The sequence below is a fragment of the Cryobacterium breve genome (assembly GCF_027594785.1).
Lineage (GTDB): Bacteria > Actinomycetota > Actinomycetes > Actinomycetales > Microbacteriaceae > Cryobacterium > Cryobacterium breve_A.
This window is the reverse complement of sequence record NZ_CP075584.1, coordinates 3,611,715-3,669,385: the sequence shown is the minus strand read 5'-3', so window position 1 is coordinate 3,669,385 and position 57,671 is coordinate 3,611,715. Positions and strand designations below refer to the sequence as shown.

34 protein-coding genes, 1 tRNA gene, 3 rRNA genes and 12 pseudogenes (1 of these 50 only partly in view) are annotated in these 57,671 nt (G+C 67.9%); 6 read left to right on the top strand and 44 right to left on the bottom strand.

What is annotated here, in order from left to right; all coding sequences use genetic code 11:
* The first annotated feature begins 61 nt into the window (after positions 1-61).
* Positions 62-1,027: a hypothetical protein gene (locus tag KIV56_RS17825; protein ID WP_281534448.1), complete on the top strand. Its 966-nt coding sequence runs from the start codon at positions 62-64 to the stop codon at positions 1,025-1,027.
* A gap of 237 nt (positions 1,028-1,264) precedes the next feature.
* On the opposite strand, the gene KIV56_RS17820 is transcribed toward KIV56_RS17825, so the two are convergent.
* The 19 genes and pseudogenes from KIV56_RS17820 to KIV56_RS17730 form a co-directional block, all read right to left on the bottom strand.
* Positions 1,265-1,338 (bottom strand) — tRNA-Pro (locus tag KIV56_RS17820).
* Between the two features lie 366 nt (positions 1,339-1,704).
* Positions 1,705-2,397 (bottom strand): hypothetical protein, encoded by a 693-nt coding sequence (locus KIV56_RS17815; RefSeq protein ID WP_281534447.1) that lies wholly within the window; start codon positions 2,395-2,397, stop codon positions 1,705-1,707.
* Positions 2,378-3,025 carry a hypothetical protein gene (locus tag KIV56_RS17810; protein WP_281534446.1) on the bottom strand — a complete coding sequence of 216 codons (648 nt, stop codon included), beginning with the start codon at positions 3,023-3,025 and terminating at the stop codon, positions 2,378-2,380. The genes KIV56_RS17815 and KIV56_RS17810 overlap by 20 nt, the downstream gene beginning before the upstream one ends.
* Positions 3,026-3,325: 300 nt before the next feature.
* On the bottom strand, positions 3,326-4,837 hold the full coding sequence (der, locus tag KIV56_RS17805; protein ID WP_281534445.1) for a ribosome biogenesis GTPase Der: 1,512 nt from the start codon (positions 4,835-4,837) through the stop codon (positions 3,326-3,328).
* Positions 4,830-5,522: a (d)CMP kinase gene (gene cmk, locus KIV56_RS17800; protein ID WP_281534444.1), complete on the bottom strand. Its 693-nt coding sequence runs from the start codon at positions 5,520-5,522 to the stop codon at positions 4,830-4,832. The genes der and cmk overlap by 8 nt, the downstream gene beginning before the upstream one ends.
* Positions 5,523-5,525: 3 nt before the next feature.
* Positions 5,526-6,607: pseudogene (locus KIV56_RS17795) on the bottom strand (prephenate dehydrogenase).
* A 32-nt stretch (positions 6,608-6,639) separates the two neighbouring features.
* Positions 6,640-7,428 carry a pseudouridine synthase gene (locus KIV56_RS17790; protein WP_134450161.1) on the bottom strand — a complete coding sequence of 263 codons (789 nt, stop codon included), beginning with the start codon at positions 7,426-7,428 and terminating at the stop codon, positions 6,640-6,642.
* Positions 7,425-8,071 (bottom strand): annotated as a pseudogene (gene scpB, locus KIV56_RS17785) (SMC-Scp complex subunit ScpB). The gene KIV56_RS17790 and the pseudogene scpB overlap by 4 nt, the downstream one beginning before the upstream one ends.
* The gene (locus tag KIV56_RS17780; RefSeq protein WP_281534443.1) at positions 8,061-8,885 is read right to left on the bottom strand and encodes a segregation and condensation protein A; all 825 of its coding nucleotides are present in this window, start codon (positions 8,883-8,885) and stop codon (positions 8,061-8,063) included. Before KIV56_RS17780 ends, scpB begins: the two are co-directional and overlap by 11 nt.
* On the bottom strand, positions 8,869-9,756 hold the full coding sequence (locus KIV56_RS17775) for a ParA family protein (RefSeq protein WP_281534442.1): 888 nt from the start codon (positions 9,754-9,756) through the stop codon (positions 8,869-8,871). Before KIV56_RS17775 ends, KIV56_RS17780 begins: the two co-directional genes overlap by 17 nt.
* A 145-nt stretch (positions 9,757-9,901) precedes the next feature.
* On the bottom strand, positions 9,902-10,807 hold the full coding sequence (xerD, locus tag KIV56_RS17770; protein ID WP_281534441.1) for a site-specific tyrosine recombinase XerD: 906 nt from the start codon (positions 10,805-10,807) through the stop codon (positions 9,902-9,904).
* On the bottom strand, positions 10,804-11,442 hold the full coding sequence (locus KIV56_RS17765) for an NUDIX domain-containing protein (RefSeq protein ID WP_281534440.1): 639 nt from the start codon (positions 11,440-11,442) through the stop codon (positions 10,804-10,806). Before KIV56_RS17765 ends, xerD begins: the two co-directional genes overlap by 4 nt.
* A gap of 3 nt (positions 11,443-11,445) precedes the next feature.
* Positions 11,446-13,210: pseudogene (locus tag KIV56_RS17760) on the bottom strand (CTP synthase).
* Positions 13,207-14,920: pseudogene (recN, locus tag KIV56_RS17755) on the bottom strand (DNA repair protein RecN). The pseudogenes KIV56_RS17760 and recN overlap by 4 nt, the downstream one beginning before the upstream one ends.
* A gap of 78 nt (positions 14,921-14,998) precedes the next feature.
* Positions 14,999-15,920 (bottom strand): annotated as a pseudogene (locus tag KIV56_RS17750) (NAD kinase).
* A gap of 4 nt (positions 15,921-15,924) precedes the next feature.
* A complete protein-coding gene (locus KIV56_RS17745) occupies positions 15,925-16,800 on the bottom strand; it encodes a TlyA family RNA methyltransferase (protein WP_281534439.1) in 876 nt (291 codons plus the stop codon).
* Positions 16,784-16,981 (bottom strand): hypothetical protein, encoded by a 198-nt coding sequence (locus KIV56_RS17740; RefSeq protein ID WP_348648418.1) that lies wholly within the window; start codon positions 16,979-16,981, stop codon positions 16,784-16,786. Before KIV56_RS17740 ends, KIV56_RS17745 begins: the two co-directional genes overlap by 17 nt.
* Position 16,982: 1 nt before the next feature.
* Positions 16,983-17,996 (bottom strand): HAD-IIA family hydrolase, encoded by a 1,014-nt coding sequence (locus KIV56_RS17735; protein ID WP_432432574.1) that lies wholly within the window; start codon positions 17,994-17,996, stop codon positions 16,983-16,985.
* Positions 17,989-18,993 (bottom strand): hypothetical protein, encoded by a 1,005-nt coding sequence (locus tag KIV56_RS17730; RefSeq protein ID WP_281534437.1) that lies wholly within the window; start codon positions 18,991-18,993, stop codon positions 17,989-17,991. The genes KIV56_RS17735 and KIV56_RS17730 overlap by 8 nt, the downstream gene beginning before the upstream one ends.
* Between KIV56_RS17730 and KIV56_RS17725 the strand changes: the two genes are divergently transcribed.
* Complete coding sequence (locus tag KIV56_RS17725) at positions 18,940-20,196, top strand: hypothetical protein (RefSeq protein WP_281534436.1); 1,257 nt, start codon at positions 18,940-18,942, stop codon at positions 20,194-20,196. The two genes, KIV56_RS17730 and KIV56_RS17725, sit on opposite strands and share 54 nt — an antisense overlap.
* A gap of 125 nt (positions 20,197-20,321) precedes the next feature.
* Here KIV56_RS17725 and rrf read toward each other — a convergent pair.
* From rrf to tyrS, 4 genes are all read right to left on the bottom strand, one after another.
* Positions 20,322-20,438: ribosomal RNA gene (rrf, locus tag KIV56_RS17720) — 5S ribosomal RNA — on the bottom strand.
* 119 nt (positions 20,439-20,557) lie between these two features.
* Positions 20,558-23,686, bottom strand: a 23S ribosomal RNA gene (locus tag KIV56_RS17715).
* A gap of 469 nt (positions 23,687-24,155) precedes the next feature.
* A 16S ribosomal RNA gene (locus KIV56_RS17710) occupies positions 24,156-25,675 on the bottom strand.
* Together the 16S, 23S and 5S rRNA genes form the textbook arrangement of a ribosomal RNA operon.
* Positions 25,676-26,456: 781 nt before the next feature.
* Positions 26,457-27,758 carry a tyrosine--tRNA ligase gene (tyrS, locus tag KIV56_RS17705; protein ID WP_281534435.1) on the bottom strand — a complete coding sequence of 434 codons (1,302 nt, stop codon included), beginning with the start codon at positions 27,756-27,758 and terminating at the stop codon, positions 26,457-26,459.
* Between the two features lie 120 nt (positions 27,759-27,878).
* On the opposite strand from tyrS, the gene KIV56_RS17700 reads away from it, so the two are divergent.
* Positions 27,879-28,646 (top strand): DNA-binding protein, encoded by a 768-nt coding sequence (locus tag KIV56_RS17700; protein ID WP_281534434.1) that lies wholly within the window; start codon positions 27,879-27,881, stop codon positions 28,644-28,646.
* Positions 28,643-29,242, top strand: coding sequence for a hypothetical protein (locus tag KIV56_RS17695; protein ID WP_281534433.1), 600 nt, complete (start codon positions 28,643-28,645; stop codon positions 29,240-29,242). The genes KIV56_RS17700 and KIV56_RS17695 overlap by 4 nt, the downstream gene beginning before the upstream one ends.
* A 550-nt stretch (positions 29,243-29,792) precedes the next feature.
* Here the strand turns inward: KIV56_RS17695 and KIV56_RS17690 are convergent.
* The 15 genes and pseudogenes from KIV56_RS17690 to KIV56_RS17620 form a co-directional block, all read right to left on the bottom strand.
* Positions 29,793-30,417 (bottom strand): annotated as a pseudogene (locus KIV56_RS17690) (DNA-3-methyladenine glycosylase).
* A gap of 53 nt (positions 30,418-30,470) precedes the next feature.
* A pseudogene (gene argH / locus KIV56_RS17685) lies at positions 30,471-31,908 on the bottom strand (argininosuccinate lyase).
* A gap of 10 nt (positions 31,909-31,918) precedes the next feature.
* The gene (locus KIV56_RS17680) at positions 31,919-33,118 is read right to left on the bottom strand and encodes an argininosuccinate synthase (RefSeq protein ID WP_134447017.1); all 1,200 of its coding nucleotides are present in this window, start codon (positions 33,116-33,118) and stop codon (positions 31,919-31,921) included.
* Positions 33,119-33,152: 34 nt separating this feature from the next.
* Positions 33,153-34,086, bottom strand: a pseudogene (gene argF, locus KIV56_RS17675) (ornithine carbamoyltransferase).
* A gap of 35 nt (positions 34,087-34,121) precedes the next feature.
* Positions 34,122-35,277, bottom strand: a pseudogene (locus KIV56_RS17670) (acetylornithine transaminase).
* Between the two features lie 142 nt (positions 35,278-35,419).
* Entirely contained in the window at positions 35,420-36,274 is an 855-nt protein-coding gene (gene argB / locus KIV56_RS17665; protein WP_281536211.1) for an acetylglutamate kinase, read from the bottom strand.
* Positions 36,275-36,414: 140 nt separating this feature from the next.
* A pseudogene (argJ, locus tag KIV56_RS17660) lies at positions 36,415-37,588 on the bottom strand (bifunctional glutamate N-acetyltransferase/amino-acid acetyltransferase ArgJ).
* Positions 37,585-38,631, bottom strand: a complete 1,047-nt coding sequence (argC, locus tag KIV56_RS17655; RefSeq protein WP_281534432.1) for an N-acetyl-gamma-glutamyl-phosphate reductase — start codon at positions 38,629-38,631, stop codon at positions 37,585-37,587. The pseudogene argJ and the gene argC overlap by 4 nt, the downstream one beginning before the upstream one ends.
* Positions 38,632-38,916: 285 nt before the next feature.
* On the bottom strand, positions 38,917-41,499 hold the full coding sequence (gene pheT / locus KIV56_RS17650; RefSeq protein WP_281534431.1) for a phenylalanine--tRNA ligase subunit beta: 2,583 nt from the start codon (positions 41,497-41,499) through the stop codon (positions 38,917-38,919).
* A complete protein-coding gene (gene pheS, locus KIV56_RS17645; RefSeq protein WP_281534430.1) occupies positions 41,499-42,557 on the bottom strand; it encodes a phenylalanine--tRNA ligase subunit alpha in 1,059 nt (352 codons plus the stop codon). Before pheS ends, pheT begins: the two co-directional genes overlap by 1 nt.
* An 11-nt stretch (positions 42,558-42,568) precedes the next feature.
* Complete coding sequence (locus tag KIV56_RS17640; RefSeq protein ID WP_281534429.1) at positions 42,569-43,348, bottom strand: amino acid ABC transporter permease; 780 nt, start codon at positions 43,346-43,348, stop codon at positions 42,569-42,571.
* A 41-nt stretch (positions 43,349-43,389) separates the two neighbouring features.
* Positions 43,390-44,037, bottom strand: a complete 648-nt coding sequence (locus KIV56_RS17635) for an amino acid ABC transporter permease (RefSeq protein ID WP_281534428.1) — start codon at positions 44,035-44,037, stop codon at positions 43,390-43,392.
* A complete protein-coding gene (locus KIV56_RS17630; protein WP_281534427.1) occupies positions 44,018-45,013 on the bottom strand; it encodes a glutamate ABC transporter substrate-binding protein in 996 nt (331 codons plus the stop codon). The genes KIV56_RS17635 and KIV56_RS17630 overlap by 20 nt, the downstream gene beginning before the upstream one ends.
* Positions 45,014-45,085: 72 nt before the next feature.
* Positions 45,086-45,874: an amino acid ABC transporter ATP-binding protein gene (locus tag KIV56_RS17625; RefSeq protein WP_281534426.1), complete on the bottom strand. Its 789-nt coding sequence runs from the start codon at positions 45,872-45,874 to the stop codon at positions 45,086-45,088.
* A 100-nt stretch (positions 45,875-45,974) separates the two neighbouring features.
* Positions 45,975-46,778: a TrmH family RNA methyltransferase gene (locus KIV56_RS17620; protein WP_243013531.1), complete on the bottom strand. Its 804-nt coding sequence runs from the start codon at positions 46,776-46,778 to the stop codon at positions 45,975-45,977.
* A 135-nt stretch (positions 46,779-46,913) separates the two neighbouring features.
* Here KIV56_RS17620 and KIV56_RS17615 point away from each other — a divergent pair, with 135 nt between their 5' ends.
* Positions 46,914-49,154, top strand: coding sequence for a glycosyltransferase family 39 protein (locus tag KIV56_RS17615; protein ID WP_281534425.1), 2,241 nt, complete (start codon positions 46,914-46,916; stop codon positions 49,152-49,154).
* 116 nt (positions 49,155-49,270) lie between these two features.
* Here KIV56_RS17615 and rplT read toward each other — a convergent pair whose 3' ends face one another.
* Genes rplT through infC form a run of 3 tightly spaced genes read right to left on the bottom strand, consistent with a single transcriptional unit; the run spans position 49,271 to position 50,456 of the window.
* The gene (gene rplT, locus KIV56_RS17610; RefSeq protein ID WP_134446990.1) at positions 49,271-49,657 is read right to left on the bottom strand and encodes a 50S ribosomal protein L20; all 387 of its coding nucleotides are present in this window, start codon (positions 49,655-49,657) and stop codon (positions 49,271-49,273) included.
* A gap of 27 nt (positions 49,658-49,684) precedes the next feature.
* On the bottom strand, positions 49,685-49,879 hold the full coding sequence (gene rpmI / locus KIV56_RS17605) for a 50S ribosomal protein L35 (protein WP_134446988.1): 195 nt from the start codon (positions 49,877-49,879) through the stop codon (positions 49,685-49,687).
* Positions 49,872-50,456, bottom strand: a complete 585-nt coding sequence (gene infC, locus KIV56_RS17600; RefSeq protein WP_134446986.1) for a translation initiation factor IF-3 — start codon at positions 50,454-50,456, stop codon at positions 49,872-49,874. Before infC ends, rpmI begins: the two co-directional genes overlap by 8 nt.
* A gap of 277 nt (positions 50,457-50,733) precedes the next feature.
* On the opposite strand from infC, the pseudogene KIV56_RS17595 reads away from it, so the two are divergent.
* Positions 50,734-51,082 (top strand): annotated as a pseudogene (locus tag KIV56_RS17595) (DUF1844 domain-containing protein).
* An 82-nt stretch (positions 51,083-51,164) separates the two neighbouring features.
* Here the strand turns inward: KIV56_RS17595 and KIV56_RS17590 are convergent.
* From KIV56_RS17590 to KIV56_RS17580, 3 genes and pseudogenes are all read right to left on the bottom strand, one after another.
* Positions 51,165-51,944 carry a DNA-formamidopyrimidine glycosylase family protein gene (locus KIV56_RS17590; RefSeq protein ID WP_281534424.1) on the bottom strand — a complete coding sequence of 260 codons (780 nt, stop codon included), beginning with the start codon at positions 51,942-51,944 and terminating at the stop codon, positions 51,165-51,167.
* 8 nt (positions 51,945-51,952) lie between these two features.
* A pseudogene (locus KIV56_RS17585) lies at positions 51,953-56,817 on the bottom strand (ATP-dependent helicase).
* A 51-nt stretch (positions 56,818-56,868) separates the two neighbouring features.
* Positions 56,869-57,671: the 3' portion of an SseB family protein gene (locus KIV56_RS17580; protein ID WP_281534423.1), read on the bottom strand. Its footprint extends 19 nt past the window's final position; only the last 803 of its 822 coding nucleotides appear in the window; its start codon lies off the right edge, out of view; its stop codon occupies positions 56,869-56,871.

The following is a 57,671-nucleotide window of genomic DNA, read 5'->3' as shown; positions in this document are numbered from 1 at the left end:
CCGCGTCGATTCCGAAGCCCCCGGACAGCACAGATTCCCCGGACTCGCCGTCGCCGCTACCATGAGCCTGCCCAACGTCCGAGTCGCCGAAGAAGCCGTCTCCCTCATGAGAGCTACCAAAGCCCTCGGACTGGAGGCCGGCGTCGGCGACGCCGACAAGCAGTACTGGGCAAACTCCACAACCGAACGCCTTCATGACGATGCACTCAACGAGGGCTTCACACCCTCCACGGACTACCGCGTCGACCGACTTGGCCATCAAGGTGGAGACCACGGTGCGCTCTTCATCGAAGGCAGCACCTACTGCCCCGGCACTCCCAAACCGCTGCAGAATGCGACGAAGGAACTCCTGGGCCACATCATCGACACCGCAACATACCGGGAGCGAATCAAGAGCCGCTCCGCGTTTCAACTCCACGTCAAAGAGAAACCAGACGCAAAGGGCCGCACCGTACTGCGGTGCCCAGCCCTTGGCCCCAGCCCAACCGTGACCTGTCCCCTGCGCGAACTCATGAAGACCGCGACGGACAGGCCCCGCCCCGCTGTAGACAGCGCAGACTTGAGCGACTTCACCGACGCCATCTGCATCAAGCACTCCGTGTCATTCGACACCGCAAACTTCAAGCGAACGGCGCAAGCATTCGAATACGGCACCCCGGAATGGGACAAGTTCCACACCCACGCCCGTAACTCCATCGAATCGCTCAATCACCAGATCAAGAGCGGCGGCACCGAGGACATCGAATCCGCCAGCCGCCGACGCGTCCGAGGCTTCGGCGCAGCCCAGATCATCGTCACCATCCTGCTGACAAACTTCAACCTCCGCAAAATCGCGGCTTTCATCAGCGACAAAATCAAAGCCGACGCCAAGAAACACGTCCATGGAGAACCTACCCTCATCCGGCGACGCGACCGCGAATGGCACAACCCCTACACCGACACTTACCCGCTCGGAGTAGAACGCCCAGACAAACTGAAACGCCCCGATGCCGACGACGAGACCGGCGGCCCACCGCAGCGGGTATAACAGTCACCCGACTGCCCAGACACCGCCCGAGAGGGCAAACCACCCAGTATTCGAGACAATCCGGCGCGCGCAAAATCGGAAAAGCCAGCCTCCACTCGACTGACAACTGGAGAACTACAGCCGCCGTCGACCGTGAGCCACCCAGATACAAGAAAACGCTCCTGAGAATCCTCAGGAGCGTTTTCTATTTCGACTTCAAGGCCGGTTTCGCGAAGAGTTTCGCGAACGGCCCAAATGTCGGGCTGACAGGATTTGAACCTGCGACCCCCTGACCCCCAGTCAGGTGCGCTACCAAGCTGCGCTACAGCCCGTCACCCTCCGCCAACACGCTTCGAGAAGCGCATTCTGCAGGAGACAACTTAGAAAGCTTACCGCCTCCGGCGACCTCTTGTGTGCACACCGGATGCCCGGCGACGCCCGTCCCTCAGCGCGGCGTCCACCGGGGCGAGCGACCGCTCCCGCCAGCGGACCGTCCGGCCCCGAACTCGCGGCGCAGCTGCCGCCAGATTCGGGGCAAGAGAACGGCATCGCCGAGGAGCGGGCGGCGGTGCTGCACGATGACCGAACCGAAACCCAGCGCCGCGGGGCCGAAGCTGAGGCGCTCCGGAAAATTCGCGAGAGTCCAGCCGCGCACGCCCAGGCCAACCGCGGAGACCGAGCCGGGTACGGGAAGTGAGTCAGGCCCCGACCCGACGCGTGCCGGCAAGGCGATGCCGCGGGGCGCATCCGCTTCGGCGGGCAAGCCCGCCACTCCCGCCACTCCCCCGGACCGATCCGCACGGAAGTCGCCGAGGGCGCTTGCCCGGATGAGCGCGGTGGACCCGACCCAGAAGGAGGCTCCATACCGGGACGCGCTGCGGTGCAGGAGGCCGCGGAGCCCCGGGAAGAAACGCCTGGTACGCGGACCGCCCTGCGGGAACGACGGGGTCTGGAAGACGGCGACGCCGCTGTGGTCCGGTTCGTCGAGGAAGTAGATCGACCGCAGGCAGTAGTCGCTGAGGAGCCTGTGCATCCGGCCCGAGGGTGAGCAGGTAGTCCGTCTCGGCGATATCTCCGTCGCTGGCGGCATCGATCTGGTCCACGTAGCCGGCGAGGCTGCCGTCGAAGATCTCCAGTTCGGCGGAGAACGTCCAGGCGAGGCGGCGCTGGAGGCGCAGCATCCGTTCGGCGGTCTGCGGAATGTGCTCGGAGATGGCGCGGTCGAGGTCCTCGGCGATGCGGGCGAAGGCGGTGGCAGGGCCGCCCAGGGTGTGTGTGGCAAAGACGGCGCTCGACCGGTCCGTGACGGCCTCGGCCATGCGTTGCCGGGCCAGCCAGGCGACGGCCCAGCGATAGTCGGAGGCGAGGGCGTCAATGAGGTCCTCGGTCACTTCGAGCCTGGTCGGGCTGGTCGTGGTGACCGGCGAGTTCGAGCTCGAGCACGAACAGCGCGTCTTCGAACCGGGCGCGCGGTTCGGCCAGGGCATCGGTGAGCCGCCGCACGATTTGGAGGGCCTCGGCCTGAGCGCTCGGCTCTGCCCGGGCGTCGAGAAGGAGAACGACCCGGAGGGTGGGGTATTCCTGCAGGGCGGCAGACCACAGGGAGGCCCGCAGCGCGTTCGACCCCGTGCGGGCGCCGGCGCCGTCGCCGGCGGCGACGAGCACGGTCAGGGCGCCCTGGCGGGCGGTGAAGTGCCGTTCCAGTACCCTGCGCGGAACCCGCACGTGCTCACTCAGCCGGATCAGGGCGCCCTGGCGTGCGGCGAGGTAGCAGAGCAGAGTGATCGCCCCCACGGTCCAACCGACCAGGGACAGCGCGCGGTCGAGGACCGGCCAGGGGGCGCCGTCGAAGCCCGTCTGCCGGAGGAGCACGACGACGAGCAGGGCAGCCCAGCCGACCACTACGGCGAAGATGGCGGCGCGACCACAGACGATCTTGGGCGCGCTTCGGCCCGATGCCCGGATGTCGGGCGGTGCGGCACGTTTTCGGGTCAGCGAAGCAGGGAACTTCGTATGCATGGAGAATCCTCGGGTAAGGCTTGAATGACGAAATCCCCGATTCGGGCGGGGATCCGGCACGTATGGCGGGTGACGAAATCCCCGATTCGGGCGGGGATCTGACACCTGTGGCGCCGCTGGGGCGCTAGCCCGAATGTAGAGGAGAGCGCCGGTGCGCGACAGTCCCCGGTTCGGGGCGGCGGCGCATCCGTACACGTCTCTCGACCCGGCACCAACGCCACAGGCCTTTAAACGACGGATGCGCCGCCTCCCCGCAGGGGGAAGGCGACGCATTCGTCTGGTCGAGCGTGGAACGACTGCTTAGCGCTTGCGCTTCTCGCGGACGCGCATGCTGATGTTGATCGGGCTGCCCTCGAAGCCGTAGACCTCGCGGAGACGACGCTGGATGAAGCGACGGTAGCCCGGGTCGAGGAACCCGGTGGTGAAGATGACGAAGGTCGGCGGGCGGCTCGAGGCCTGGGTGCCGAACAGGATGCGCGGCTGCTTGCCGCTGCGCACGGGGTGCGGGTGCTCGGCGGCGAGCTCGGCGAGGAAGGCGTTGAACTTGCCGGTGGCGACGCGGGTGTCCCACGACTCGAGGGCGACCTCGAGGGCGGGGACGAGCTTCTCCATGTGGCGGCCGGTCTTCGCCGAGATGTTCACGCGCGGGGCCCACGCCACGTGGGCGAGGTCGAGCTCGATCTCGCGCTCGAGGTACCGGCGACGGTCGTCGTCGATCTGGTCCCACTTGTTGAAGGCGAGCACGAGGGCGCGGCCGGATTCGAGGACGAGGTCGATGACGCGCACGTCCTGCTCGGAGATGACCTCGGTCACGTCGATGAGCACGACGGCGACCTCGGCCTTTTCGAGCGCGGCGCTCGTGCGGAGCGAAGCGTAGAAGTCGGCACCCTGGGAGAGGTGCACGCGACGGCGGATACCGGCGGTGTCGACGAAGCGCCAGACCTTGCCGCCGAGCTCGACCTGCTCGTCGACCGGGTCGCGGGTGGTGCCGGCGAGCTCGTTGACGACAACACGCTCTTCGCCGACGACCTTGTTCAGGAGGCTGGACTTGCCGACGTTCGGGCGGCCGAGGATGGCGACGCGGCGGGGGCCGCCGACTTCCTGCTTGGCGACGGCGGAGATCTCGGGGAGCTTCTCCAGAATGGCGTCGAGCAGGTCGGCGACGCCGCGGCCGTGCAGGGCCGAGACGGGCCACGGCTGGCCGAGGCCGAGCGACCAGAGGTTCGCGGATTCGGGTTCCTGGCGCACGTCGTCGACCTTGTTGGCGACGAGGAACACCGGCTTGCCCGCCTTGCGGAGCAGGCGCACGACGGCTTCATCGGTCGATGTCGGGCCCACGTTGGAGTCGACGACGAACATGACGACGTCGCACAGCTCGATGGCGAGTTCGGCCTGCATGGCGACGGAGGCGTCGATGCCCTTGGCGTCGGGCTCCCAGCCGCCGGTGTCGACGATGCTGAACTTGCGTTCGTGCCATTCGCCCTTGTAGGTGACGCGGTCACGGGTGACGCCGGGGGTGTTCTCCACGACGGCCTCGCGGCGGCCGATGATGCGGTTGACGAGCGCCGACTTGCCCACGTTCGGGCGGCCGACGATGGCGATGACCGGCAGGGCCGGGAGGTAGGTGATCGCGTCGGGGTCGTACGTCACCGAGTCGAGGACATCGAAGTCCTCGTCGTCGAGGTCGTAGTCGTTGAGCCCGGTGCGGAGGGCGGCGGCGCGCTGTGTCGCCAGGTCGTCGTCGATGTCGTCCAGTCTTGCCCCGAGGTCGGGGTCGAGATCGGGAAGGTTTTCGTCGTATTCGTTAGTCATGCGAGGTCCTCGCGGTACGTGTGTTGATGACCTCGATGACCGCGCCAATGGTCTGTTCGAAGTCGAGATGGGTGGAGTCGACGGTGTTCACACCGTCTGCGGCGCTCATGAATTCGACGACCTGTGAGTCGGCGCGATCCCTCGATCGCAACTGATCTGCCACGGTTTGAGCCGATTGAGTCGATATTTCCGCAGAGCGCCTAGCCATTCTAGCTTGTTCGGATGCCGTGAGCAGGATCCGGACCTCCGCCTCCGGTGCGACGACGGTCGTAATGTCCCGTCCTTCGACCACGATTCCGGGCCGGTCGACGCCCGCTGCGATGCTGCGAAACAGCGCGGTGAGGTGGGCGCGCACGGCGGGGATGCGGGCGACGGCGCTCACGATCGCCGAAACGGCGGGCTCCCGGATGGCCTCGGTGACGTCGTCCGCACCCACACTCACGGCCGGGTCGTCGGGGTCTGTGCCGATCGCGTAGTCGAAGGCGGGCAGGGCGGCGATGACGGCATCCGTGTCTGCGGGGTCGATGGCGCGGTCGCGCACGTACCAGGCGAGGGCCCGGTAGGCGGCGCCGGTGTCGAGGTAGCCGTAGCCGAGGCGGCGGGCGACGGCGCGGCTGACGCTCGACTTGCCGCTGCCGGCCGGGCCGTCGATGGCGACGACGAGCGGATGCGTGGATTCAGTCATGTGCTAGCCGGCAATCCGCCAGCCGCGCGCGGCCAGCTCTTCGGTGAGGCGGGTGACCGCCTCGGGGAGCACGGAGATCTCGGCGAGGCCGAGTTCCGCGCCGGGTGAGTGCTCGAGCCGGAGGTCCTCGACGTTGACGCCGAGGGCGCCGATCTCGTTGAGGAGCCGGGCGATCTGGCCGGGCGTGTCGTCGACCATCACGGTCAGGGAGACGAAGCGGCGGTCGTGGCCGTGCTTGCCGGGCAGCCGGGAGACGCCGGCGTTGCCGCCGGCGAGCTCCTCGGCGACGCGGCGGCGGGCGCCGGGGGCCGCCGGGTCGCCGAGGGCGGTGATGAAGCGGTCGAGGTCGTCGCGGTAGGCGGTGAGGATCTCTCGCACCGGGGCCGCGTTCGCGCCGAGGATCTGCACCCAGAGTTCGGGGTCGCTCGCGGCGACGCGGGTCACGTCGCGGAGGCCCTGGCCGGCGAGGTTGAGGGACGCGGCTGGCGCGTCCGTGAGACGCCGGGCCATCAGGGTCGAGACGACCTGGGGCACGTGGGAGACGAGGGCGACGCCGCGGTCGTGGTCCTCGGGGCTCATCTCCACGAGGGTGGCGCCGAGGTCGAGGATGAGGTCGTCGATCGCGGTGGCCTGCTGGTAGCTGATGCCCTCGTGGGCGGCGACGACCCAGGGCCGGCCGAGGAAGAGGTCGGCACGTCCGGCGAGGGGTCCCCCGCGTTCGCGGCCGGCAAGCGGGTGCGAGCCGATGTAGCGGGAGATGTCGGCGCCGCGCGCGCGCAGTTCGGCGAGGGGGCGAGCTTGACGCTCGCGACATCCGTCACGATGGCGTCGGGGAAGGCTTCGAGTTCGCGGGCGACGATCTCGGCGGTCACGTCCGGCGGCACGCACACGACGATGAGCTGAGGCCGGTCGCCGGTCAGGGCGGCCCGGCCGGCGCCGTAGTCGATCGCGATGCTGAGGTTCGTCGGAGAGGCGTCGGCGAGGATGACCTCGATGCCGCGCGCGCGGAGGCCGAGGCCGATGCTCGTGCCGAGCAGCCCGGTGCCGACGACGCGCACGGGCCCGATCAGGCGACTTTCGACCACGGGTGTCTCCTGACTTCGTGCGTGTTGTGCCTCTAGTATTCGGTGTCCGCCCGCGAAATCGTGAGCAGCTGACCGAGTTCAACCTTAGTCAAGTCGCGCAGGTCACCGGCCCGCAGGGTGCCGAGGTGGAGGGGTCCGAACTGGCGGCGCACGAGGTCGACGACGGGGTGGCCGACGGCCTCCATCATGCGGCGCACGATGCGGTTGCGCCCGGAGTGCAGGGTGAGTTCGACGAGGCTGAAGCCGTCGCCGGGAGGGCTCGTCAGGATGCGAGCCTTGTCGGCGTTGATCGGGCCGTCGTCGAGCTCGATGCCCGTCTGCAGCAGCTGGATGGTCTGCGCGGTGACCCGGCCTTCGACCTTGGCGATGTAGGTCTTCATCACGCCGAAGGAGGGGTGCGCGAGGATGTGGGCGAGATCGCCGTCGTTGGTCAGGATGAGCAGGCCGCTCGTCATGGCGTCGAGGCGGCCGACGTTGAAGAGGCGCTCCTCGAACTGCTCGGTGAATTCGCGCAGGTCGGGGCGGCCGCTCTCGTCCTGCATCGAGGAGACGACGCCGACGGGCTTGTTGAGCATCACGTAGCGGCGGCTGGTGTCGAGCTGGATGGCGACGTTGTCGACCATGATCTGGTCGTGGTCGGGGTGGATGCGGCGCCCGAGTTCGGTGACGACCTTGCCGTTCACGCGCACCCGGCCCGCGGCGATGAGGTCTTCGGAGACCCGGCGGGAGGCGACCCCGGCCGAGGCCATCACTTTCTGCAGGCGCACGCCGTCTGCGGCGGCTTCCGGGTTGGTGGGCGTGCCCTGGGGGTCGATCGTCATGGTGAATCCTCAAATCCATTTGCGCCGTCTGAGAGCAGGGGCGATAAGAAGGGCAACTCGTCGAGCGAGTTGATTCCCAGCTGTGTGAGCAGCAAGTCCGTGGTGCCGTAGTTGATCGCACCGGTCTCACTATCGGTGAAGACCTCGGTGATCAGGCCGCGCCCCACGAGGGTGCGTACGACCGAGTCCACGTTAACGGCCCTGATTGAGGCTACCGCCCCGCGGCTGATCGGTTGCTTATATGCGATCACGGCGAGGGTCTCGAGGGCGGCCTGGGACAGTTTGCTCGGGTTCTGGGTGAGTACGAAGTCGGCGACGGCGGCGTCGTGTTCCGGGCGCACGTAGATGCGCCATCCGCCGGCGACCTCGCGCAGCTCTCGAAGCCGCGGCGCACGGTGCCGGCCTGGCCGTCGAAGTCGGCGACGAGCCGGGCGATCGAGCGGCGCACGTCGCTCAGCGGCCGGCGGAGCGCGCTCTCGAGGTGCAGCAGGCTCTGCGGCTCGTCGGCGACCATCAGGATCGCCTCGAGGGAGCGGTCGAGGGCTGCGGCCTCTGCGGCGAGTGCGCTGCCGGGTGCGCCGGGCGCAGGCGCCGCGCGGGGCGTGCCGGTCGCGCCGGGCCCGGCCAGGGTGTCAGTTGTCATAGTCCGCTCCGAGGTTCGCGAGGGTGTCGTCCGACCAGGCGTCGTCCGGGGACGCCGCGGCACTCCAGTGCAGGCTCAAGTCGCCGAGGGGTTCGAGCTGGTCGAAGGAGAGGAAGCCGCGCCGGTAGAGCTCGAGCACGGCGAGGAACCGGGCGATGATCACGCCGGTCAGTTCCACGTCGGCGATGAGCTCACGGAAGGTGAGGGTGTCGCCCGAGCGCAGCATCCCGACGAGCCAGGTCGCCTGCTCACGGATGCTGACCAGCGGCGCGTGCAGGTGGTCCAGTCCCACGGTGGGCACCTCCCGCGGGGTGAGCGCCACCCGGGCGAGCGCGGCGAAGTCGGCGAGGGAGAGCGTCCAGACGAGCTCAGGGGTCTGCTGCCGGAACTTGTCTTCGAGGCGCACCGACCTCACGTGCCGGGCGGACTCGACCTCGATCCGGCCGAGGAACCAGGCGGAGGCGGTCTTGAACGCGCGGTACTGCAGGAGCCGGGCGAAGAGCAGGTCCCTGGCCTCGAGCAGGGCCGCATCCTCGGCGTCGACGAGTTCGCCCTGGGGCAGGAGCCCGGCGACCTTGAGGTCGAGCAGCGTCGCGGCGACGACGAGGAATTCGCTCGCCTGATCGAGTTCTTCGGCCTGGTCGAGCCCCTTGAGGTGCGCGATGAACTTGTCGGTGACCCGGCTGAGCGACACCTCGGTGATGTCTAGTTCGTGCTTGCCGATCAGGGAGAGCAGCAGGTCGAACGGGCCCTCGAAGTTGCCCAGGGCGACCGAGAATGTCCGCGAGGGGACGGTGTCAGGCGACAGCGCCACGCTGGATCAGTTCCCGCGCCGCCTGGCGGTAGGCCTTGGCCGCCGCGTGTTCCGGCGCGAACTCGGTGATCGGCACCCCGGCGACGCTCGCGTCAGGGAACTTGACGGTGCGGCCGATGACGGTTTCGAGCACGCTGTCGCCGAAGGCGTCGACGACGCGCTCGAGGACCTCGCGAGAGTGCAGGGTGCGCGAGTCGAACATGGTCGCGAGGATGCCGTCGAGTTCGATCGCAGGATTGAGCCGGTCGCGCACCTTGTCGATGGTCTCGATCAGGAGGGCGACGCCGCGCAGGGCGAAGAATTCGCACTCGAGCGGGATGAGCACGCCGTGGCTTGCGGTCAGGGCGTTGACGGTGAGGATGCCGAGCGAGGGCTGGCAGTCGATCAGGATGACGTCGTAGTCTGCGGACACCTTGCGGAGCACCCGGGACAGGATCTGCTCGCGGGCGACCTCGTTGACGAGGTGCACCTCCGCGGCGGAGAGGTCGATGTTCGCGGGCATGATGTCGAGGTTCTCGACAGCGGTCTTCTGGATGACCTCGGCCGGGGCGTACTTGTTACCCAGCAGCAGGTCGTAGACCGTCGGCAGGTCGTGCGTGGGGATGCCGAGTCCCGCGGACAGAGCGCCCTGGGGGTCGAAGTCGATTGCGAGCACGCGGCGGCCGTAGCCGGCGAGTGCGGCACCCAGGTTGATGGTCGTCGTCGTCTTGCCGACGCCGCCCTTCTGGTTGCAGAGCGAGATGATGCGCGCGGGGCCGTGGCTATTCAGCGCCGCGGGTTCGTCGAATTCGTGTTTCGGCCGTCCGGTCGCACCGACGACCACGTCCTCGAATCCGGGGAGTAGTGTCCGGTCAGCTTTTTCGCGCTTCACTCCGGTGTCCTCGTTCCGTCCTGCACCCATCACTGTGTCGAGTGTAGCGAGCCGATCGGCACCCTTCCGCAAGGATCGCCGGGAAGCCGCGGTTCCGCATCCGCCCGATGCCGTGGATGCCGCGAATTCAGGGGATTCAACAGGCTCAACGGGCGCGCGGGTGTGCGGTCGTGTACATGTCGCGGAGGGTGTCCGCCGTGACGAGGGTGTACAGCTGGGTCGTCGCGACGGAGGAGTGGCCGAGGAGTTCCTGCACGACGCGCACGTCGGCGCCGCCGGCAAGGAGGTGCGTCGCGAAGGAGTGCCGGAGCGTGTGCGGCGAGACGTGACCCTCGAGGCCTGCCCGCTCGGCGGCGGCCCGGATCAGCAGCCAGGCGTTCTGGCGGCCGAGACGCCGGCCGCGCAGGCCGAGGAAGAGCGCGGGGGTCGCGGGGCCGCGGGCGGAGAGCAGGGGCCTCCCCCGCACCAGATAGGCCTCAACGGCCGCACGGGCGAAGCTGCCGACCGGAACCAGGCGTTGCTTGTCGCCCTTGCCGGTGAGCCGCACGACGTCGAGGTCGAGCACGTCGTCGACATTGAGGTCGACGGCCTCGGAGATGCGCGCCCCGGTCGCGTAGAGCAGTTCGAGGAGCGCCTTGTCGCGCAGCTGGTGCACCTCTTCGCCGTCGGTCGCGGCGAGCAGCAGGGTCACCTGTTCGATGCTGATCGCCTTGGGCAGCCGGGTCGCGAGCTTCGGCGGTTTCACGTCGTGGGCGACGTCCGCGTCGACGAGGGATTCCTCGAGCAGGAACCGGTGCAGCCCGCGCACGGTCGACAGCATCCGGGCGATCGACGCCGCCGTGAGCGGCGACTCGGCGCGGGTCGCGAGGTGCCGCACGAACGCGGAGACGTGCAGCGCGGTGACCTGCCCGGGTTCGGTGAGGCCCTCGGCCTCGAGCCAACCGGCGTAGACCACGAGGTCGCGCCGATAGGCGGCGACGGTGTTCGCGCTGAGCCCGCGCTCGATCGCAACGTGCCGCAGGAACGCTTCGACCGCCGCCGCGACCGTCATCGGCCGGTGTGGGTCCAATTGTTCGGGTGCCGCGGCCAGGGCAGGTCGGCGGCGCCGAGGCTGCTCCAGTTGCGTTCCTTCGCGGCGAACGCGGCCAGCACCGAGATCACGAGCGCGGGGTTCTGCACGCGGCGGGCGAGCACGGCGTCGAGGCAGTCGGCGAAGGGGACCCAGCGGATCTCCATGTCGGCTTCCTCTTCGGTGCGGTTGAAGACCTCGGGCGCGGCGGTGAGGCCGCGGGCGAGGTACACCCGCAGGGCCTCGTTGCTGCCGCCCGGCGAGGTGTAGAACTCGCTCAGCACGTTCCACTCGGCGGCGACGTGGTCGGTTTCCTCGGCCAGTTCGCGCTTGGCAGCCTCGACCGGATGCTCATTGGCCTCGTCGAGGAGGCCGGCGGGCAGTTCCCACTCGCGCATGCCGACGGGGTGCCGGTACTGCTTGATCAGCAGCACCCGGTCGTCGTCGTCGAGGGCGAAGATGGCGACGGCGCCGGTGTGGTCGACGTAGTCCCGCACGATGTCGGATTCGCCGTAGCGGAAGGTGTCCTTGCGGATGTCCCAGACGTGGCCGGTGAAGACCACGTCCGACTCGGAGACCACCGCGGAGGCGGCCTCGTCCTCGAGGAGCTCAGCCACGGTTCAGGCCTCGACGCCGACGACGGCAGCAACGACGTCGACGGTTTCGTCGGTCGTGTCGTTGCCTTCGTTGACCTCGAACAGGCGGCTGGCCTGCTGGCGGTCGAGTGCGGCTCCGATCAGGCCGCGGAAGAGCGGATGCGCGTGGCTCGGGCGCGAGCGGAGCTCCGGGTGCGCCTGGGTGCCGACGTAGAACGGGTGCTCGGCACGCGGCAGCTCGACGTATTCGACCAGGTGGCCGTCGGGAGAGGTTCCGGAGAACCACATGCCGGCATCCGCGATCTGTTCGCGGAATGCGTTGTTGACCTCGTAGCGGTGACGGTGGCGTTCGGAGGCCGAGGAGGCTCCGTAGAGCCTCGGCGACGAGAGAGCCCGCGGCGAGGTCGGCCGGGTACAGGCCGAGGCGCATGGTGCCGCCGAGGTCGCCGCCTGCGATGATCTCGACCTGCTCTTCCATGGTCGCGATCACGGGGAACTCGGTGTCCGGGTCGAACTCGGAGGAGGACGCCCCGGTGAGGCCGGCCTTGTTGCGGGCGTATTCGATGACCATGCACTGCAGGCCAAGGCAGAGGCCGAGCACGGGGATGCCGTTCTCGCGGGCGAAGCGGAGAGCGCCGAGCTTGCCCTCGATGCCGCGCACGCCGAAGCCGCCGGGGACGCAGATGCCGTCGAGGTCACCGAGCAGGCGGGTGGCGCCTTCGTCGGTCTCGCAGTCGTCGGAGGCGATCCAGCGGACGTGGACCTTGGTCTTGTGGGCGAAGCCGCCGGCGCGGAGGGCCTCGGTGACGGAGAGGTACGCGTCGGGCAGGTCGATGTACTTGCCGACGAGGCCGATGGTGACCTCGTGCTTGGGCTCGCGCACGGCGTCGAGCACCTTCTGCCAGCCGGTCCAGTCGACGCTCGTGACGGGCAGGCCGAGGTGGTCGGTGATGTACTTGTCGAGGCCCTGTTCGTGCAACACGGCGGGGATCTCGTAGATGCTGGGCACGTCGACGCAGTTGACCACGGCGTCTTCGTCGACGTCGCACATGAGCGCGATCTTGCGCTTGTTCGCATCGGAGACGGGGCGGTCGCTGCGCAGCACGAGCGCGTCGGGCTGGATACCGATCGAGCGGAGCGCGGCGACGGAGTGCTGGGTGGGCTTGGTCTTCTGCTCGCCGGCCGCACCGAGGAAGGGCACGAGGGAGACGTGCACGAAGAACACGTTCTGGCGACCGAGTTCGTGGCGCACCTGGCGGGCGGCCTCGAGGAACGGCTGGGACTCGATGTCGCCGACGGTGCCGCCGATCTCGGAGATGATCACGTCGGGGCGCAGCGTGTCGTCGGCCTGGAGGCGCATCCGGCGCTTGATCTCGTCGGTGATGTGCGGGATGACCTGCACGGTGTCGCCGAGGTACTCGCCGCGGCGTTCCTTGGCGATGACCTGCGAGTAGACCTGGCCTGTGGTGACGTTCGCGGCCTGGTTGAGGTTGATGTCGAGGAAGCGTTCGTAGTGGCCGATGTCGAGATCGGTCTCCGCGCCGTCGTCCGTGACGAAGACCTCACCGTGCTGGAACGGGTTCATCGTTCCCGGGTCCACGTTGAGGTAGGGGTCGAGCTTCTGCATGACGACGCGTAAGCCGCTGGCCGTCAGGAGATTGCCGAGGCTTGCCGCCGTCAGGCCCTTGCCTAATGAAGAAACGACACCACCAGTCACAAAGATGTGCTTGGTTGTGCCGTCTGAATTGTCCGCGTTTCTATTTTCCACCACGGGCTTCGACTCTATCATCGGATCTTCGTGGATCCGCCAGCACTCGCGAGGTTCATCAGTTCGCGGGCGTGTTCGAGCCCGCTCACGGAGTCGGGCAGGCCGGAGAGCAGCCGGGCCATTTCGGCGGCGCGATCGTCGCCGGTCAGCTGGCGCACACTCGACTCGGTGACCGAGCCGTCGCTGTCCTTGACGACGCTCAGGTGGTTGCCCGCGAAGGCCGCGACCTGAGCGAGGTGGGTCACCACGATGACCTGGGCGGTCTCGGCAAGCCGGGCGAGCCGTCGGCCGATCTCGATCGCGGCCGCGCCGCCCACGCCGGCGTCGACCTCGTCGAACACGAAGGTCGCCACCGGGTCTGTCGCATTGATCACGACTTCGATGGCGAGCATCACCCGGGACAGTTCGCCGCCGGAGGCGCCGCGCGCGAGGGTGCGCGGTTCGGCGCCCGCGTGCGGGCGCAACAGGATGCCGACCTGGTCGCGGCCGTGAGCGGTGAGCTCTCCCCGCTGTCGACCTCTACGACGAGGGCGGCGTCTGGCATCGCGAGCGCGCTGAGTTCGTCGGTGACGGCGGTGCCGAGGGCTGCGGCCGCCGTGGTGCGGATGCCGGTGAGCCGGTCCGCGAGCGCCTCGACCACGAGCAGCTCGGCTTCGGTGTCGGCGCGGAGCCTGCTCGATCCGGTCGGTGTCCCCGTCGAGTTCGAGCAGGCGGGCGCTGCCGGTGTCGAGGAAGGCGATCGCTTCGTCGAGGCCGCCGGCGTACTTGCGGGCGAGGCCGGTCAGCACGGCCCGGCGATCCTGCACGATCTCAAGTTCCCGGGCGCCGTCGGCGTCGAGGCCGGCGAGGTAGCTCGAGAGCCTGAGCGGCGACATCCGCCACGAGGAAGCCGGCGTTCGCGAGGCTCTGGGCGAGCTCGGACAGGGCGGGGTCGTGGTCGCCGGCGCGTTCGAGTTGTCGGCGGGCGGCGTCGAGCAGGGTGACGGCGTCGGGCAGCCCGTCGGGGTTCTCTTCCGCGGAGAGGAGTTCGCGGGACTGGGCGGCGGCGACCCGGAGTTCCTCGAGGTTGCCGAGGCGTTCGGCGCGGGCGGCGAGCTCGTCGTCTTCGCCGGGCTGCGGGGCGATCGCCTCGATCTCGTCGATGGCGGCGCGGAGGTCGGCGGCCTCGCTCGTGCGCTCGTCCTGTTCGGTGACGAGGCGGGCGAGTTCGGCGCGGTCGTCCTGCCAGCGGTGGTAGTGCGTCTCGAAGTCGGCGAGCACCGGGCCGAGTTCGGGGCCGGCGAAGCGGTCGAGGGCGGCGCGCTGGGCGCCGGCGGAACGGAGCCGGACCTGGTCGGACTGTCCGTGCACGACGACGAGGTCGCCGCCGAGGTCGCCGAGCACGCTCGCGGGAGCGCTGCGGCCGCCGACGATGGCGCGACTGCGGCCCTCCGCCGAGACCGAACGGCTGAGGATGAGCTCCGGACCGTCGAGGTCGCCCCCGGCGTCGCGGACGCGGCCGGCGACGGTGCCATCGGCGTCGACCTGCCAGCGGCCCTCGACCCAGGTCTGTTGCGCGCCGTGGCGCACGAGGCCGGGGTCTGCGCGGGCGCCGAGCAGCAACCCGAGCGCGGTGACGACCATGGTCTTGCCCGCGCCGGTCTCGCCGGTGACGGCGGTGAAGCCGGGACCGAGCGGGAGGGTGGCCTCCTTGATCACGCCGAGGTCGCGGATGACGAGTTCCTCGATCACGAGCGGGCCTCCCCCGCGACGGGCCTCGTCACGTGCGATGCGGTCATACGAACTTCACGGGTCTCGCTCACGCGGCGCTCACTCACGTCCGACCGGTCCGCGCCAGCCCGTGACGGGCAGGTTGAACTTGTTCACCAGGCGGTCGGTGAACGGGCCGCTGTGCAGGCGGGCGAGGCGCACCGGCACCGGGGAGCGGCGCACGATCACGCGGGATCCGGCGGGCAGGTCGTGCACCCGGCGGCCGTCGGCGCAGAGCACGGCGGCCCCGCCGTAGTGCGCGAGCACCTCGACGGCGAGCGACGAGTCAGGCCCGACGACGAGCGGGCGGGAGAAGAGCGCGTGGGCGCTGAGCGGCACGAGCAGGAGCGCGTCGAGGCTCGGCCAGACGATCGGGCCGCCCGCCGAGAAGGCGTACGCGGTGGATCCGGTGGGGGTGGACATCACGATGCCGTCGCAGCCGAAGGAGGAGAGCGGCCGGCCGTCGACCTCGACGACGACTTCGAGCATCCGCTCGCGGCTCGCCTTTTCGACCGTGGCCTCGTTGAGCGCCCAGGTTTCGTAGATGACCTCGTCGCCGAGTTTGACCCGGACGGCGAGGGCCATGCGTTCTTCGACGAGGTAGTCGCGGAGCAGGGCGCGGCGCACGGCTTCGCCGAGGTCGTCGCGTTCGCTCTCGGCGAGGAAGCCGACGTGACCCAGGTTGATGCCGAGCAGGGGCGCCGAGCAGCCGCGCACGACCTCGGCGGCGCGCAGGATGGTGCCGTCCCCGCCGAGGACGATGACGAGCTCGAGCTCCGTCGCCTGCACGGTCTCGCCGAGGATGGCGAGTCGGCCGTCGAGCTCGGGGCAGTAGGCGAGGATGTCGGTGAGTTCGGTCGGCGCGAGCACGGGGGTCGCGTCGGCGGCGAGGAGCCTGCTGGCAGACGGTCACAGCAGCCTGGAGCGAGTCCTTTCGCCCGGTGTGCGCGACGACAAGGATGTGCCGGGGTGATGCAGTCATCTCGTCACGCTCCCACCAGTGCCGTTGTGCGGTCGATCCATTCTGTCGGATTGCTGCCCACGCGGGCGCTCATCCAGCACAGATACTCGTGATTGCCCGCGGCTCCCACGATCGGCGATGCGATCAGGCCGTTTGTGCGGAGGCCGAGGTCCCAGCCCGCCCAGAGCACGCCGGCGATCGCGTCGGCGCGCAGGGCCGGCCGGTGCACGACACCCTCGCGGATGCTTTCCTTGCCGACCTCGAACTGCGGCTTGATCAGCAGCACGAAATCGGCGCCTTCCGCTGCGATTGCCACGAGGGCCGGCAGCACGGTCGGGAGGGAGATGAAGGACAGGTCGCCGACGACGAGGTCAGGGCGGGTGGCGACGCCGGATGCCGCGGCGAGCGTTTCCGGGGTCGCGTAGCGCAGGTTGAACCCTTCGACGACCGCGAGGCGCGGTTCGTGGGCGAGCTCGGGGGCGAGTTGGCCGTGACCGACGTCGACGGCGAGCACCTGCCCGGCGCCGCGTTCGAGGAGCACCTGGGTGAAGCCGCCCGTCGAGGCGCCGGCGTCGAGCACGGTGCGACCCGCGACGGGAATCTCGAAGGCGTCGAGCGCGGCGATGAGTTTGTGGGCGCCACGGCTGACGTAGTGGTCGGTCGGGGCCACTGCGAGCACCTGGTCGGCGCGCACCTTGGTGGACGCCTTGACGACGGGGTGGCCGTCGACGGTCACGAGGCCTCCGGCGATCACCTGGGCCGCTACCGTGCGCGACCGCACGAGCCCACGGTCGGCGAGGGCCGTGTCGAGGCGCTGGTCGGGCGAACGCTCGGAAACAGGCTCAGCCTCGGACGCGGAGTCCGCCGCGGCGTCCGCGTTCGTCTCAGGGCCGGAGTTCACTGTCGCCGCCCTCGAGGTGCGTGCGCAGCTCGTCGTGCAGCTGCGCGTAGGCCGCCGCGCGGTCTTCGAGGGGGAGGTCGCCGATGTCTCCGAGCCGGGACAGGAGTTCGTCCGCGATGGCCACATTGTCGGGGCTGCCGCCCTGGGGGATGTCCGCTGGGTTCTGCTGCACCCTCTCCACGTTACCGTCTGAGATACAGTCGCTCCGGAACATTCAGCCCATAGATCGGCCGGCCGGACGCCCAGATCACGGCGCACGCGGCACGGAGCAGGTTGATGCCGCCGTCGCCCTCTGCGACGATCTCGACGTCGGCGCCGCTGATGCGCACGCTCGCGCCGGCGACGGTCGCGGTGGCGCGGTCCTTGGAGAACACGGTCTCCGGGTAGGGCTCGTGCAGCTGGCGCAGGTCGTCGAGGATGTAGCGGGGGCGCTCGTTCTCGGCGGCGGCGAGGGCCTGCTTGGCCTTGTCGATGCCGGTGAGCACGAGCACCGCCGGAATGCCGGCCCGGTTGGCGCCGAGGATGTCGGTGTCGAGCCGGTCGCCGATGAAGAGCGCGTTTTTCGCCTGGAAGCGGTTCATGGCCTCGTCGAAGATCGCGACCTCGGGCTTGCCGGCCACGATCGGGAGCCGACCGACCGCGCTGTGCACGGCGGCGACGAGGGTGCCGTTGCCGGGCGCGATGCCCCGGGCGACGGGGATCGTCCAGTCGGTGTTCGTCGCGACCCAGGGGATCTCGACGCCGTCTTCGTTCGGGTGCAGGGCAAAGGCGGCTTCGGCGAGGTCCTTCCAGCCGAGTTCGGGCGTGAAGCCCTGGATCACGGCTGCGGGGTGGTCGTCGGCCGAGCGGGTGATCTCGAATCCACCCTTCTCGACCTCCTTCACGAGGCCGGCTCCTCCGATGACGAGGATGCGCGCGCCGGCGGGCACCTCCTGGGCGAGCAGCCGGACGGCGGCCTGCGGAGAGGTCACGATGTCCTCGGCGCGGGCGTGCAGCCCGAGCTCGGTGAGGTGGTCGGCGACGGTCTGGTCGGTGCGGGAGGCATTGTTGGTGAGGTAGCCGACCCGCACGGTCTCCGCGGCTGTGTTCAGGCTTTCGATCGCGAACGGGATCGCTTGCGGTCCCTGGTACACGACGCCGTCGAGGTCAGCGAGCACCACGTCGACGCCGGTGAGCGGCGTCGCCGTGTCACTCATGCGTCGGCGCCTGAGCATCGGACTCCTCGTCGGTTCCCGTCGCCGGGTCCACTCCGGAATCCGTCAGCACCACATCAATAACCTCGTCGGCGACCTCGATCTCGTCGACCTCGTCAGAATCATCGACCTCGTCGGACTCGTCGGACTCGTCGGACTCAGAAGTGGGCTCTCCGGCTTCGGACTCGTCACCGTCTTCGTCTTCGTCGTCGGAGTCGGAGTCATCGGAGTCATCGGAGTCATCGACGTCGAAGTACTCGTCGTCATCGTCCTCTTCGTCGATCTCGAGAATCTCGATGGTCTCGTCGATGTCGGCAGCGGATGCCTGTGCCGCGTCGGCACGGTCGGCGCGCTCGTTCCACTGCGCGGCCTCTTCGACACGGCCGAGTTCCTCGAGCACCTCGGCGTAGGCGGAGAACAGCTCGGCACTGTAGGAGAACGCGGTCTTCGGGTCGAGCTGCGGGATGTCGAGCTCGGCCAATGCGGCTTCGGTTTCGCCGAGGTCGAGACGGGCACCCGACATCGCGATCGCGAGGGCGACCTGGACGCCGGCGGGCAGGGTCGAGCGGTCAACGGAACGACCGAGCTCGAGGGCGCGGTCGGGGCGACCGACGCCGCGTTCGCTGTCGACCATGAGCGGCAGCTGCGAGTTGGACCCGGAGATGCGGCGGTAGGTGCGCAGTTCGCGCAGGGCCAGGGCGAAGTCGCCCGTGGCGTAGGCGGTGATCGCGAGGCTCTCCCGTACGACCGCGATGCGGCCGGCCCGGCGGGCGGCGCTCATCACGTGGCGGTGGGCAAGCTCGGGGTCCTCGTCGATGACGCGGGCCGCCATGGCGAGGTGGGCGCCGACGGCCTCGGCGTTGTCCTTGGTCAGGGTCTTGAGTTCGTTCCGCGCGAGACGGTCGAGATCGGCCGACGAGATGTCATCGGGGAGCTCGGGGTCATCGTGGCGCGGGCGCACCGAACGCAGCTCGCGCTGCATCCGCTGCTCTTCGGTCATTTCCTCTTCGACGGCGCGGGCGTCACGGTCGCCGCGGGCGGGGGCGCCGTCGCGGGTCCAGAGCTTCTTGCCGGCGTCGCCGCGCGGTGCTCCGGCGCGGGTGGCCGAACCGCCGCGCTGGGTCGCGTTGGCCCACGGCTTGCGGTCGCCGCCGGACTGCGGACGCTCGGTGCGCGGTGCGTCTTTGGACCACGGCTTGCGCTCACCGGTCTGGGGACGGTCGGAGTTGCCACGGTACGCGGGACGTTCGCCGTCGCGCTGCGGACGCTCGGTGCGGGGCGCGTCCTTCGACCACGGCTTGCGCTCACCGGTCTGGGGACGGTCGGAGTTGCCACGGTACGGGGCACGCTCGCCCGACTGCGGACGATCAGAGTTGCCACGGTACGGGGCACGCTCGCCCGACTGCGGACGATCAGAGTTGCCACGGTAGGGAGGACGCTCACCGTCACGCTGGGGACGGTCGGAGTTGCCACGGTACGGGGCACGCTCGCCCGACTGCGGACGATCGGAATTACCACGGTACGGAGCACGGTCGCCCTGGGGACGCTCGGAATTGCCGCGATAGGGAGGACGCTCACCGTCACGCTGCGGACGCTCCGAGTTACCGCGGTACGGAGCACGATCCCCCGACTGCGGGCGATCGGAATTACCACGGTACGGAGCTCGCTCGCCCTGAGGACGATCGGAATTGCCGCGATAGGGAGGACGCTCACCGTCACGCTGCGGACGCTCGGAATTGCCACGGTACGGGGCACGCTCGCCACTCTGCGGGCGCTCGTTGTTGCCGCGGTCCGGGGGACGATCGCCGTCGCGCTGCGGACGATCGCTGTTCGCACGGTACTGGGGACGATCGCCCTGGGGGCGCTCACTGTTCCCGCGGTACGGCGCACGCTCGCCGCTCTGCGGACGGTCGGTGTTGCCACGATAAGCGGGACGGTCACCATACTGGGGGCGGTCGCCCTGGGGACGGTCATTGTTCCCACGGTACGGTGCACGCTCGCCACCCTGCGAACGGTCATTGGTACCTCGGTAAGGGGGACGCTCGCCGTCACGCTGCGGGCGGTCGGAGTTGCCCTTATAAGGAGGACGCTCACCGTCGCGCTGGGGACGATCGGAGCGGCCCTGATAGCCGCCGGCGCCGTTATTGCCGCGAGCCCCGGGCGGGCGTCCGCCGTCGCGTGCGTCATTACCGTTAGTTCCTGAAGGGCTCACTGTGTCTCCTGTGTAATTGGTTGCCTCGAAGGCAGACTCGTCAAGCCTACGGCTTAACGCAAAAATGGCCACCTGTTAGGTGGCTATTTTGTGTACTTCTGGTGTTTCTAAGTTAAGTCCGGCGGTGTCCTACTCTCCCACAGGGTCCCCCCTGCAGTACCATCGGCGCTGAGAGTCTTAGCTTCCGGGTTCGGAATGTGACCGGGCGTTTCCCTCTCGCTATAGCCGCCGAAACATCTTTCGATGGATCGATTCTATATTTTTTAGTTATAGACCCCTCCTGGAAGGGGTTGTTCTCGACCGTACGTCGAGAACCACATAGTGGACGCTTGCAGCTTATTCAAACTGGTGTGTTATCAAATTATTGGCTTATTAGTACCGGTCAGCTCCAAGGGTCTTTAGTCCCCTCTTCCACATCCGGCCTATCAACGCAGTAGTCTAGCTGCGAGCCTCTCCCCCGAAGGGATGGAAATCTCATCTCGAAGCCGGCTTCCCGCTTAGATGCTTTCAGCGGTTATCCGTTCCGAACGTAGCTAATCAGCGGTGCTCCTGGCGGAACAACTGACACACCAGAGGTTCGTCCATCCCGGTCCTCTCGTACTAGGGATAGATCTTCTCAAATTTCCTGCGCGCGCAGCGGATAGGGACCGAACTGTCTCACGACGTTCTAAACCCAGCTCGCGTACCGCTTTAATGGGCGAACAGCCCAACCCTTGGGACCTACTCCAGCCCCAGGATGCGACGAGCCGACATCGAGGTGCCAAACCATGCCGTCGATATGGACTCTTGGGCAAGATCAGCCTGTTATCCCCGAGGTACCTTTTATCCGTTGAGCGACAGCGCTTCCACAAGCCACTGCCGGATCACTAGTCCCGACTTTCGTCCCTGCTCGACTTGTCAGTCTCACAGTCAAGCTCCCTTGTGCACTTACACTCGACACCTGATTGCCAACCAGGTTGAGGGAACCTTTGGGCGCCTCCGTTACTTTTTAGGAGGCAACCGCCCCAGTTAAACTACCCACCAGGCACTGTCCCTGAACCGGATCACGGTTCGAAGTTAGATATCCAATATGACCAGAGTGGTATTTCAACGTTGACTCCACCTGAACTAGCGTCCAAGCTTCACAGTCTCCCACCTATCCTACACAAGCCACACCGAACACCAATACCAAGCTGTAGTAAAGGTCACGGGGTCTTTCCGTCCTGCTGCGCGTAACGAGCATCTTTACTCGTAATGCAATTTCGCCGAGTTCGCGGTTGAGACAGCTGGGAAGTCGTTACGCCATTCGTGCAGGTCGGAACTTACCCGACAAGGAATTTCGCTACCTTAGGATGGTTATAGTTACCACCGCCGTTTACTGGGGCTTAAATTCTCAGCTTCGCCTTGCGGCTAACCGTTCCTCTTAACCTTCCAGCACCGGGCAGGCGTCAGTCCGTATACATCGTCTTGCGACTTGGCACGGACCTGTGTTTTTAGTAAACAGTCGCTTCCCACTGGTCTCTGCGGCCTTCGAACGCTCCAGGAGTAAATCCCTTCACGCCTCCGGCCCCCCTTCTCCCGAAGTTACGGGGGCATTTTGCCGAGTTCCTTAACCACGATTCTCTCGATCTCCTTAGTATTCTCTACCTGATCACCTGAGTCGGTTTGGGGTACGGGTGACTAAAACCTCGCGTCGATGCTTTTCTTGGCAGCATAGGATCACTGATTTCGCCCTTACGGGCTACCCATCGGGTCTCAGCCTTATATGAGAGACGGATTTGCCTATCTCTCGGCCTACATCCTTAGACCGGGACAACCATCGCCCGGCTCAGCTACCTTCCTGCGTCACACCTGTTAATACGCTAACCGCACCAGCATAGGGTCGCACGCTAGGCCCACCCCCTCGGCCCGAAGGCTCCGGTCAGTGGGATTCAGATGCTTAGCATTACTGGATTAGCTTGGACGGTTTTTCGCCAGTACGGGAATATAAACCCGTTGTCCATCGACTACGCCTGTCGGCCTCGCCTTAGGTCCCGACTTACCCAGGGCGGATTAGCCTGGCCCTGGAAACCTTGATCTTTCGGAGGACGGGTTTCTCACCCGTCTTTCGCTACTCATGCCTGCATTCTCACTCGTGTAGCCTCCACGGCTGGTTTACACCGCCGCTTCGCTGGCCACACGACGCTCTCCTACCCATCAACACGGCTGAACCAACACAACAAGTGTGCGGCTTACCAAAAATATCAATGCCACAACTTCGGTGGCGTGCTTGAGCCCCGTTACATTGTCGGCGCGGAATCACTTGACCAGTGAGCTATTACGCACTCTTTCAAGGGTGGCTGCTTCTAAGCCAACCTCCTGGTTGTCTGTGCAACTCCACATCCTTTCCCACTTAGCACGCGCTTTGGGACCTTAGTTGGTGGTCTGGGTTGTTTCCCTCTCGACGATGAAGCTTATCCCCCACCGTCTCACTGCTGCGCTCTCACTTACCGGCATTCGGAGTTTGGCTGACGTCAGTAAGCTTTTAGGCCCCATCGGCCATCCAGTAGCTCTACCTCCGGCAAGAAACACGCAACGCTGCACCTAAATGCATTTCGGAGAGAACCAGCTATCACGAAGTTTGATTGGCCTTTCACCCCTATCCACAGCTCATCCCCTCCATTTTCAACTGAAGTGGGTTCGGTCCTCCACGACGTCTTACCGTCGCTTCAACCTGGCCATGGATAGATCACTTCGCTTCGGGTCTAGGACATGCGACTGAATCGCCCTATTCAGACTCGCTTTCGCTACGCATTCCCCTCTCGGGTTAAGCTCGCCACATATCACTAACTCGCAGGCTCATTCTTCAAAAGGCACGCTGTCACCAGAATCAGACTGGCTCCAACGGTTTGTAAGCAAACGGTTTCAGGTACTATTTCACTCCCCTCCCGGGGTACTTTTCACCTTTCCCTCACGGTACTTGTTCACTATCGGTCATGTAGGAGTATTTAGGCTTATCAGGTGGTCCTGACAGATTCACACGGGATTTCTCGGGCCCCGTGCTACTTGGGATACTCTTCGGGCGATTACTGCATTTCGACTACGGGGTTCGCACCCTCTATGACCAGGCTTTCAATCCTGTTCGTCTATACAACGCTCTAACCCTCACTGTTCGGCAGAATCAGCAGAAAAGTCCCGCAACCCCGACCATGCAACGCCTGCCGGCTATCACACATGATCGGTTTAGCCTCATCCGGGTTCGCTCGCCACTACTAACGGAATCACTATTGTTTTCTCTTCCTGTGGGTACTGAGATGTTTCACTTCCCCACGTTCCCTCTACCCGCCCTATATATTCAGGCGGGAGTCACCAGGTCACCTTACGGGCCTGGCGGGGTTTCCCCATTCGGACATCCTCGGATCACAGTTCGTTTATCAACTCCCCGAGGCTTATCGCAGATTACTACGTCCTTCTTCGGCTCTACATGCCAAGGCATTCACCGTTTGCTCTTAGAAATTTGAAATCACATGAGTTTGAATCGATTAAGAATCGTAAAACTTTCGTCTCACGATCGAAATTGACCAATGATCTATAAATAGATCTTTGTAATCTGTCGGACCGAAGTCCGATCAAATTTAAGATGCTCGCGTCCACTGTGTAGTTCTCAAAGTACGGGCGGTACCCCTCCAAGCCAGCGACCGAACAAGTTCGGTACGACTGCTGACAAGAAAAGGTCCAGAGGAACAGTCCAACCAGGCCAAAGCCCAATCGTTCCGGTCCCTCAGGACCCAACAGCGTGCATATACGTTTCTTTCATAACCCACCCTCTCCAACGAGGCACCGCAAGCGGTACCAGGCGTACTGGAGTGAGAGATGATCTCTGCGTATCAATGTCAATGTTCCACCCATGAGCGCCATCGAAGAACATTCGTCTTCGTATGGCTTGGCAGTGGTGTTCCGCTGTATACAGACGGCACTGCTGTGCTCCTTAGAAAGGAGGTGATCCAGCCGCACCTTCCGGTACGGCTACCTTGTTACGACTTAGTCCTAATCACCGATCCCACCTTCGACAGCTCCTTCCCGTGAGGGTTAGGCCACCGGCTTCGGGTGTTACCGACTTTCATGACTTGACGGGCGGTGTGTACAAGGCCCGGGAACGTATTCACCGCAGCGTTGCTGATCTGCGATTACTAGCGACTCCGACTTCATGAGGTCGAGTTGCAGACCTCAATCCGAACTGAGACCGGCTTTTTGGGATTCGCTCCACCTTGCGGTATTGCAGCCCTTTGTACCGGCCATTGTAGCATGCGTGAAGCCCAAGACATAAGGGGCATGATGATTTGACGTCATCCCCACCTTCCTCCGAGTTGACCCCGGCAGTATCCCATGAGTTCCCACCATTACGTGCTGGCAACATAGGACGAGGGTTGCGCTCGTTGCGGGACTTAACCCAACATCTCACGACACGAGCTGACGACAACCATGCACCACCTGTATAGAGACCTTGCGGGGCGACTGTTTCCAGCCGTTTCCTCTATATGTCAAGCCTTGGTAAGGTTCTTCGCGTTGCATCGAATTAATCCGCATGCTCCGCCGCTTGTGCGGGCCCCCGTCAATTCCTTTGAGTTTTAGCCTTGCGGCCGTACTCCCCAGGCGGGGAACTTAATGCGTTAGCTGCGACACGGAGACCGTGGAATGGTCCCCACATCTAGTTCCCAACGTTTACGGCATGGACTACCAGGGTATCTAATCCTGTTCGCTCCCCATGCTTTCGCTCCTCAGCGTCAGTTACGGCCCAGAGATCTGCCTTCGCCATTGGTGTTCCTCCTGATATCTGCGCATTCCACCGCTACACCAGGAATTCCAATCTCCCCTACCGCACTCTAGTCTGCCCGTACCCACTGCAGGCCCGAGGTTGAGCCTCGGGTTTTCACAGCAGACGCGACAAACCGCCTACGAGCTCTTTACGCCCAATAATTCCGGACAACGCTTGCACCCTACGTATTACCGCGGCTGCTGGCACGTAGTTAGCCGGTGCTTTTTCTGCAGGTACCGTCACTTTCGCTTCTTCCCTACTAAAAGAGGTTTACAACCCGAAGGCCGTCGTCCCTCACGCGGCGTTGCTGCATCAGGCTTTCGCCCATTGTGCAATATTCCCCACTGCTGCCTCCCGTAGGAGTCTGGGCCGTGTCTCAGTCCCAGTGTGGCCGGTCACCCTCTCAGGCCGGCTACCCGTCGTCGCCTTGGTGAGCTATTACCTCACCAACTAGCTGATAGGCCGCGAGCTCATCCCTGACCAAAATTCTTTCCACCCCCGGAGATGCCTCCAAGGGTCGTATCCGGTATTAGACGTCGTTTCCAACGCTTATCCCAGAGTCAAGGGCAGATTGCTCACGTGTTACTCACCCGTTCGCCACTAATCCGAAGAGCAAGCTCTCCATCATCGTTCGACTTGCATGTGTTAAGCACGCCGCCAGCGTTCGTCCTGAGCCAGGATCAAACTCTCCGTAAATGTTTGATTGACTAACCAAGCAAGCCTGGCGTCACATCTAGTGCAGAACGCCGCCGGAATGGGCGAACAATCTGCAAGTTTGAAACTGACAGAACAAATCATTACTGACTTGCTTTGTTGTTATAAATGTTTTCCAAAGGAATCTCTTGGTCCTTCACCGCTAGAAACGGATCCAAACCACGAGGTTTTTGGCATTTGACATTGTGCACGCTGTTGAGTTCTCAAGGATCGGACGCACCCGGCTTCAGGCCACACCGTAACCGGCTTAGTGGCTGTCGCTCCGAGGCAACTTGTCTAACCTAACCTCCCCCGCAGTCCCTGTCAAATCGGCCAGAACCCGGTCACAGACACGAAAAACGCGCCCGAAATAGGAACTTGACCAACCCGTCTAAACATGCGGAAGGAAGACTTTCAAGCCTACGCCTCACACATCCGAATCAAGGATTCGAGAGCGAGAAAAACGTAAAACTTCGGTCCCACGTGAGGCCGGAAAGCACTGCGGCTTTTCCGCACCTTTGGGGTACGTGAAGACATTACGTGCCCCCACCCACCCCGTCAAAACCCACACACTCCCGGGCGTGTCACCACACCCCTGAAGCCCGCGCCCCAACATCCACCCACCCGCGCCAACACCGCGCCAACACCGCGCCAACACCGCGCGAGAGTACATTTTTGGCCCTTAAAACCGAGTCTTAAGGGCCAAAATTGTACTCTCACGGCCACGACAACCGTCGCAGCGGGAGGCCTGGACGCCCCCGGACCGGGCGGGGCGGGGGTGGGGCTACTGGACGAAGACGCCGGCCAGGGTCTTCTTGCCACGGCGGAGCACGGCCACACCACCGGGCAGCACAGCGCCCTCGATGGTCTGGTCGTCGCTCAGGACCTTGACGTTGTTCAGGTACACCCCGCCCTGGTTGATCGCACGCCGGGCCTCGCTCAGGCTCGTCGTGAGTCCGGTGTCCACGAGCAACTGCATGATCGGCGCCCGGGGGGCGGTCGTCGTATTGGGGAGTTCACGCAGGGCGGCCTCGAGGGTCGCCTCGTCGAGATCCGCGAGATCACCCTGGCCGAAGAGGGCCTGCGCGGCGTGGATGGCAGCATCCGTCGCCGCCCGCCCGTGCACGAGACTCGTCACCGACACGGCGAGGGTGCGCTGGGCGAGCCGCTTGAACGGTTCGGTCGCGACCGATTGCTCGAGATCCTCGATCTCGGCCCGCGTCAGGAACGTGAAGATCTTGAGGCGCAGGATCACATCGGCGTCGTCGGTGTTGAGCCAGAACTGGTAGAAGGCGTACGGGCTCGTCAGGGTGGGGTCGAGCCAGATGGCGTTGCCCTCGCTCTTGCCGAACTTCGTGCCGTCGCTGTTCGTGATGAGCGGTGTCCCGATGGCGTGCACGCTCGCGCCCTCTGCCTTTCGGATGAGGTCTGTGCCGCTCGTGAGGTTGCCCCACTGGTCGCTGCCCCCGGTTTGCAGCACGCACCCATGGGCGCGGAAGAGTTCGAGGAAGTCCAGGCCTTGCAACACCTGGTAGCTGAACTCGGTGTAGCTGATGCCGGCGTCGGAGTTCAGCCGGGCGCTCACGGCATCCTTCTTGAGCATTGTGCCGACCCGGAAGTACTTGCCGATGTCACGCAGGAAGTCGATCGCGCTGAGCGGACCAGTCCAGTCGAGGTTGTTCACGAGGGTCACGGGATTGTCGCCCTCCGCGCTCAGGAAGCGCGAGACCTGCGCCTGCAGGTAGCCGACCCAGGTGCCGACGGTGTCCTTGGTGTTCAGCACCCGCTCCGCGGTGGGCCGCGGGTCGCCGATCAGGCCGGTGGAACCGCCGACGAGGCCGAGCGGCCGGTGACCGGCGAGCTGCAGGCGGCGCATCAGCAGGAGTTGGACGAGGTTTCCGAGGTGCAGGCTCGGCGCTGTCGGGTCGAATCCGCAATAGAAGGTGATCGGCTCCCCCGCGAGCAGCGCGCGCAGCTCGGTCTCGTCAGTCGACACCTGCACGAGGCCACGCCAGGAGATCTCCTCCCAGACATTCTCGAAGGTGACGTCGTTGGACTGCTGCTTGAGGATCACTGGATCTGACACGCAGCCCAGATTACCAGCGTGGCAGTGCCGGGCCGGGAGGACAGGCCTGAACCTTCATCGCGAACAATTAAGTCTGAGACATGAATATTGCCATATTTAGTGTGTACGCTTACTTTAGGCGTGCGAACCCGCTCGCCGCACCGCAACCGGCCGGGAGGCGCGCTCATGTTCGTGATCACCGCAGACCAGATCGACAGTCGCCACGACCGGGACCGGGCCGGCGAGATGATCGCCCGCCTCGCCGCCGACTTCGGCCCCGCCTTCGTCCTGCCGCCCGACCAGACCTCAGGCGACGAGATCCAGGCGCTGCTCACCGACGCCGCGACCGCGCTCGACGTCGTGTTCGCCCTGCACCGCTCGGGACACTGGAGCGTCGGCCTCGGCATCGGCCCGGTCCGGGTGCCGCTCCCCCTCGCCACACGGCAAGCCTCCGGTGCAGCGTTCATCGCCGCTCGAGCCGCCGTGACCCGGGCCAAGAAAGCGGATGCCCGCTTCGCCCTCGACGCAGACGGGTCGGGGGCCACGGTTGCCGGCGCATCCGCCGGCCGGTCGAACCCCGGCGGACCTGCGGGCCTCGCGACCGGTGTGCCGACGCCCGGCTCGTCTGCGGGCGAGCCGATTCTGGCCGGCGTCGAGGTCGAAGCGCTCATCGCAACGGTGCTCCTGCTCCGCCAGCGCCGGTCGCCGGAGGGCTGGGCGGCGGTCGACCTTCTGCGCGACGGCCTCAGCCAGGTCGAGATCGCCGGCCGGCTCGGGATCACGCCCGCGGCGGTGAGCCAGCGGATCAAGTCCTCACTCTGGAGGGTCGAAGAGGCGGCGCACCCCGCACTCGTTAGGCTCATGGAAGACCTCGAGCAGACTTCGACAGAAACGGACACCGCCGGATGATGATCCAGTCCTTCCAGATCCTCGCCACGCTGTACTGGCTGCTGCTCTTGCTCGTGACGATCGGTTCACTCGTCTGTGCCGTGCTCGCGTTCCGGTTGCGCAAACAGAGCTTCGCGATCATCTCGGCGGGCGCCCTCGCTGGAGCCCTCCTCATCGCAGCGGCCCCCGCACCCGGCGGCAGCGAGACCTTCGGCGTCATCCTCGGCCTAATCGCGCTCGCCCTCGCTGTCGTCGGTGGTGGTCCGATGGCCCTGCTCGCGCTCGACTTCGCCACCCACGATTCCGCGCGGCCCGGCCAGCACGGCGGAATCCTCGTCGACGACGGTGCGACTCCCGCTGCCCCCGGCGCGACCGGCGCCGTGCACGAGGTGCTCCGCGGTGGTCTCATGATCGGCATCCTCGAACGCCTTGCGGTCGCAGGCGCGATCCTCGCCGGGTTCCCCGAGGCGATCGCGGTCGTCGTCGCCATCAAGGGCGTCGGCCGGTTCACCGAACTCACCGAAGCGGAGACCCGGGAGCGCTTCATCATCGGCACCTTCGCGAGCCTGATCTGGGCGTGCGCGTGCGCCGCCCTCGTGAAGATCGCGACCAGCTAGGCTCCAGCTTCCGTCACTCGCGCCCCACCCGCACCGTCAGGCCCCGGCATCTGTCGGGGTCGCCCCGGGTTTTCGTGGCTAACTCAGGAGAATCCGCCGGCTCGCGCTGATCGGCCGCACTATTCCGCGAGTCGGCCGGGTCAGCCCGGCGGATTTCCTGAGTTAGCCCCGCGCAGAGGCGTGACCGGCCGTGTGCGCGGGCAGAATTCCTGAGCTAGCCCCCGCGAGGGGGCACGACCGGCTGAGGGGGCTAACTCAGGAGATATGCCGGCTCGCGCCGATCGGCAGCACTGGTCCGCGGGCCGTTGACCGCCCGGCGGGCAGATTTCCTGAGTTAGCCCCCGGGGACACGCGTGACCAGCCGCGAATACAGGCAGAATTCCGGAACTGGCCCCCGCGAGTAGGCATGACCGACCGAGGGGGCCAACTCAGGAGAATCTGACGGCTCAAGAGCATCCGCCGCACTGGTCCGCGGGCCGTCGACCGCCCGGCCGGAAGATTTCCTGAGTTAGCCCCCGGGGACACGCGTGACCGCTGATGGGCGCGGGGTCTAGGGCTGAGTCGGGCCGGGGGTGGGCTGCGCGAGCTTCGGATGCCGCCGGTAGGGCGACACGGTCGGGTCGCCCGGGATCCAGAACCGCCACGGGAATTCCGCTCCCCCACCGGGACCGCTGACGCCGGTCCGCGGCCCGTTGAGCATCGCCGGCGAGGGACCAGTGCGCAGGGTCAGGTCGAACGGCGGAACGGCGAGATCGGCGCCGTCGTCGCCGAGCCCGATCCCCAGGGCGATCGTGAGTCGCGCCGGTCCCCTCGCCAGGTCAACGTCGGCCTTCGAGGTCGTGCGGCGCGACCGGGCTTCGACCAGTCCGTCGACGACTTCGCCGCCGCGGAGCAGGAGCGCTGACGCCTCGCCCTCCGGGGAACAGACGATGTTGGCGCAGACGTGCATTCCGTAGCTGAAATACGCGTAGAGGTGCCCGGGCGGGCCGTACATGGTCGCATTACGTCGGGTGCGACCCCGGAAGGCGTGCGAACCCGGGTCGGTTCCGTCGCCGAGGTACGCCTCGACCTCGGTGATCCGCATGGCCACCCCCGCCGTGGCTCAGCACGGCTCCGAGCAGTAGCGGTGCGAGTTCCACCGACGGCCGGGCGAACAGTTCCCGATCGAAGCTCACCGGCGGCGCCCGCCGCGGCTCGGTTCACGAGCGACGCCCACCGGTGGATCCGGTTACGGCAGGAGTGCCGCGGCGAGCACGCGCACCCGGGCGACGAGCACGGCCCGTTGCTCGGCAACGCGAACCGGGGCGGTGCCGCCCTGGCCGTCGCGACCCTCGACCGAACCGTGGATGCTCAGCACGCTGCGCACCTCGGGGGTCAGGTGCGACGAGATCGCGAGGAGCGCGGCGTCGTCGACCTCATACAGTTCGAGTTCGTTCTGTTCGGCGTACTTGACGAGGAGCCCGGTGATCTCGTGAGCGTCGCGGAACGACACCCGCTGCTTGACGAGCCATTCGGCGACATCGGTGGCCAGGGAGTAGCCGGCGGGGGCGAGTTCCGCCATCCGCTCGGTGTGGAAGGTCAGCGTCGCGATCATGCCGGCGAAGGCGGGCAGGAGCACCTCGAGGGTATCGATCGAGTCGAAGACCGGTTCCTTGTCCTCCTGCAGGTCGCGGTTGTACGCGAGCGGAAGGCCCTTGAGGGTCGTGAGCAGGCCGGTGAGGTTGCCGATCATGCGGCCGGACTTGCCGCGGGCGAGCTCGGCGATGTCGGGGTTCTTCTTCTGCGGCATGATCGAGGACCCGGTCGAGTACGAGTCGTCAAGGGTGACGAAGCCGAACTCGCGGGTGTTCCAGAGGATGATCTCCTCGGCGAGCCGGGAGATGTCGATGCCGATCTGGGCGGTGATGTACGCGAACTCCGCGACGAGGTCGCGGCTCGCGGTGCCGTCGATCGAGTTCTCGACGACGTGGCCGAAGCCGAGGTCCGTCGCGACGAGCCCGGCGTCGAGGCCGAGGGTGTTCCCGGCGAGGGCGCCGGAACCGTACGGCGAGTAGTCGGCGCGCTTGCCCCAGTCGGTGAAGCGTTCGAGGTCGCGCACGAGCGGCCAGCAGTGCGCGAAGAGGTGGTGGGCGAGCAGCACCGGCTGGGCATGCTGCAGGTGGGTGCGCCCGGGCATGATCGCGGTCTCGTTGGCCTCCGCCTGGGCGGCGAGGGCGTCGATCACGGTGATGAGGTGCGCCGAGATGCTCGCGGCCTTGTCGCGGAGCAGCATCCGGATCAGGGTGGCGACCTGGTCGTTCCGGCTGCGGCCGGCGCGGAGCTTGCCGCCGAGCGGGGCGCCGACGATGTCGATCAGGCCGCGTTCGAGCGCGGAATGAACGTCTTCGTCGCTCTCGGCCGGCTGGAAGCTGCCATCAGCGATGGCGGCGTCGAGCCGGTCGAGCCCGGCGATCATGGCGGCGAGTTCTTCGGCGCTCAGGTAGCCCGCGGCGGCCAGGGCGCGGGCGTGAGCCCGGGAACCCCGGATGTCGTAGGGCGCGAGCGGCCAGTCGAACTGGGTCGACTTGCTCAACCGTGCGAGCCTCGGGGCTCGGTCCCCCGGCGAAGCGGCCACCCCAGAGGGCGCCCGCTTCACCGGCGCGGTTGACCGGAGAATCGCCTGTCATGCTCCGGACCCTACTTGCCGGCCAGGTCGCGGCGTGCGGAGATCTTGCTCGGCAGCGACCACAGCTCGATGAACCCCTTGGCCATGCTCTGGTCGAAGGTGTCACCGGTGTCGTAGGTGGCGAGGTTGAAGTCGTAGAGGCTCTGCGGGCTCGTGCGTCCCGTGACGACCGCGGTGCCGGCGTGCAGCTTGAGGCGGATGTCGCCGGTCACGTACTTCTGCGTCTCGTCGATGAACACGTCGAGGGCACGCTTGAGGCCGGAGAACCAGAGCCCGTCGTAGACGAGTTCGGCCCACTTGGCTTCGACGCCGCGCTTGTAGCGGGCGAGGTCGCGCTCGATCGTCATGTTCTCGAGCTCTTCGTGCGCGGCGATGAGGGCGATGCCGGCGGGGGCCTCGTAGACCTCGCGGCTCTTGATTCCGACGAGGCGGTCCTCGACCATGTCGATACGGCCGACGCCCTGGTCGCCGGCGAGCTTGTTCATGATCTCGATGGCCTGCAGCGGGGTGACCGGCTTGCCATCGATCGCCACGGGAACGCCCTGGTCGAAGCGGATGACGACCTCGGTCGCGTCCCGCGTGACCGTGGGGTCCTGGGTGTACGTGTAGAGGTCTTCGATCGGGGCGTTCCACGGGTCTTCGAGGAAGCCGGTCTCGACCGCGCGCCCGTAGACGTTCTGGTCGATCGAGTACGGGCTCTTCGCGGACTGCTTGATCGGCAGGTTGTGCTCAGCGGCGTAGATGATGGCCTTGTCGCGGGTCAGCGCGAAGTCGCGGACCGGGGCGAGGGAGATCAGGTCGGGGGCGAGCGCGGCGACGGCGGCTTCGAACCGGACCTGGTCGTTGCCCTTGCCGGTGCAGCCGTGCGCGACGCTGTCGGCGCCGAGCGCCTTCGCGGTCGAGGCGAGATACTTGGCGATCAGCGGGCGGCTGAGCGCGGAGACGAGCGGGTAGCGCTTCTGGTACAGCGCGTTGGCCTTGAGGGCCGGGACGATGTAGTCGTTGGCGAATTCGTCCTTCGCGTCGACGACGATGGCCTCGACGGCGCCGCAGTCGAGCGCACGCTGGCGGATCGCCTCCATGTCTTCGCCGTCCTGTCCGACGTCGATGGCGAGTGCTACGACCTCCTTGCCGGTCGCATCCTTCAGCCAGCCAATGCCGACTGAGGTGTCCAGTCCACCGGAGTATGCGAGCACAACACGTTCAGCCATGGTTCTCCCTTTGAATATCTACTAAGTCTCAAGTTTACGGGTTGGTGTTGTGGCCGAGCAGCCACACCAGCAGCGCCTTCTGCGCGTGCAGGCGGTTCTCGGCCTCATCCCAGATGATGCTCTGCGGGCCGTCGATGACGTCCGCGGTGACCTCGTAGCCGCGGTCGGCGGGGAGGCAGTGCATGAAGAGCGCGTCGGGCTTGGCGAGGGCGAGCAGTGCGCTGTCGACGCGGTAGGCGCCGAGCGAAGCGACGCGTGCGGCCTTCTCCTTCTCGAAACCCATCGACACCCAGGTGTCCGTGACGACGACGTCGACACCGGTGACCGCTTCCGCGGGGTCGGTGTAGAGCGTGATCGAGCCGCCGGTCTTCGCGGCGATGGCCTCGGCATCCGCCAGCACCTTCGGTTGCGGGGTGTAACCGGCCGGGGAGGCGATGCGGATGTGCATGCCCGCCGTCGCGCCGGCGAGAAGGTAGGAGTGCGCCATGTTGCAGGCGCCGTCGCCGAGGAAGGTCAGGGTGAGGCCGGCGAGCTCGCCGCGGTGTTCGCGAATGGTGAGCAGGTCGGCGAGGAGCCTGGCAGGGGTGGAAGTCATCGGAGAGGGCATTGACGACGGGCACGGTGGTGCCGAGGGCCATCTCCTCGAGGCCGGCCTGGCCGTAGGTGCGCCAGACGATCGCGGCGACCTGGCGTTCGAGCACGCGGGCGGTGTCGCCTGCGGTCTCCTTGCCCCCGAGCTGGCTGTTGGCCGTGCTGATGATCAGTGGGCTGCCGCCGAGGTCGGCGATGCCGACGGCGAAGGACACCCGGGTGCGGGTCGAGGACTTGTCGAAGATCACGGCGACGGTCTGGGGGCCCGCGAGCGGCTTCGCCTGGAATCGGTCGCGCTTGAGCTCGACGGCCAGGTCGAGGATCTCGGCTTGTTCGGCCGGGGAGATGTCGTCGTCGCGCAGGAAATGGCGGGTCACGGGGTCACTTTCGCTGGAATTGGGGATTCTTCAGCCTAGAGGCTGGCCAGGGCGAGCCCGAATCGGCGCCCGAATTCGGCCAGCTCGGTGTCGCCGACGATGAGGGGCGGCGCGAGCCGGATGGTGGACTCGTTGGCGGCGTTGATGATGAGGCCGGCCTCGAGGGCCGCATCGGCGAGCTTCAGTGCGACGGGCTCGGCAAGTCCGATGCCGAGCAGAAGGCCGCGGCCGCGCACCTCGAGGATGTGCGGGGAGTCGAAACCGAGGATCAGGTCGCGGAGCCTGCTCGCCGCGGCGGGCGGCGTTGGCGACGAGGCCGTCCCGCTCGATGATGCCGAGCACGGTGTTGGCGGTCGTGGTCGCAAGCGGGTTCCCGCCGAAGGTCGAGCCGTGCTGGCCGCGTTGGAACAGCTCGGACGTCGCACCGAAGGTGACGAGCGCGCCGATCGGCACGCCGCCGCCGATGCCCTTGGCGATCGAGATCGCATCGGGCAGGATGCCGTCGTGCTGGTACGCGAACCAGTCTCCGGTGCGTCCGGCACCGGTCTGAACCTCGTCGAGGATGAGCAGCACACCGTGCCGGGTGCAGAGTTCGCGGGCGCGGCGCAGGAAACCATCGGGCAGGTCGATGACGCCGGCCTCCCCCTGCACGGGCTCGAGGAACAGGGCGGCGACGGTATCGTCGATCGCGGCCTCGAGGGCCTCGAAGGTCGCGTGGATGTGCTCGACACCGCCGGGAACCGGCAGGAACGGCGCCCGCATCGCGGGCTTCCCCGACAGGGCGAGCGCACCCATGGTGCGGCCGTGGAAGGACTCGTGCAACGAGAGGATGCGGGTGCGCGGCCGGGCGGGATCGCTGCCGATATTGAGACGGGCGAGTTTGAACGCGGCCTCGTTGGCCTCGGCGCCCGAGTTGCAGAAGTAGACGCGGCCGGCCTGGCCGGCCCCGGTGATGCGCTTGAGTCGTTCGGCGAGCTCGATCTGTGAGGGCGACGCGAAGTAGTTGGAGATGTGCGCGAGGGTGCCGACCTGGGCGGACACGGCGGCGACCATCTCGGGGTGGGCGTGCCCGAGGGAGTTGACGGCGATGCCCGCGAGGAAGTCGAGGTATTCGGTGCCGTTCTCGTCCCAGACGTAGCAGCCGGCGCCACGGACGAGCATCGCGCGCGGAGGCGCGAAGGTGAGCATCATCGCCGCGGTGTATCGGTCCCGCCAGCCCTCGCTGCGTGTAGCGAGGGTGGCCGCGTCTGTCGTGCCCGCGTGGGTTGCCGGTGAGTCGGTGGTCGTTTTGCCTGTCATTCTCAAATCCGTTGTGTCGGTGGTGTCGCGAGGGTCAGGGGGTGGTCCGGGGAACGACTTCGGTGCCGATGCCGCTCCCGGTGAAGACCTCGAGCAGGATCGAGTGCGGCACGCGCCCGTCGATGATGGCGGCCTTCGCGACGCCGCCGTCGACGGCGTCGAGGCAGGCGGTCATCTTGGGGATCATGCCCGATTCCAGTTCGGGAAGCAGGGCACGGAGCTCGGGGACCTCGATGATCGAGACGAGGGAGTCCCGGTTCGGCCAGTCGCTGTAGAGCCCGGCGACATCGGTGAGGATGACGAGCTTCTCGGCCCCGAGCGCGATGGCGAGGGACGCGGCGGCGGCGTCGGCGTTGATGTTCAGGGACTGGCCAGGGACATCCGTGTCCGGGGCGATCGAGGAGACCACCGGGATGCGGCCCGCGTTGAGTTGCGCGTGCACGGCCTCGGGGTCGACGCCGATCACGTCGCCGACGAGGCCGAGGTCGACCTCGACGCCGTCGATCATGGTGCCGCGGCGGCGGCCCTGGAAGAGTCCGGCATCCTCGCCGGAGAGGCCGGCCGCGAGGGGGCCGTGCTCGTTGATGTGGCTGACGAGCTCGCGGTTGATCTGGCCGGTGAGCACCATCCGGACGACGTCCATGGCCTCGGGGGTCGTCACCCGGTAGCCGCCGCGGAATTCGCTCTGGATGCCGAGGCGGTCGAGCATCGCCGAGATCTGCGGGCCGCCGCCGTGCACGACGACGGGGCGGAGGCCGGCGTAGCGGAGGTAGACCATGTCTTCGGCGAAGCTGCGCTGCAGCGCCTCGCTGACCATGGCGTTGCCGCCGAACTTGACGACGATGATCTTGTCGTGGAAGTGCTTGAGCCAGGGCAGGGACTCGATCAGGGTCTCGGCCTTGACCGCGGCCTCGGCGCGGGTGTTGGTCTCGGTCTCTGTCGTGTCGACCTCGGCGTCACTGGCGTGCGTTCCGGCGCCGGTGTCCGCGAGCGGATGCCGGTGCGAGGCCTTGCCGTGCGTGTGACGGGTCAACTTGAGTACGCGCTGTTCTCTTCGACGTAGGCGTGCGTGAGGTCGTTGGTCCAGATCGTCGCTTCCGCGTCTCCCGCGTGCAGGGTGATCAGCACGGTCACCGACCGCGGGGTGAGGTCGACGAGTTCTCGGGGCTGGTCCGGCTCCCCCGCGGTGCACACCTGCACCCCGTTGATCGTGACGTCGATGTTGTACGGGTCGAAGGCGGCATCCGTCGTGCCGACGGCGGCGAGCACGCGGCCCCAGTTCGGGTCGTTGCCGAAGATGGCGGTCTTGAACAGATTGCTGCGGGACACCGCGCGGGCGACGGTGACGGCGTCGGCTTCGGTCGCGGCGTTGCGGACGGTGATGGCCACGTCGTGGGCGCTGCCCTCCGCGTCGGCCTGGAGCCTGCAGGGTGAGGTCCTGGCAGATCGCGGTGAGTGCCGCGGCGAATTCGGCCTCGTCCGGCTTGATTCCGCTCGCGCCGGAGCCGAGCAGGCTCACGGTGTCATTCGTCGACATGCAGCCGTCGGAATCGAGGCGGTCGAAGGTGAGCCGAGTGGCGACCCGGAGGGCGGTGTCGAGCTGGGCGGAGTCGAGGACGGCGTCGGTCGTGATCACGACGAGCATCGTCGCGAGGCCGGGTGCGAGCATGCCTGCGCCCTTGGCCATTCCGCCGATCGACCAGCCGGCCGGCGCGGTCACGGCGGACTGCTTCGGGGTGGTGTCCGTCGTCATGATGGCCCGGGCCGCGGAGAGGCCGGCCTCGGCGGAGGTCGAGTCGTCCTTCTGAAGGGCGAGGGTGGCGTCCCAGATACCCGCGGTGATCTTGTCGAGGTCGAGCTGTTCGCCGATCAGGCCGGTCGAGCAGACGAGCACCTCCCCGGCGGACACGCCCAGGCGTTCGCCGACGGCTTCCGCGGTCGCGTGGGTGGTCTGGAACCCGATGCTGCCGGTGTAGCAGTTCGCCCCGCCCGAGTTGAGCACGATCGCGCTCACCCGGCCGCCGCGCATGACCTGCTGGCTCCAGATCACCGGGTTCGCCTTGCAGCGGTTGCTCGTGAACACGGTCGCGGCGCTCGAGAGCGGGCCGAGGTTCTGCACCACGGCGAGGTCGAGTCCGCCGGACTTCTTGAGGCCGGCGGTGACGCCGGCTGCCGAGAATCCGGCGGGGGTTGTGACGCTCACGGGGCGACTCCATTCATGCTGAGGCCCAGGGTTTCGGGCAGCCCGAGGGCCAGGTTTGCGGATTGGATCGCGGCACCGGCGGTGCCCTTGGCGAGGTTGTCGACGGCGGTCACCGTGACGACGCGGCCGGCGGCCTCGTCGACTGCGAGGCCGATAAGCGCGGTGTTGGCGCCGAGCACGTCGCTCGTGCGCGGGAAGTGCCCTGCGGGAAGCAGGTGCACGAAGGGCTCGTCGGCGTACGCGTTCTCCCAGGCGGCGCGGACGGCGGCCACGGATGTGCCGGGCACGAGGCGGGCGGTCGCCGTGGCGAGGATGCCGCGGGACATCGGCACGATCACGGGCGTGAACGAGATGGTGGGGTGTGCGGCGCCGGCCCAGCGCAGGCTCTGCTGGATCTCGGGGATGTGCCGGTGGGTGCCGCCGACGGCGTAGGGGTTGGCCGAGCCGAGGACCTCTGCGGCCAGGTTGGGAACCTTGAGGCTCTTGCCCGCTCCGGACGGGCCGACGGCGAGCACGGCGACGAGGTCCTCGGGTTCGATCACGCCCGCGTGGATGCCGGGGGCGAGGGCGAGGGCCACGGTGCTCGCGTTGCAGCCGGGGGCCGCGATCCGGCGGGCGCCGACCAGCCGCGAGCGCTGCTTGCCGCCTCCGGGGATCGGAAGTTCGGGGACGCCGTAGGTCCAGGAGCCGAAGTAGTCGCCGCCGTAGAAGGCCGCCCAGTCGGCTGCGTCCTCGAGGCGGTGGTCTGCGCCGCAGTCGATCACGAGCGTGTCGGGCGAAAGCTCAGCACTCAGGGCGCCGGATGCCCCGTGCGGCAAGGCGAGGAAGACCACGTCGTGCCCGGAGAGGCTCGCGGGGCTCGTGTCCGTGAGGGTGAGGTGTGCGAGGCTGCGGAGGTGCGGTTGCACGTCGATCAGTCGCTGGCCCGCATTACTGTGCGCGGTCACCGTGCGCACCTCGAATTCGGGGTGTCCTGCGAGCATTCGCAGCAATTCTCCGCCCGCGTAACCACTCGCGCCTGCAATTGCTACCGAAAAAGCCATGTGACAAACCTATCGCGCTGCCCAGCGCCCCCGGGAATCCGGGCGACATCGGCCCGGCTCCCGCCGGAATCCGCACCCGGACACCCGAGTGCACATCAGCTGCTCACGCAAGAAAGTTGCGCGCCATCTCCGCCGCTACGCGCCACCTGCGCCCAATCGCGCGCCATTTCCGCCGTTTCGCGCCAGGCATGCCTGGCGCGAAACGGCGGAAATGGCGCGCGCTGGGAAGGGTCGTTCGCGGAGGGTCCGGCGGGATTGGGGCGGCGGCGGTCCGGGCCCTGGCGGCTACTCGCGGAGCGTCGCGTCGAAGCGGGCGGTCGCGACTGCGACACCGGCGAGCTTCGCGTCGCTCGCTTCCGCGGCGGTCAGGGTGCGGTCGGCGGCCCGGAACCGCAGCGCGAACGTCAGTGACTTGCGGCCGGGCTCGATGCCGGTGCCGCGGTAGTCGTCGACAAGTTCGATGTGGTCGAGCAGCGCGCCGGCCCCTTCAGCAACGGCCGCGAGCACCTCGGCGGCGGGCACCGCGGCGCTGACGACGAGCGAGAGGTCCTGCGTCGCGGCCGGCATCGTCCTGATCGGTGCGGCGTGCAGCTCGGCGCCGGCCTGGGCGAAGACGTCCGAGAGGGTGATCTCGGCGACGGCGACCACGGCGGGCAGGTCGAAGTCGATCGCGACGGCGGGCAGCAGTTCGCCCGCGAAGCCGACGCTCAGTTCCCCGGCGGGGGTGGCGACGAACAGCTCGGCAGTGCGGCCGGGGTGCATCGCCGGGTGCGCGCCCTGGCGCACCAGGATCGACACGCCGGTCGCAAGCGCGACCTGCTGCACGGCGGTCAGGGCGTCCTGCCAGCCGGCGCTGAGCGGCGGCCGACCCGGCTGGTGGCGCACGGTGTTGCCGGTCAGCACGACGGCGACGGAGTACGGCTGCGGCGGGATGCCCGCGTTGAGCTCGGCCTCGAGTTCCGCGCTCGGGCGCACGGCACCCGCCGGCACGACGAGGCTGCCATAGCGGATGCCCGCCACCGGCCGGAAGACGAGGCCCTGTTCGAAGACGGCCAGGTCGGTGATCCCGCGAGAACGGTTGCGATGCGCGATCCGCAGGAGCCCAGGGAGGATCGAGGTGCGCAGGAAGGGCGCCTCGCCGTCGAGCGGGTTCGCGACGCGGATCTGGGGAACCTCGGCGACGGCGGGGACGCCGGCGGCGGCACCGGCGGCATCCGCTGCCACGGCGGCGAGCGGCGCGAACAGGCGATTGTCGGACTCGGACACGAACGGGTAGGCGAGCACCTCGGTGTGGCCGGTCGCCGCGAGGGTCTGCGCGACCGTGCAGCGCAGGCGCTGCAGGAGGGTGAGGCCACGGCCGGGCGGGGCGACCGGGAGCACCGAGGGGATGCTGTCGTAGCCGACGATTCGGGCGACCTCCTCGGCGAGGGTCCACTTGTCGGTGAGGTCAGGCCGCCAGGTCGGCGGGGTCACCGAGAGTCCGGTCGGGGTGTCGACGAGCACGCCGCCGATCTCGGCGAGGGCGGAACGCTCCTCCTCGTCCGAGTAGGTGCGTCCGATCAGGCCGGTGATGAAGTCGCGCGGAAGCTCGATCGCGACCGGCGCAACCGAGGAATCGACCGCGGAGCCGAGAGCGTCGGCGGTTCCACCGGCGAGGTCGACGAGCAGCTGCACGACGCGAGCTGCCGCGACGGCGGCGACCTGCGGGTCCACCCCGCGTTCGAATCGACGCGAGGCTTCACTCGGGAGCTTGTGACGGCGGGCGCTGCGGGCGATCGACACCGGGTCGAAGTTCGCGGCCTCGATGAGCACGTTCGTGGTGGTGGCGCCGATCTCGGTGCTGCGGCCGCCCATCACCCCGGCGAGGCCTATCGCACCGGACTCGTCGGTGATCAGGAGGTCTTCCGGGTGCAGGGCGCGCACGACGCCGTCGAGGGTCGTGAGCTTCTCCCCCGGTTCCGCCCGGCGCACCAGGATGCCGCCGGTGAGCGCGTCCAGGTCGTAGCCGTGCAGCGGCTGGCCGAGTTCGAGCATGACGTAATTGGTCACGTCGACGACGAGCGAGATCGACCGCATGCCGGCGAGGGCAAGCCGGGTGATCATCCAGGCCGGGGTGGGCCGGGACGGGTCGACGCCGCGCACGGCGCGGGTCACGAAGACGCTCGCACCCGAGCGGCCGCGAATCGGGGCCGCGTCGGCGAGCGTGACGGGGAACTCGACCGTCGAGACGGCGGGCGCAGTCGCGAGGGCCGGGTCGCGGAAGGCCGCCCCGGTCGCGTGCGAGTATTCGCGGGCGATGCCACGGATCGAGAACGCGTAGCCGCGGTCGGGGGTCACGTTGACCTCGACGGCGGTGTCGTCAAGGCCGAGGAGGGCGATCGCGTCTGTGCCAACGGGGGCGTCGTCGAGGCCGAGGTTCTTCAACAGCAGGATGCCGTCGTGCTCGTCGCCGAGGCCGAGCTCACGGGCTGAGGCGATCATGCCGTCGGAAACGTGGCCGTAGGTCTTCCGGGGCGCGATCGCGAACGGGCCGGGCAGCACGGCGCCGGGCAGGGTCACGACGACCTTGTCGCCGACGACGAAGTTGTGCGCCCCGCAGACGATGCCGTGCACGGCGGGGCCGCCGTCCGCAGCGGTCTCGTCGCCGGGGGCGACGCGCACCTGGCACCAGTTGATGGTCTTGCCGTTGGTCTGGGGCTCGCCGACGAATTCGAGAACCTCGCCGACCACGATCGGGCCGGTCAGTTCAAAGCGGTGGATCTCTTCTTCTTCGAGGCCGACGCTCACGAGGGCGGCGTGCACGGCTTCGGGAGTGGTGCCGGGTTCGAGGTCGACGAATTCGCCGAGCCAGCTCAGAGGGACGCGCATCAGACGGTCATCCCGTACTGCTGGCTGAACCGTGCGTCGCCTTCGACCATGTCGTGCATATCCTTCACATCGTTGCGGAACATCAGTGCTCGTTCGACGCCGACGCCGAACGCGAAGCCCGAGTAGACCTCGGGGTCGATCCCCGCCGAGCGGAGCACGTTGGCGTTGACCATGCCGCAGCCGCCCCACTCGATCCAGCGCGCACCGCCCTTGAAGGTCGGGTGCCAGACGTCGAGCTCGGCGCTCGGTTCGGTGAACGGGAAGTAGTTCGGCCGCAGCCGCACCTTCGCTTCGGGGCCGAAAAGGGCCTGCACGAAGTGATCCAGGGTGCCGCGGAGGTGCGCCATCGTGAGTCCCTTGTCGATGGCGATGCCCTCGATCTGGTGGAACACGGGCGTGTGCGTCGCGTCGAGTTCGTCGGTGCGGTACACCCGGCCGGGCGCGACGACGTAGACCGGCAGTTCGCGGGAGAGCAGGGCGCGCATCTGCACGGGCGAAGTGTGCGTGCGCAGCACGAGGTGCGCCTCGGGCGGGTCGATGAAGAAGGTATCCTGCATCGCGCGTGCCGGGTGGTCCTCGTCGAAGTTGAGCGCGTCGAAATTGAACCACTCGCTCTCGAGCTCGGGGCCTTCCGCGACTTCCCAGCCCATCGCGACGAACACGTCGGCGACGCGTTCCTGCAGCAGGGCGAGCGGATGCCGCGCCCCAGCGTGCCAGGTCGAGGCCGCGGCGGTGACATCCACGGTTTCGGCGGCGAGCTTCGCGGCGGCCTCTGCCGCGCCGATCTCCGCCTCGCGGGCGGAGAGGGCCTGGTTGACTCGGGCCCTGGCCTGGCCGACGAGCTTGCCGGCCGCTGCCTTCTGCTCCTTCGACACCGAACGCATCAGCGCGTTCAGGCGGGAGAGCGGAGACGCCTCACCGGCGTGTTCGCTACGGGCCGCCTTGAGGGCAGCCGAGTCGGCGGCGGCGGATATGGCGGACAGGGCGGCGGTGACCGCCGCGGTCACGGCCGCTTCGGTGATCTCGGCCGGTGCGGGGTTTTCGGTGGATTCAGACACAGGTCCCAAGTTTAGTGCGTGGGCTCAGGCCCGCTCCGCCGGGCGATGCGCCGGGCCAGCCACGACAGCGACAGGTTCATTGCGAGGTAGATGACGAGCACGACGAAGAAGAAGGAGAAGGAGTATCGGTTGCCGAAGAAGTTGGTCAGGTCGCGCATGCTGCGCAGGAGTTCGGAGTATCCCACCACGAAGGCGAGCGACGTGTCCTTGAGCAGTACGACGAGCTGGGCGATGATGATCGGCAGCATCTGCCGGAACGCCTGCGGGAATTCGATCCGGAGTCGTGTCGCGATGGGCGTCAGGCCGATCGCCAGTCCCGCCTCACGCTGTCCGCGCGGGAGTGCCTTGATGCCCGCGCGGAGGGCTTCGCCGATGATCGCGCCGTTGTACACGGCGAGAGCGGCCACGCCGGCCCAGAACGACCCGGTCGAGAACACGAGCAGGATGAAGAGCATCATCAGCAGCACGGGCATGCCGCGGAAGAATTCGAGCACGACCGTGGTCGGCACCCGGATCCAGGCCGCATCCGAGGCGCGGCCGAAGGAGAACAACACGCCGATGACGAGCGCGAACACGGCCGCGACCCCGGCCATCTCGAGGGTCGCAAGCGCTCCGGCACCGAGCGCGCGCCAAACCTGGACGTCGTTGAACACGTCCCAGTGGCTCAGGTCCCAGAGACCCGGCTGCACGGCGCCGTTGACACTCGTCTTCGGGGCTCCGAGGGCCAGCACGAGGGCGATCACACCGACCGCGATCACGGCGACGCCGACGTAGGAAATGATGCGGGACATCCGCCGGGCCTTGGGGCCTGGCGCATCGTAGAGGACCGAGGTCATCGGAGCACCGCCACTCTCTTCTCGACCCGGCCGGCGAAGACGCCGAGGGTGACGGTGATCAGCAGGTAGAAGACGGCGACAGCGAGCAGGATCGCGAGGACCCGGTCGCCGCGGTCATTGGTGACCTGGCGGGCGGCGCCGAAGAGTTCGAAGACGAAGAAGGCACCGGCGACGGAGGTGTTCTTCGCCAGAGCGATGAACACGTTGATCAGCGGCGGCACGACCATCCGGAGCGCCTGCGGCAGGATCACGAACGCGAGCGACTGTCCGAAGCCGAGCCCGATGCTGCGGGCGGCCTCGGCCTGACCGACGTGCACGCCGTTGATCCCGCTGCGCACCGCCTCGGCAACGAAGGGCGAGGTGTAGACGGTGAGACCGATCACGGCGAGCGTGAAGTAACCGGGCGAGAACTGCAGGTACGGCAGCAGGAAGGCGCAGAAGAAGAGGATCAGGGTCAGGGGCGTGTTGCGGATGATCTCGGTGTAGACCGTCGCGAAGCCCCGGAAGGAGGCGACGGGTGAGATGCGCAGGCCCGCAACGATCATGCCGAGAATAAGTGCACCCACCCCGGAGATGACGAGCAGGCCGAGGGTATTTCGAAAGCCTTCGAGGAAGACCGGCAGATTATCGATGACTGCGTCCATGTCTCGACTCCCCTTCTGTTGGTTTAACACGTGTCCGTACACGAGCGGATGCCGCAACACCCTTTCCGGATGCTCTCGCGGCATCCGCCCGGCGTCGCGCGGGTTCTAGTAACGGTTGATTGTCGGCGGGGTGGGGGGTGTCGAGGACCGTGCCCGCGGTGGCCTTCCAGGCGGCCACCCAGGTTCCATCGGTGAAGGAGGCGTCGAGGGTGTCGTTGATGAAGGCCCGGAATTCGGTGTCGTCCTTCTTCAGCCCGATGCCGTACGGCTCCTGGGTGAAGGGCTTGTCGACGACCTCGAACTCGCCGGAGTTCTGTGCGGACAGGCCGGCGAGGATGACATTGTCGGTGGTGACCGCGACGACCTCACCGCTGCGCAGCGGGCCAAGGCAGTTGGAGAAGGTGTCGGTCGCGATCACGTTGGTCGTATACGCGGCGATGTTCTTCTCCGAGGTGGAGCCGCTCACGGTGCACACGGGCTTGCCGGCGAGGTCTTCCGGCCCGGTGATCCTGCTCGGGTTGCCGGCGAGCACAAGCAGGTCCTGTCCGGCTTGGTAGTACGGCCCGGCGAACGAGACGACCTCCTTGCGCTTGTCGTTGATCGTGTACGTGGCGATGACGATGTCGACCTGGCCGTTCTGGATGAACGGTTCCCGGTTGGCGGACACGGTCTCGACCCAAGTGATCTTGTTCGCTGCGATACCCAGCTTGGCCGCGATGATCTTGCCGATTTCGACGTCGAAGCCGACCGGCGTACCGTCCGGGCTCTTGAGTCCGAAGAGCTTCTGGTCGAACTTCGTGCCGATCGTGATCTTATCTGCCGCGGCGAGCTTCGCCATGGTCGTTCCCGGCGCGAACGTCGGGGTGGCGACGGCGGGGCCCGGCGGAGGGTTCGCACCGGAGTCGGTGCAGGCGCTGAGTGTGAGAACACTCGCGAGGGCGATGGCAGAAATCACGAGACCTCTGTTGAGCCGCATGGTGTCCTCCTGGGGTGCTGGGTGCTGGGATCGCCGGTCGCGTGACTGGCGCATTCTGCGGGCTGTGGATCCTCAGTGCGCGAGGATCTTCGAGAGGAAATCCTTGGCGCGGGTGCTCTGGGGGTTGGTGAAGAATCGGTCGGGGGTCGACTCCTCGACGATCTCGCCCTCGGCCATGAAGATGACCCGGTTGGCGGCCCGCCGGGCGAAGCCCATCTCGTGGGTGACGACGATCATGGTCATTCCATCGTTGGCGAGGTCGATCATGACCTCGAGAACCTCGTTGATCATCTCGGGGTCGAGCGCGCTCGTCGGCTCGTCGAGCAGGATCACCTTGGGCTCCATCGCGAGGGCCCGGGCGATGGCAACGCGCTGCTGCTGGCCGCCGGAGAGCTGGGCGGGCATCTTGTGCGCCTGGTTGGCGACGCCGACCCGTTCGAGGAGGGCCATTGCCCGGGTCTCGGCGTCGGCTTTGGACAGCCCGCGCACTTTGATCGGCCCGAGGGTGACGTTCTGCAGCACGGTCATGTGCGCGAACAGGTTGAAGGCCTGGAAGACCATGCCGACGTCGGCCCGCAGCCGGGCCAGGCCCCTCCCTTCTTCTGGAAGGGCCTGCCCGTCAATCGTGATGACGCCGGAGTCGATCGTCTCGAGGCGATTGATGGCCCGGCAGAGCGTGGACTTGCCCGACCCGCTCGGGCCGATGACGACGACGACCTCGCCGCGGGTGACGACGGCGTTGATGTTCTTGAGGACGTGCAGCTCGCCGAAGTGCTTGTTCACATCGGTTACGACCACGAGGGGCTCACCTCGACGGACCGTGATGTTCGACGTAGCCGGCGTGGGATCTGTTGGCTCCATCACCCCAACTTAGGTCACAAAAGTCGAGGTTCTTGCCATTCTGATCAGTTAGGCCCGAACGAAACACACACTTTGCACGGCCGGACCGGCCTTCGCCGAACTAGATGCTGCGCTGCGCGAAGGCGCTTTCGTACAGGCAGACGGATGCCGCGGTCGCGAGGTTCATCGACTCGGCGTGGCCGTAGATCGGCACGGTGATCGAGCGGTCGACGAGGGCCAGGTCCTCGTCGGTCAGCCCGCGGGCCTCGTTGCCGAACAGCCAGGCCGTCGGCGCGAGAAGGAGTCCTTCGTTGCGGGCGGCGAGCAGGTCGGTGCCCTTGATGTCGGCGGCGAAGATTTGGAGGCCGGCGAAGCGGGCGCGTTCCCGGACGTCGTCGAGGGTGACGCCGACGGCGACAGGCAGGTGGAAGATCGAGCCCGTGGACGAGCGCACGACCTTGGGGTTGTAGAGGTCGACGCTGCGACCGGTGAAGATCACGGCGTCGGCACCGGCGGCATCCGCTGCCCGGATGATCGTGCCCGCGTTGCCCGGGTCACGCACCTCTTCGAGGATGGCGATGAGCTTGGGCTCCTTGGCGAAGATCTCCTTGACCGAGGTGGGGAACTGGTGGCAGACCGCGACGAAGCCCTGCGGGGTGACGGTGTCCGCCATCGTCTCGAGGACCTGCTCTGTCACGAATTCGACGTCGACGCCGGCATCGACGGCGGTTTCGGCGATCTCGGGGTGGCGCTCGAGGGCCGTCGGGGTTGCGTACAGTTCGACGACGAGCTCTGGACGGAAGTTCAGGGCTTCGGCGACGGCCTGCGGGCCCTCAAGGAGGAACAGCCCGGTCTCGGAGCGCGCGGCCCGGTTCGACAGCTTCGCAACGGCCCGCACGCGCGGAGAACGGGGATTATCTAACATGCTGCCAGCCTACTTGCCGGGGCCGGAACGGCGCGGATGCCGCGCTGACGGCCGGCCATAGCCACCTCATAGCGCCGGCATAGCCGACCCAAGGACGCACTCGGCAAGCTCAAAGGATCAACCTTTGGAGGAGCCATGACCGGCCACATCGTTCCGGGTCACGCGACCCGCCCACCCGTATTCGTGCCGAGCGCGCACGGTGCGTCCACTTCGTCCACCCCGTCCACCGCCGACTCGCCCTCGACGGCGCGCCGCGGACTGCTCGCCCGGGCCATTCTCGGCGAACGCGCGGACGCCGCCTGGATCCGGCCGTCCTTCTGGGCGCTCCTCATCATGACCGGCCTGCTCTACCTCTGGAACCTGAGCGAGAGCGGCTGGGCGAACAGCTTCTACGCCGCCGCGGTGCAGGCCGGGTCCAAGAGCTGGACCGCCCTGTTCTTCGGGTCTCTCGACTCCTCGAACTTCATCACCGTCGACAAGCCGCCGGCCTCGCTCTGGGTGATGGGGCTCTCGGCGCGGATCTTCGGCTTCTCGAGCTGGAGCGTGCTCGTGCCCCAGGCGCTGATGGGTGTCGCGGCCGTCGCCCTCGTCTTCGCGACCGTGCGGCGCAGCCTCGTGGCCTTCGGCCCGCGGCTGGGCGCCGTCGGCGGCCTCGTGGCCGGCGCTCTGCTCGCCTTCACTCCCGCAGCGGCGCTGATGTTCCGCTTCGACAACCCGGATGCGCTCCTGACGGTGCTGATGACGGCGGCCGCGTACTGCGTGATCCGCGCACTGCCCTCAGCGAGCTGGCGCTGGCTCGCCCTCGCCGGCGTCGCCCTCGGCTTCGCGTTCCTGACCAAGATGCTCCAGGGCCTCCTCGTACTGCCGGCCTTCGGTCTCGCCTACCTGTTGCTCGCGAACACGACCGTCTGGCGCCGCCTCGCGCACCTCGGTATCGCCGCGGGCGCCCTCGTCGTGTCGGCGGGGTGGTGGGTGCTCGCGGTCGCGCTGTGGCCGGCATCCGCTCGCCCCTACATCGGCGGGTCCACGGACAACACCGTGCTCGACCTCGTCTTCGGCTACAACGGCCTCGGCCGGATCTTCGGCGCGACCGCCGGCGGCGGCGGGAACGCGGGCGGCGGCGGCACGACGGCCGCTGCCGGCTCGAGCTTCGGCGGTGCGACAGGGCTCGACCGCCTGTTCAGCAGCGAGATGGGCCTCGAGATCTCGTGGCTGCTGCCCACGGCGCTGCTCGCCCTGGTCCTCGGTCTCTGGGCGACCCGGAAGCGGCACCGCATCGACGGCGCCCGCGCTGCTCTCGTGGTCTGGGGCGGCTGGCTGCTCGTGACGGGACTCGTCTTCAGCTACATGAGCGGCACCATCCACCCGTACTACACGGTCGCCCTCGCCCCGGCGATCGCGGGCCTCGTCGGAACCGGCGGCGTCGTGCTCTGGCACGGGCGCTCGCACTGGTTCGGCCGGCTCGGACTCGCCGCGATGATCGCGGCCGCGGGCGCCTGGGGCTTCGTGCTCCTCTCCGAGAACGCGGACTGGCTGCCGTGGCTGCGCTGGACACTGCTCGCGGTGACCCTGATCGGCGTGGCAAGCTTCGTCGTCGGCGCCGCCCTGAGCTGGCGTCGCCTCACGACCGTCGCGGTTCTGGTCGGCATGCTCGGCGGTCTCGGCGGGAGCGCGGCATACGCGATCGCGACCGCTTCCGTCGCACACAACGGCTCGATTCCCTCGGTCGGTTCGATCTCGTCTTCGAGCGGCATGGGTGGCGGCACGGCTGGCGGCCTCATGGGCGGCGCCCCCACCGGCGGCGGTGGCACGAGGCCAGACGGCGGCACCCCGCCGGAAGGCGCGGGCGGCACTCCCCCGACGGGAGGCACCGGCGGCCCAGACGGCTCGGGCACGACCGGAACGACCGACACCGGTACCGGTACCGGCACGACGGACGCGACCGGCTCCGGCACGACCGACACGGGCACGGATGCCGCGGCGAACGCCGACGGCTCCGGCTCCGCTCCCTCCGGCTCGGGTTCGGATTCCGCGACCGCGTCCGACCTCACCGCCCTGCTCGCCGCCTCGACGGCCCGCTGGGCGGCGGCGGTCGACGGATCGCAATCTGCTGCGACGCTCGAACTATCCACCGGCGTCGCCGTGATGGCGATCGGCGGCTGGAGCAGCGACCCGACGCCGACCCTCGCCGAGTTCCAGGCGGCTGTCGCGGCCGGTGACGTGGGCTACTACATCTCGGGAAGCCAGGGTGGCGGCGGCGGCATGGGCGGCGGAGACAGCACAGCGACGGCCATCGCGACCTGGGTAGCCGCGACATACACCGCGACGACGGTCGGCGGCTCGACGGTCTACGACCTCTCGTCCCCCGCCGCCTGACCGGCCGCGGGCACGCAAAAACGGGAGTGGGCCCTGGGGCCCGCTCCCGTTTTGGGTGATGCGGAGTGCTGGTGGAACGAACTGCTAGCGAACCGAACGGCGCTGAAGCGTGAAGGCTAGGCCTTGACCTTCGGTGCCGACGTGTCGGCGGGCAGTGCTGCCTTGGCGCTCTCGACGATGGCGGCGAAGGTGGCCGCTTCGTTGACCGCGAGGTCGGCGAGGATACGACGGTCGACCTCGATGCCGGCCAGGGCGAGGCCCTGGATGAGGCGGTTGTAGGTCAGGCCGTTCTGGCGGGACGCAGCGTTGATCCGCTGGATCCACAGGCGACGGAAGTCACCCTTGCGTGCACGACGGTCACGGTAGCTGTATGTGAAGGAGTGAGTGAGCTGCTCCTTGGCCTTCGTGACCAAACGGGAGCGCTGGCCGCGGTAACCCTTGGCGCGCTCGAGGATGACGCGGCGGCTCTTGTGAGCATTGACCGCTCTTTTTACTCTTGCCATTTTCTTGTTCCTTTAGGGGTACGGGGTCTAGCGACCGAGAAGCTTCTTGATGACCTTGGCGTCGGCCTTGGCCAACACCTGGTCGTGGTTCAGGCGGGACTTGCGCTGGGTGCTCTTGACCTCGAGGTTGTGGCGCAAACCGGCCTGCTGCTTCATGATCTTGCCGCTGCCGGTTACCTTGAAGCGCTTCTTAGTCCCGGAGTGGGTCTTCATCTTAGGCATTTTTTTCCTCCTGTTTCGCTGCCTTATCAGCAGCTCTATGTGCATTGGCCTCTGCCTTGGCCTCTGATTTGTTCTTCAGTGGGCCAATCACCATGACCATGTTTCGACCGTCGATAGTCGGGCTCGATTCGACCGAACCGAATTCCGCGACATCCTCGGCAAATCTTTGGAGCAGTCGTACGCCCTGGTCGGGACGGGACTGTTCACGGCCACGGAAAAGAATCATGGCCTTGACCTTGTCGCCGGCCTTGAGGAAGCCTTCGGCGCGTTTGCGCTTGGTCTCGTAGTCGTGCGTGTCGATCTTGAGGCGGAACCGAACTTCCTTAAGAATGGTGTTCGCCTGGTTGCGCCGGGCCTCCTTGGCCTTCTGCGCAGCCTCGTACTTGAACTTGCCGTAGTCCATGATCTTTGCGACCGGCGGCTTGGAGGTAGGGGCAACCTCGACGAGGTCCAGATCCGCCTCCTGTGCCATGCGCAGTGCGACGTCAATGGCCACGACCCCGATCTGCTCGCCGGCGGGGCCGACAAGACGGACTTCAGGGACGCGGATACGGTCATTTGTACGGGGATCGCTGATGCGTCTCTCCTTCTCTCATGCATCGTGACTACAGCCAGGCAACGGATGCCGCCTGGCGACGAAGAGAGGAAAATCGCGTGCGAAATGGTGGAGCGTTATTGCTCAAACACTACGTACGGCACCCTGTCTACCTTCGCGCCACTGTTTCCAGTGCCACGACGGCGGAGTGCAAACAACCCGGTAACCTTTGTGAAGCGGTATGCGCGGGTGGGAGATTATCCACTTTCGTACCGAGATAAATACCTCGGAGCCCGGACGAGTCTAACAGAGGAATGCAGTGACAAGTAGCACAAGCCAGGATGCCAGCCAGGAAACCCGCGATATCGCCGATGTTGCCGCCGTCGAGATCATCACGACGGCGTGTGTGCACCTGATGAGCGCCGCCGCGGTCAAGTGCGGGCTCGCCGACGACCCCGACACGCAGATCGACCTCGACGAGGCCCGGAAGCTCATCAACGCCCTCGCCGGGCTCGTGACGGCGGCCGCCCCCGATATCGCCGACATGCACGCGCGAAGCCTGCGCGACGGGCTGCGTTCGCTGCAGGCTCGCGTTCCGCGAGGCCTCCGCGATCCCCGACCCGATCGGCGCCGGCCCCGGCGAGAAGTACACCGGCCCGGTCAACTAGCTCGATCACCCTTCCCTGAGGTGTCGCATATCGACGTTCCCGCGACCCGCGAACATCGATATGCGACACCTCAGCTGGCAGGTCAGGTCTGGCAGCGGGGACACCAGTAGGTGACCCGCTGCTCGAGCTCAGAGCGGCCGAGCGTGCCCTGGCGGATGCGGGTGCCGCAGCGGCGGCACGGCCGGCCGGCGCGGCCGTAGACCCAGGACTGCTCGCCGCGGCGGGCGGAACCCGTGGTGATCCGGTCGGTTCTGCCGCGGTTCGCGACGATCAGCCGGTGCGCGAGGTCGACGAGACCGTCAACATCCGTGACGTCTGCCACCGGCCGAGTGGGCAGCACACCGCGCAGGAAGCAGAGTTCGTTCACGTACTCGTTGCCGAGACCCGCGAGGTTCGACTGGTCGGCGAGTGCGACCGCGATCGGACGCTCGGGCCGCCCCTCGAGGCGGCGCACGGCCTCGGCCGGGTCCCAGCCGGCGCCGAGCAGGTCGGGGCCGAGGTAGTCGAGGCGCGCGGCCTCCTGCCCGGCGGGCAGCACCTCGAGTACCCCGAGTTCGAACCCGACCGCCACCCAGTCGGCGGTCTCGAGCACGGCCCTGGCCTGAAACGCAGGCCGCTTCCACGGGGTACCGTGCCGGTACAGGTGCCAGGCGCCCTCCATTTTCAGGTGCGAGTGGATGCTGGCCTCGCCCACCCGGATCAGCACGTGTTTGCCGCGACTCGCGACCTCGTGCACGGTGTCGCCGGTGAGGTCGACGGTCGCATAGGCCGGCACGCGGATGTCGCAGCCGGTCAGCACCGCACCGCGCAGCGCCGTGTCCAGGTTGTGAGCGGTCAGCCAGACGGTGTCACCCTCAGGCACGGTCGTCCTCAGGCATGGAGCTTCAGGCCCTTCGGCGTCACGCCGAATCCCGCGCCCTGGAGCGCGCGGCCGAACGGGGTGCCGATCACGAAGACGCCGTTGACCGTCTCGACGCCCAGTTTGGCGATCCGCCCGCTTGTCACGGTGGCGGCGAGGGCGCCGGCCGCGGCTGCGAACAGTGCGTCACGGGCCGCGGCGCCGTCGGCGTCGATGGCAGCACCAGCGGCACCGGCGGCATCGGCGCGGTCACCCGCCGGCGCCGCGCTGCCGTCGACATCGTCGGCCCCTCCGACCTGGCTTCCGTCGAAAGCGAGCACGGTCTTGCCGCCGCGTTCGACGTAGAGCACGAGGGCGCCGTCGACGAGAACGACGATCGCGCCGGCCTTGCGGGCGGCACGGTGGCTGGTTCCCGTCGGGAGGGCAGGCCAGGGCAGCACGGCCCCGTACGGGTTGGCCGGGTCGGTCGCCGCGAGCGTGACGACGACCGGCGCGCCCTGCCCCGTCGCGGTGGAGCCCGCTCCCCCGGTTCCGCCCGAGCCGGAGTCGGACTCCGTGAACGACCGCAGCCGGTCGATCGTGCCGGCGGTCGCGAACTGTGCGGCGCCGAGCCCGTCGATGAAGTAGCCGCGCCGGCAATGCCCGGATTCCTCGAAGCCGCTCAGGGTGCGGTAGACGAGTGCGAAGCCGCCGGTGACGCCCTCGCCCACGACGGCGCCGCGGGTGACGACGCCGTAGCGCTCGAGCAGGGTCTCACCGAGGGCGTGGGCGCGGCGGGTGGGTGAATCGTCGGCGACGGGCACGATCGACCAGCGGCCGGACACCGTCGGCGGCCCACCGCGGAGAGGCATCGCCGACCTGGCGAAGCCGCGCCCGCCGTGCAGGCGGGCCCGCGGCGCCGCCCGCTTGGTGCTGTGCGCCGTGCGGCCGCCGGAGAGCAGCGCCCGCACCGGGGCGAAGGTGTCGTTGCCGACGAGGCCGGCCCAGACCAGGTCCCAGAGGGCGGCGGCGAGGAGCACGTCGTCCTGGCTGCCGACCGCGTCGGCCAGTTGGCGGAAGAAGAATCCGCCCCCGCTGCCGAGGGTCGCGAGAACCTCGCGCTGCAATTCCGTGGTCTCCACGGGGGCAGGAGGCGGAAGGGTGAGCGCCGCGGTCTCGGCGAGGTACAGGCTGATCCAGCCGTCGTTGCCGGCGAGGGTGCCGGCTCCCGCCCAGAGCACCTCGCCCGCGTTGGTGAGCTCGTCGAGCATCGCCGGCCGGTAGTCGCTCACCCGGGCGGGCAGCACGAGCGACTCCCACGCCGACGCGGGGATGCGCGCCCCTTCGAGCTGTTCGATGACGGATGCGACGCCGTCGACGCCGCGGAGCCTCCCGCCGACGTGTTGCCAGGCCGGCAGGAATCGGCCCATCGTGATCTGGTCGACGGGCTCGACCTCGTGCCGCAGGGCGGCGAGGGAACGCCGGCGGAGCCGACGCAGGACCTCGGCGTCGCACCATTCGCTGCCGGTTCCGTGCGGCCGGTACTCGCCCTCGATCACCCGACGGGTGCCGGCGAGGCGGCGCAGCGCCCCGAGGGCGACGGCAGCGCCGAGACCGAAGCGATCGGCGACATCCGCCACGGTGAACGGGCCGTGCGTACGCGCGTACCGGCTGACGAGGTCGCCGAGCGGGTCGGGCACGGTTTCGGTGAACGCGGCGGGCACCCCGAGGGGCACCGGAACGCCAAGCGCATCGCGGAGCCGGCTGGCGTCTTCGATCACGGCCCACCACTGTCGGCCGGCGAACCCGGCCCGCAGCACGCGGCGCGCGGCGACGAGCTCGAGGAGGCCGGCTTCGGCGTCGGGGCCACCCGCGGTATCGAGCCGGGCGGCGACCTCTTCCGTCGTGAGGGGGCCGAGCTGGCGCAGCAGGTCGGCGATGCCCTCGACTCCCCGCGCGTGCCGGTCGGCGGGCAGGCGCTGGAGTTCGGCGTCCGTCTGCTCGATCACGGCCGGGTCGAGCAGCTCCCGCAGTTCGACCCGGCCGAGCAGTTCGGCGAGGAGGCTCGAGTCGAGGGACAGCGCCGTTGCCCGGCGTTCGGCGAGCGGGGAGTCGCCCTCGTACATGAACGCGGCGACGTAGCCGAAGAGCAGTGTGCTCGCGAACGGACTCGGGGTGTCGGTCCGGGTCTCGACGAGGCGGATCGCGCGGCTGTTGATCTTGCGGGTGAGGTCGAGCAGGGCCGGGAGGTCGTAGACGTCCTGCAGGCATTCGCGCACGGTCTCGAGGATGATCGGGAAGGTCGGGTACTCGCGGGCGACCTCGAGCAGCTGGGCGGCCTTCTGCCGCTGCTGCCAGAGCGGCGACCGGGTGCCCGGGTTGTACTTGGGGAGCAGCAGGGCGCGCGCCGCGCACTCCCGAAACCGGGCTGCGAAGAGCGCGGAGCCACCGACTTCGTCGGTCACGAGCTGCTCGATCTCTTCCGCCTCGAAGACGAAGAGCTCGGCGCCGGGAGGTTCGGAGTCGGTGTCGGGGATGCGCGCGACGATGCCGTCGTCGCTCGCGACGCACCCGCCGTCAAGCCCATACCGCTCCCGCACCCGGGCGGCGACCGCGAGCGCCCACGGCGCGTGCACCTGCATGCCGTATGCGGAATGCAGGATCACCCGCCAGTCGCCGAGTTCGTCGCGGAACCGTTCGACGACGAGGGTGCGGTCGGTCGGCAGCTGCCCGGTGGCCGTCCGCTGGTCGGCGAGGAAGGTGAGCAGGTTGTTCGCGGCACGCTCGTCGAGCCCGCCGGTCGCGCAGCGGGCCCGGGCGGCGGCCTCCGGCAGGGCGGAGACCTCGCGGACGAAGGCGCCGACGGCCTCACCGAGTTCCGCCGGCCGGCCCAGGCCGTCACCCTTCCAGAACGGCAGCCGTCCCGGCTCGCCGAACGCCGGGAGCACGAGCACCCGGTCGTGGGTGATCTCCTGGATCCGCCAGCTCGTGGTGCCGAGGGCGAAGACGTCGCCGACCCGGGATTCGTAGACCATCTCCTCGTCGAGTTCGCCGACCCGGCGGCCCGTGGCCTGGTCACCGCCGACCATGAAGACGCCGAAGAGCCCGCGATCGGGGATGGTGCCGCCGCTCGTGACGGCGAGGCGTTGCGCGCCGGGGCGCCCGGTCAGGAGGCCGGTGTCGCGGTCCCAGACGATCCGGGGGCGGAGTTCGGCGAACTGGTCGGAGGGATACCGGCCGGCGAGGAGGTCGAGGGTGGCCTCGTATGCGGAGCGGGGCAGGCCCTGGAACGGGGCGCTGCGGCGCACGATGTCGAACCAGTCCTCGGACTGGATCGGCTCGAGCGCCACGGCGGCGACGGTCTGCTGGGCGAGGATGTCGAGGGGGTTGGACGGCACCGCGATCGACTCGATCAGCCCGGCGACCATCCGCTCGGCCGCGACGGCGGCGTGGATGAGGTCGGCACGGTGCTTGGGATAGATCACGCCGCGGGAGATCTCGCCGACCTGGTGCCCGGCGCGGCCGACCCGCTGCAGCCCGCTCGCGACCGAGGGCGGAGACTCGACCTGCACGACGAGGTCGACCGCGCCCATGTCGATGCCGAGTTCGAGGCTCGACGTCGCAACCACGCAGCGCAGCCGCCCGGCCTTGAGGTCTTCTTCGATCATCGAGCGCTGTTCCTTGCTCACCGAGCCGTGGTGCGCGCGGGCGAGGAGCGGCTCGGCTCCCGCGCTCTGGCCGCTCGCGCCCATCAGGTCCGCGGGCGGCCGCACCGGGGCCGCCGCACTCCATGTTTGGGCCTCACCGGCAGCGCCCTCGGCAGCAGTTCCGGCAGCGCCCTCGGCGACGGATGCCGGTGCGAGGCCTGCTCCGACCGGCGTGAGTTCGCCCGTGGCCCGCTCGGCGGCATCCGCCAGGCGCCCGGCGTAGATCTCGTTGAAGCGCGCGGTCAGTCGCTCGGCGAGACGGCGCGAGTTCGCGAAGACGATGGACGAGGAGTGTGCGAGCACCTCGTCGACGATCGCCTCTTCGACGTGCGGCCAGATCGAGCCTGCCTGCGGTGCGGCGGCCGCGGTCGCCCCCTCCCGTTCGGGAACGGGGCCGAGCTGGGTCATGTCGTCGACGGGGACGACGACGCGGAGGTCGAAGCGTTTGCCCGCGGCGGGGTTGACGATCTGCACCGGGGCAGAGCCGCCGAGGAAGCGGGCGACCTCCGCGGCCGGGCGCACGGTCGCCGAGAGGCCGATCCGCTGCGCCGGCCGCGCGAGCAGCTCGTCGAGGCGTTCCAGGGAGACGGCGAGGTGGGCGCCGCGCTTGCTCGACGCGACGGCGTGCACCTCGTCAATGATCACGGTGTCGACGCCGCGCAGGGAGTCGCGGGCCGCAGAGGTGAGCATCAGGAAGAGCGACTCCGGCGTCGTGATCAGGATGTCGGGGGGCGTCTTGACGAGGGTGCGCCGGTCGGCGGCCGGGGTGTCTCCCGAGCGGACGCCGACGGTCACCGTGACCGGAGGGAAGCCGAGCCGGGCCGCCGCCTGGGTGATGCCGACGAGGGGGCGCGGAGGTTCCGTTCGACGTCGACGCCGAGTGCCTTGAGTGGGGAGATGTAGAGCACCCGGGTGCGCGGCAGCGGGGCGACGCCGACCCCGGTTCCGGTTCCGGTTCCGGCAGCATCCGTTGTCGCGGATTGCCCTGACGGAGCCGGGGTCGCCAGCCGGTCGATGGCCCACAGGAAGGCCGCGAGGGTCTTGCCCGAGCCGGTCGGGGCGACGACGAGCGCGTGCGAGCCCCGGGTGATGGCGTCCCAGGCGCCGAGTTGGGCCTCGGTCGGCGCGGCGAAGGCCTGGCCGAACCAGGCCCGGGTGGCGGGCGAGAATCTCTGCAGGACCTCGGTCATCTCTCCATCTTCCCGCTCACCCCTGACAATCGGCCGCAGCCACCGGCCCGCTCAGCTCGACGCGGCGAGCTGCACGCGCAGGGAATCGACCTGCGTCGCGATCGTGTCGCTCGCCGACCAGCGCGCGGCGAGCCGGGCGAGCGTCGCGTCGAGTTCCACGCGGGTCAGGCCGTCGACGAGTTCGAGGCGCACCACGAGCTCGGGCCCGGCGAGCCGGCCGAGCGGGTCGCCCGCGGAGAGGGCGACGCCGAGCACGCTCAGCTCGCTCGTGATCGACTCAGCGAAGGCATCGGCGACGGCACGGCTCGCGTAGCTCGGCGTCCACGGCTGGCCCTGGGCGATCGCCCACAGGGCAGGCCGCCGCACGACGTATTCGGTCGGCGCGGTCGGGTCCAGTACGACGAGGTCGGTGTTCTCCTGCGCCGCGGCGAGGGCGATCCGGATGCCGTCGGCCGGCACCGGCCGCGCCGCAATGTTCCACGCGGCCATGGCTTCGGCCGAGGTGAACACCGGGAGCACGTTCCGGCCGTCCGGGCCTGCAACGGTGATGATCGAGAGTTCCTGGGTCTTGTCGACCAGGAGGCCGGCCTCGGTGTGGCCGGAGTCCCCGAGCGCCGTCACGAGCGGGATCAAGAGCCGCGAGGAGCGGATCGCGTCGACGACGGCCTCCTCTCCCGACTCCCGGTCGCGGTAGCGGGCGAGGGCGGCGAGGAGCTCGAGCGGGGCCGATCCGTCGTCGCCGGCGTGGTCGTTGGCCTCGAAAGCCCGGCCGGCCCAGGGCTGTCCTGCGGAATCGGCGGGGCCGCCGTGGCCGCCCTGGCCCTCTGGGCCCCCGGGGAGTCCGGTCGATCCGA

Coding starts and splice junctions, on each gene's coding strand:
- KIV56_RS17825 (WP_281534448.1), top strand. CDS start 62: ATGAGCCTGCCCAACGTCCGAGTCGCCGAAGAAGCCGTCTCCCTCATG.
- KIV56_RS17810 (WP_281534446.1), bottom strand. CDS start 3,025: ATGCATACGAAGTTCCCTGCTTCGCTGACCCGAAAACGTGCCGCACCG.
- der (WP_281534445.1), bottom strand. CDS start 4,837: ATGACTAACGAATACGACGAAAACCTTCCCGATCTCGACCCCGACCTC.
- cmk (WP_281534444.1), bottom strand. CDS start 5,522: ATGACTGAATCCACGCATCCGCTCGTCGTCGCCATCGACGGCCCGGCC.
- KIV56_RS17790 (WP_134450161.1), bottom strand. CDS start 7,428: ATGACGATCGACCCCCAGGGCACGCCCACCAACCCGGAAGCCGCCGCA.
- xerD (WP_281534441.1), bottom strand. CDS start 10,807: ATGACGGTCGCGGCGGCGGTCGAAGCGTTCCTGCGGCACGTTGCGATC.
- KIV56_RS17735 (WP_432432574.1), bottom strand. CDS start 17,996: ATGAGTGACACGGCGACGCCGCTCACCGGCGTCGACGTGGTGCTCGCT.
- KIV56_RS17730 (WP_281534437.1), bottom strand. CDS start 18,993: ATGACCGAAGAGCAGCGGATGCAGCGCGAGCTGCGTTCGGTGCGCCCG.
- KIV56_RS17695 (WP_281534433.1), top strand. CDS start 28,643: ATGATGATCCAGTCCTTCCAGATCCTCGCCACGCTGTACTGGCTGCTG.
- KIV56_RS17680 (WP_134447017.1), bottom strand. CDS start 33,118: ATGGCTGAACGTGTTGTGCTCGCATACTCCGGTGGACTGGACACCTCA.
- argC (WP_281534432.1), bottom strand. CDS start 38,631: ATGGCTTTTTCGGTAGCAATTGCAGGCGCGAGTGGTTACGCGGGCGGA.
- pheT (WP_281534431.1), bottom strand. CDS start 41,499: ATGCGCGTCCCTCTGAGCTGGCTCGGCGAATTCGTCGACCTCGAACCC.
- KIV56_RS17640 (WP_281534429.1), bottom strand. CDS start 43,348: ATGTCCCGCATCATTTCCTACGTCGGCGTCGCCGTGATCGCGGTCGGT.
- KIV56_RS17635 (WP_281534428.1), bottom strand. CDS start 44,037: ATGGACGCAGTCATCGATAATCTGCCGGTCTTCCTCGAAGGCTTTCGA.
- KIV56_RS17630 (WP_281534427.1), bottom strand. CDS start 45,013: ATGCGGCTCAACAGAGGTCTCGTGATTTCTGCCATCGCCCTCGCGAGT.
- KIV56_RS17625 (WP_281534426.1), bottom strand. CDS start 45,874: ATGGAGCCAACAGATCCCACGCCGGCTACGTCGAACATCACGGTCCGT.
- KIV56_RS17620 (WP_243013531.1), bottom strand. CDS start 46,778: ATGTTAGATAATCCCCGTTCTCCGCGCGTGCGGGCCGTTGCGAAGCTG.
- KIV56_RS17615 (WP_281534425.1), top strand. CDS start 46,914: ATGACCGGCCACATCGTTCCGGGTCACGCGACCCGCCCACCCGTATTC.
- rplT (WP_134446990.1), bottom strand. CDS start 49,657: ATGGCAAGAGTAAAAAGAGCGGTCAATGCTCACAAGAGCCGCCGCGTC.
- rpmI (WP_134446988.1), bottom strand. CDS start 49,879: ATGCCTAAGATGAAGACCCACTCCGGGACTAAGAAGCGCTTCAAGGTA.